This is a genomic window from Bradyrhizobium sp. MI1.4, assembly GCF_055811315.1.
Genome location: NZ_JBVVPP010000005.1, coordinates 1 through 43,862, shown reverse-complemented (window position 1 = coordinate 43,862; position 43,862 = coordinate 1). Strand labels below are relative to the sequence as shown.

Annotated in this window: 39 protein-coding genes and 1 pseudogene; 23 read left to right on the top strand and 17 right to left on the bottom strand. The window is 64.7% G+C overall.

Annotated features, from left to right (window positions below; translation table 11 throughout):
* Positions 1-90: 90 nt before the first annotated feature.
* The 7 genes from AC0L23_RS07680 to AC0L23_RS07650 all read left to right on the top strand — a co-directional run bounded on the left by AC0L23_RS07680 (position 91) and on the right by AC0L23_RS07650 (position 6,574).
* Positions 91-1,104 (top strand): ABC transporter permease, encoded by a 1,014-nt coding sequence (locus tag AC0L23_RS07680; protein WP_018456013.1) that lies wholly within the window; start codon positions 91-93, stop codon positions 1,102-1,104.
* Positions 1,105-1,106: 2 nt separating this feature from the next.
* Entirely contained in the window at positions 1,107-2,006 is a 900-nt protein-coding gene (locus tag AC0L23_RS07675; protein WP_018456014.1) for an ABC transporter permease, read from the top strand.
* A 103-nt stretch (positions 2,007-2,109) separates the two neighbouring features.
* A complete protein-coding gene (locus AC0L23_RS07670) occupies positions 2,110-3,849 on the top strand; it encodes a dipeptide ABC transporter ATP-binding protein (RefSeq protein WP_085349652.1) in 1,740 nt (579 codons plus the stop codon).
* A gap of 19 nt (positions 3,850-3,868) precedes the next feature.
* Entirely contained in the window at positions 3,869-4,048 is a 180-nt protein-coding gene (locus tag AC0L23_RS07665; protein ID WP_085384932.1) for a DUF4089 domain-containing protein, read from the top strand.
* 7 nt (positions 4,049-4,055) lie between these two features.
* Positions 4,056-5,453: an AtzE family amidohydrolase gene (locus AC0L23_RS07660; protein ID WP_085384933.1), complete on the top strand. Its 1,398-nt coding sequence runs from the start codon at positions 4,056-4,058 to the stop codon at positions 5,451-5,453.
* A 1-nt stretch (position 5,454) separates the two neighbouring features.
* The gene (gene hpxZ / locus AC0L23_RS07655) at positions 5,455-5,847 is read left to right on the top strand and encodes an oxalurate catabolism protein HpxZ (protein WP_018456018.1); all 393 of its coding nucleotides are present in this window, start codon (positions 5,455-5,457) and stop codon (positions 5,845-5,847) included.
* A gap of 4 nt (positions 5,848-5,851) precedes the next feature.
* Positions 5,852-6,574, top strand: a complete 723-nt coding sequence (locus AC0L23_RS07650; protein ID WP_085384934.1) for a GntR family transcriptional regulator — start codon at positions 5,852-5,854, stop codon at positions 6,572-6,574.
* 110 nt (positions 6,575-6,684) lie between these two features.
* On the opposite strand, the gene atzF is transcribed toward AC0L23_RS07650, so the two are convergent.
* Entirely contained in the window at positions 6,685-8,490 is a 1,806-nt protein-coding gene (atzF, locus tag AC0L23_RS07645) for an allophanate hydrolase (protein WP_085357698.1), read from the bottom strand.
* Between the two features lie 380 nt (positions 8,491-8,870).
* Here atzF and AC0L23_RS07640 point away from each other — a divergent pair, with 380 nt between their 5' ends.
* Positions 8,871-10,721 carry a feruloyl-CoA synthase gene (locus AC0L23_RS07640; RefSeq protein ID WP_085357700.1) on the top strand — a complete coding sequence of 617 codons (1,851 nt, stop codon included), beginning with the start codon at positions 8,871-8,873 and terminating at the stop codon, positions 10,719-10,721.
* Positions 10,722-11,080: 359 nt separating this feature from the next.
* Here AC0L23_RS07640 and AC0L23_RS07635 read toward each other — a convergent pair whose 3' ends face one another.
* A complete protein-coding gene (locus AC0L23_RS07635; protein WP_085357702.1) occupies positions 11,081-11,587 on the bottom strand; it encodes a MarR family winged helix-turn-helix transcriptional regulator in 507 nt (168 codons plus the stop codon).
* An 83-nt stretch (positions 11,588-11,670) separates the two neighbouring features.
* Between AC0L23_RS07635 and AC0L23_RS07630 the strand changes: the two genes are divergently transcribed.
* Both AC0L23_RS07630 and AC0L23_RS07625 read left to right on the top strand, forming a co-directional pair.
* Entirely contained in the window at positions 11,671-12,891 is a 1,221-nt protein-coding gene (locus AC0L23_RS07630; protein ID WP_018456023.1) for a cytochrome P450, read from the top strand.
* A 44-nt stretch (positions 12,892-12,935) separates the two neighbouring features.
* A complete protein-coding gene (locus tag AC0L23_RS07625; RefSeq protein WP_085349656.1) occupies positions 12,936-14,147 on the top strand; it encodes an ABC transporter substrate-binding protein in 1,212 nt (403 codons plus the stop codon).
* A gap of 164 nt (positions 14,148-14,311) precedes the next feature.
* Here AC0L23_RS07625 and AC0L23_RS07620 read toward each other — a convergent pair whose 3' ends face one another.
* Positions 14,312-15,574, bottom strand: a complete 1,263-nt coding sequence (locus tag AC0L23_RS07620) for an NAD(P)/FAD-dependent oxidoreductase (protein ID WP_018456025.1) — start codon at positions 15,572-15,574, stop codon at positions 14,312-14,314.
* Positions 15,575-15,870: 296 nt separating this feature from the next.
* Between AC0L23_RS07620 and AC0L23_RS07615 the strand changes: the two genes are divergently transcribed.
* Entirely contained in the window at positions 15,871-17,043 is a 1,173-nt protein-coding gene (locus tag AC0L23_RS07615) for an ABC transporter substrate-binding protein (protein ID WP_018456026.1), read from the top strand.
* 169 nt (positions 17,044-17,212) lie between these two features.
* Here the strand turns inward: AC0L23_RS07615 and AC0L23_RS07610 are convergent, their stop codons facing one another.
* The 9 genes from AC0L23_RS07610 to AC0L23_RS07570 all read right to left on the bottom strand — a co-directional run bounded on the left by AC0L23_RS07610 (position 17,213) and on the right by AC0L23_RS07570 (position 26,192).
* A complete protein-coding gene (locus AC0L23_RS07610; RefSeq protein ID WP_085357708.1) occupies positions 17,213-19,084 on the bottom strand; it encodes a bifunctional sugar phosphate isomerase/epimerase/4-hydroxyphenylpyruvate dioxygenase family protein in 1,872 nt (623 codons plus the stop codon).
* Entirely contained in the window at positions 19,081-19,818 is a 738-nt protein-coding gene (locus AC0L23_RS07605; protein ID WP_085349659.1) for an ABC transporter ATP-binding protein, read from the bottom strand. The genes AC0L23_RS07610 and AC0L23_RS07605 overlap by 4 nt, the downstream gene beginning before the upstream one ends.
* Positions 19,819-19,828: 10 nt before the next feature.
* On the bottom strand, positions 19,829-20,572 hold the full coding sequence (locus AC0L23_RS07600) for an ABC transporter ATP-binding protein (RefSeq protein WP_085357710.1): 744 nt from the start codon (positions 20,570-20,572) through the stop codon (positions 19,829-19,831).
* The gene (locus AC0L23_RS07595) at positions 20,569-21,567 is read right to left on the bottom strand and encodes a branched-chain amino acid ABC transporter permease (RefSeq protein WP_473356807.1); all 999 of its coding nucleotides are present in this window, start codon (positions 21,565-21,567) and stop codon (positions 20,569-20,571) included. The genes AC0L23_RS07600 and AC0L23_RS07595 overlap by 4 nt, the downstream gene beginning before the upstream one ends.
* On the bottom strand, positions 21,564-22,439 hold the full coding sequence (locus AC0L23_RS07590) for a branched-chain amino acid ABC transporter permease (RefSeq protein WP_018456032.1): 876 nt from the start codon (positions 22,437-22,439) through the stop codon (positions 21,564-21,566). Before AC0L23_RS07590 ends, AC0L23_RS07595 begins: the two co-directional genes overlap by 4 nt.
* 97 nt (positions 22,440-22,536) lie before the next feature.
* Positions 22,537-23,667 (bottom strand): ABC transporter substrate-binding protein, encoded by a 1,131-nt coding sequence (locus tag AC0L23_RS07585; RefSeq protein ID WP_085357712.1) that lies wholly within the window; start codon positions 23,665-23,667, stop codon positions 22,537-22,539.
* A 55-nt stretch (positions 23,668-23,722) separates the two neighbouring features.
* On the bottom strand, positions 23,723-24,601 hold the full coding sequence (locus AC0L23_RS07580; RefSeq protein ID WP_085357714.1) for a shikimate dehydrogenase: 879 nt from the start codon (positions 24,599-24,601) through the stop codon (positions 23,723-23,725).
* A 143-nt stretch (positions 24,602-24,744) separates the two neighbouring features.
* Positions 24,745-25,683, bottom strand: a complete 939-nt coding sequence (locus tag AC0L23_RS07575) for a LysR family transcriptional regulator (RefSeq protein ID WP_085357716.1) — start codon at positions 25,681-25,683, stop codon at positions 24,745-24,747.
* A 332-nt stretch (positions 25,684-26,015) separates the two neighbouring features.
* Complete coding sequence (locus AC0L23_RS07570; protein ID WP_018456036.1) at positions 26,016-26,192, bottom strand: hypothetical protein; 177 nt, start codon at positions 26,190-26,192, stop codon at positions 26,016-26,018.
* 167 nt (positions 26,193-26,359) lie between these two features.
* Here AC0L23_RS07570 and AC0L23_RS07565 point away from each other — a divergent pair, with 167 nt between their 5' ends.
* From AC0L23_RS07565 to AC0L23_RS07535, 7 genes are all read left to right on the top strand, one after another.
* Positions 26,360-27,088: a helix-turn-helix transcriptional regulator gene (locus AC0L23_RS07565; protein ID WP_018456037.1), complete on the top strand. Its 729-nt coding sequence runs from the start codon at positions 26,360-26,362 to the stop codon at positions 27,086-27,088.
* Positions 27,089-27,171: 83 nt separating this feature from the next.
* Complete coding sequence (locus AC0L23_RS07560) at positions 27,172-27,831, top strand: acyl-homoserine-lactone synthase (RefSeq protein ID WP_085384954.1); 660 nt, start codon at positions 27,172-27,174, stop codon at positions 27,829-27,831.
* Between the two features lies 1 nt (position 27,832).
* Positions 27,833-28,051: a hypothetical protein gene (locus AC0L23_RS07555; RefSeq protein WP_026233073.1), complete on the top strand. Its 219-nt coding sequence runs from the start codon at positions 27,833-27,835 to the stop codon at positions 28,049-28,051.
* Between the two features lie 309 nt (positions 28,052-28,360).
* Positions 28,361-29,278, top strand: coding sequence for a branched-chain amino acid ABC transporter permease (locus AC0L23_RS07550; protein ID WP_007615745.1), 918 nt, complete (start codon positions 28,361-28,363; stop codon positions 29,276-29,278).
* Complete coding sequence (locus AC0L23_RS07545; RefSeq protein WP_018456041.1) at positions 29,275-30,219, top strand: branched-chain amino acid ABC transporter permease; 945 nt, start codon at positions 29,275-29,277, stop codon at positions 30,217-30,219. Before AC0L23_RS07550 ends, AC0L23_RS07545 begins: the two co-directional genes overlap by 4 nt.
* A complete protein-coding gene (locus AC0L23_RS07540; RefSeq protein ID WP_018456042.1) occupies positions 30,212-30,979 on the top strand; it encodes an ABC transporter ATP-binding protein in 768 nt (255 codons plus the stop codon). The genes AC0L23_RS07545 and AC0L23_RS07540 overlap by 8 nt, the downstream gene beginning before the upstream one ends.
* Positions 30,972-31,685 carry an ABC transporter ATP-binding protein gene (locus AC0L23_RS07535; protein ID WP_018456043.1) on the top strand — a complete coding sequence of 238 codons (714 nt, stop codon included), beginning with the start codon at positions 30,972-30,974 and terminating at the stop codon, positions 31,683-31,685. The genes AC0L23_RS07540 and AC0L23_RS07535 overlap by 8 nt, the downstream gene beginning before the upstream one ends.
* Positions 31,686-31,851: 166 nt before the next feature.
* Here the strand turns inward: AC0L23_RS07535 and AC0L23_RS07530 are convergent, their stop codons facing one another.
* From AC0L23_RS07530 to AC0L23_RS07520, 3 genes are all read right to left on the bottom strand, one after another.
* A complete protein-coding gene (locus tag AC0L23_RS07530) occupies positions 31,852-32,217 on the bottom strand; it encodes a hypothetical protein (protein ID WP_085349666.1) in 366 nt (121 codons plus the stop codon).
* A gap of 292 nt (positions 32,218-32,509) precedes the next feature.
* Entirely contained in the window at positions 32,510-33,946 is a 1,437-nt protein-coding gene (locus tag AC0L23_RS07525) for a glutamine synthetase family protein (protein WP_026233074.1), read from the bottom strand.
* Positions 33,947-34,139: 193 nt separating this feature from the next.
* Positions 34,140-35,498 carry an aromatic ring-hydroxylating dioxygenase subunit alpha gene (locus AC0L23_RS07520; RefSeq protein WP_085357720.1) on the bottom strand — a complete coding sequence of 453 codons (1,359 nt, stop codon included), beginning with the start codon at positions 35,496-35,498 and terminating at the stop codon, positions 34,140-34,142.
* A 112-nt stretch (positions 35,499-35,610) separates the two neighbouring features.
* Between AC0L23_RS07520 and AC0L23_RS07515 the strand changes: the two genes are divergently transcribed.
* Positions 35,611-36,396, top strand: a complete 786-nt coding sequence (locus AC0L23_RS07515) for an IclR family transcriptional regulator domain-containing protein (RefSeq protein WP_085357722.1) — start codon at positions 35,611-35,613, stop codon at positions 36,394-36,396.
* 90 nt (positions 36,397-36,486) lie between these two features.
* Here AC0L23_RS07515 and AC0L23_RS07510 read toward each other — a convergent pair whose 3' ends face one another.
* Together AC0L23_RS07510 and AC0L23_RS07505 are read right to left on the bottom strand one after the other, a co-directional pair.
* Positions 36,487-36,879, bottom strand: a complete 393-nt coding sequence (locus AC0L23_RS07510) for a group II truncated hemoglobin (protein WP_018456047.1) — start codon at positions 36,877-36,879, stop codon at positions 36,487-36,489.
* A 12-nt stretch (positions 36,880-36,891) separates the two neighbouring features.
* Positions 36,892-37,812, bottom strand: a pseudogene (locus AC0L23_RS07505) (helix-turn-helix transcriptional regulator); the annotation flags it as partial.
* Between the two features lie 140 nt (positions 37,813-37,952).
* On the opposite strand from AC0L23_RS07505, the gene AC0L23_RS07500 reads away from it, so the two are divergent.
* The 4 genes from AC0L23_RS07500 to boxB all read left to right on the top strand — a co-directional run bounded on the left by AC0L23_RS07500 (position 37,953) and on the right by boxB (position 43,730).
* The gene (locus tag AC0L23_RS07500) at positions 37,953-39,494 is read left to right on the top strand and encodes a benzoate-CoA ligase family protein (RefSeq protein ID WP_085349671.1); all 1,542 of its coding nucleotides are present in this window, start codon (positions 37,953-37,955) and stop codon (positions 39,492-39,494) included.
* Positions 39,495-39,546: 52 nt separating this feature from the next.
* Positions 39,547-40,368, top strand: a complete 822-nt coding sequence (locus AC0L23_RS07495; protein ID WP_085349672.1) for an alpha/beta fold hydrolase — start codon at positions 39,547-39,549, stop codon at positions 40,366-40,368.
* Positions 40,369-40,440: 72 nt separating this feature from the next.
* On the top strand, positions 40,441-42,129 hold the full coding sequence (gene boxC, locus AC0L23_RS07490) for a 2,3-epoxybenzoyl-CoA dihydrolase (RefSeq protein WP_085349673.1): 1,689 nt from the start codon (positions 40,441-40,443) through the stop codon (positions 42,127-42,129).
* A 149-nt stretch (positions 42,130-42,278) separates the two neighbouring features.
* Positions 42,279-43,730, top strand: coding sequence for a benzoyl-CoA 2,3-epoxidase subunit BoxB (gene boxB, locus AC0L23_RS07485; RefSeq protein WP_085349674.1), 1,452 nt, complete (start codon positions 42,279-42,281; stop codon positions 43,728-43,730).
* Positions 43,731-43,862 lie beyond the last annotated feature (132 nt).

Here is a 43,862-nt window from a genome sequence, read left to right as displayed (position 1 = left end):
CTCCCCACCCCTCCCCCACAAGGGGGGAGGGAACGCAGCGGAGCGAGTGGCCGCGTGTCGGGTTCATTCAACGCGCAAGAGGAAGTCGCCATGCTGACCATGATCGGCAAGCGCCTGATGTTCGCGATTCCCTCGCTGATCGGGGTCGTCATCGTCACCTTCCTGCTCACGCGCGCGCTGCCGGGTGATCCCGCGGCGTATTTCGCGGGACCCGCCGCAACGAAGGAAGCCGTCGAGCAGATCCGGAAAAAGCTCGGCCTCGACAAGCCGCTGATCGAGCAGTTCTTCCGCTACACCAACGATCTCGCCCATGGCGATTTCGGCAACTCGCTCACGACGGGCCAGCCGGTCGCGGCCGAGATCCGCAATCGCCTGCCGGCCTCCGCCGAGCTGACGCTGCTCGGCCTCATCGTCTCGGTTGTGATCGCCATCCCGCTCGGCGTGCTGGCGGCGACCCGGCCGGGCTCATGGGTCGATCATCTCTGTCGTGTGACGACGACGGCCGGCGTCTCGCTGCCGGTGTTCTTCACCGGTCTCGTGCTGGTCTATGTCTTCTATTTCCGGCTCGGCTGGTCGCCCGCGCCGCTCGGCCGGCTCGACGTGTTCTACAGCGCGCCGCCGACGGTGACCGGCTTCTATCTGATCGACACCTTGATCGCGCGCGACTTCGAGGCGTTCCGTTCGGCATGCAGCCAGCTCATCCTGCCGGCGACGACGCTTGCGATCTTCTCGCTGGCGCCGATCGCGCGCATGACGCGCGCCTCGATGCTGGCGGTGCTGTCCTCCGAATTCGTGCGCACCGCGCGTGCCAGCGGCCTGTCGCCGGCGACCGTCATCGTCACCTACGCCTTCCGCAACGCGATGCTCCCCGTCATCACCACGCTGAGCATGGTGTTCTCGTTCCTGCTCGGCGCCAACGTGCTGGTGGAGAAAGTGTTCGCCTGGCCAGGCATCGGCTCTTACGCCGTCGAAGCGCTGATCTCGTCGGACTTCGCGCCGGTGCAGGGGTTCGTGCTGACCATGGCGGTGATGTACGTGCTGCTCAATCTCGTGATCGACATTCTCTATGGCGTGATCGACCCGCGCGTGCGGTTGGAGGGCTAATCATGAGCACCGTTGCGCCTGCTGTTGAACCCGTCGGCCCCGCGCGCACGTCGGGTCTCGTCGCGCTCCTCGACCAGACCCGCTACGTGCTCGGCGAGAACAAGGTCACCGGCTTTGCATTCGCGCTGCTGATCGTGATCCTCCTTGCCGCGATCTTCGGCCCCTATGTGGTGCCGTATGACCCGCTGGCGTCCGACACCGTGGCGTCGCTGAAGCCACCGTCGGCCGCGCACTGGTTCGGCACCGATCAATTGGGCCGTGACATCTTCAGCCGGGTCGTGGTGGCGACGCGGCTCGATACGTTCATCGCGGTCGCCTCCGTCGCCCTGGTGTTCCTGATGGGCGGGCTCGCCGGCATCGCGGCCGGCTATTTTGGCGGCTGGACCGATCGCATCGTCGGCCGCGTCGCCGACACCATCATGGCGTTCCCGCTGTTCGTGCTCGCCATGGGCATCGTCGCCGCGCTCGGCAATACGGTGCAGAACATCATCCTGGCCACGGCCATCGTGAACTTTCCGCTCTATGCCCGCGTCGCGCGCGCCGAAGCCAATGTCCGCCGTAACGCCGGCTTCGTGCAGGCCGCGCGTCTGTCCGGTAACGGCGAATTCCGCATTCTGCTCGTGCATATCCTGCCGAACATCATGCCGATCATGATCGTGCAGATGTCGCTGACCATGGGCTACGCCATCCTCAATGCCGCCGGTCTCTCGTTCATCGGCCTCGGCGTCCGTCCGCCGACGGCCGAATGGGGCATCATGGTCGCCGAAGGCGCCGGCTTCATGGTGTCAGGCGAATGGTGGATCGCGCTATTCCCGGGCCTCGCTTTGATGATCGCCGTGTTCTGCTTCAACCTCCTCGGCGACGGCCTGCGCGACATCGTCGACCCCCAGCGGAGGACGTGATGGCTGGGTTAGGCGTACTTTTTCGCTCGAAATTCCCCAATGAAATCAACCTCATTCTACTGTGCATGGGGTTGTTTTCGCCATTTTTAGTTGGGAGGTGCCCATGACCGCCCCGCCGCTGCTCGACGTCCAGGACCTTACCGTCGAATTCACCACCCGCCGCGGCATCGTCAAGGCGGTGCAGCACGTCAACATTTCCGTCGCCAAGGGCGAGACGCTCGCGATCGTCGGCGAGTCCGGCTCCGGCAAATCGGTGACCTCCTACGCGGTGATGCGCATTCTCGACCGCGCGGGGCGGATCGCCGAAGGCTCGGTGATGTTCTCGGGCATCGACGTCAAGGCTGCGACCGAAGACCAGATGCGCGATTTGCGCGGTCGCGAAGTCTCGATGATCTTCCAGAATCCGCGCGCCGCGCTCAACCCGATCCGGAAGGTCGGCGACCAGATCGAGGACGTGCTGCGCACCCATGTCCAGCAGGCCATGGTTTCGGACCGCGGCGAAAAGGCGATCGAGGCGCTGGAGCAGGTCAAGATCGCCCGCCCGCGCGAGCGCTATCACGCCTATCCGTTCGAATTGTCCGGCGGCATGTGCCAGCGCGTCGTCATCGCGCTCGCGCTCGCCTGCAATCCGCAGCTGCTGATCGCGGACGAGCCGACGACTGGCCTCGACGTCACCACGCAGAAGGCGGTGATGGACCTGATCGTCGAGCTGACCAAGCGCAAGGCGATGTCCACCATCCTGATCACGCATGACCTCGGTCTCGCGGCTGCCTATTGCGACCGCGTTGTGGTGATGGAAAAGGGCAGGGTGGTCGAGACCGCCAAGGCCGCCGACATCTTCGCCAACCCGCAGCACCCCTACACCAAGAAGCTGATGCGCGCGACGCCGCGGCTCGGCGTGAGCCTGCGGGATCTGTTGCCGGAGGAGGAAGGCGCAGCACTCGCCGCCACGAGCGCAGCATCCGCGGAATTGGCTCCGACCGCCGCGGCGGGCAAGACGCCCCTTCTCCTCATCGACAAGCTGGTCAAGGAATATCCCCGTCAGGGCGCCACTGCCACGCTCGGGAAATTGTTCGGCCGCAAGCCGCCTGTAGAGCCCGACGTGTTCCGCGCGGTCGACGGCATCAGCTTCACGGTCGGTCACGGCGAGAGCGTCGGCCTGGTCGGCGAGTCCGGCTGCGGCAAATCGACCACGTCGATGATGGTGATGCGGCTGCTGGACCAGACCTCGGGGCTGATCCAGTTCGACGGCGAGGACATCGGCGGCATCGCGCCCGCCGGCTTTGCCCGGCTGCCGCAGCGCAGCCGCATCCAGATGGTGTTCCAGGATCCGACCGACAGCCTCAACCCGCGCTTCACCGCCGTGCGTGCCATCGCCGATCCCATCATGCAGCTCGGCGACGTCAGGGGGCGCGACGCGCTCCGCGCCCGCTGCGAGGAGCTCGCCACCATGGTGGGCCTGCCGCACAATCTGCTGGATCGCTTCCCGCACCAATTGTCGGGCGGCCAGAAGGCCCGCGTCGGCATCGCCCGCGCCATCGCCCTGCACCCGAAACTCGTCATCCTGGACGAGCCGACCGCCGCGCTCGACGTTTCGGTCCAGGCCGTGGTCCTCAATCTGCTCCAGGACCTCAAGGCCCGGCTAGGTATGAGTTATCTGTTCGTCTCGCATGATTTGAACGTAGTGCGCTTGTTGTGCGATCGTGTCATTGTCATGCGGTCGGGTCGAATCGTCGAGGAAGGATCTTCCGAGAGGGTCTTGAGCGATCCGCAGGACGACTACACCAAGGAGCTGCTGACGGCGATCCCGCATCCGCCGCTGCAGACACTGGGCGCACACTGAGAGCTTGTTTGGGAGCGTGATGGCCGAACCGTTGGACGATTATATCGACGCTGTCACCAAAGCGTTGGCGTTGCCCGTCGAGGAAGCATGGAGGGCGTCCATCCGCGCCAATCTCGAGGTCTCGCTGCGGCTCGGCCGCCTCGTCGACGAATTCGCGCTGCCGGACGAGGCCGAGCCGGCGCCCGTGTTCACGGTCTGACGCCGCCATGACGACCAAGCCAGAGATGACGGCCTCCGAGATCGCGAGCGCGGTTGCGGGCCGCAAGATGTCCGCGCTCGATGCGACCGAAGCAGCGCTTGCGCGCATCAAGCAGCACGACACCATCCTCAATGCGTTTACCGACATCGCCGCCGATCGCGCCCGCGCCAAAGCGCGCGCAATCGATGCCGATATCGCCGCCGGCAAGACCGTCGGCCCGCTCGCCGGCGTGCCCTTTGCGGTGAAGAATCTGTTCGACATCGCGGGCCTCGCCACCCGCGCGGGTTCGAAGATCAACCGAGACCGCGTGCCCGCCAGCCGCGACGCCACGCTGATCGAGCGGATGGAAGCGGCCGGCGCCGTGCTGGTCGGCGCGCTCAATATGGGCGAATACGCCTACGACTTCACCGGCGAGAACGTCCATGACGGTCCCTCGCGCAATCCGCACGATACGACGCGGATGAGCGGCGGCTCCTCCGGCGGCTCGGGCAGCGCCGTTGGTGGCGCGCTGGTGCCGATCGCGCTCGGTTCCGACACCAACGGTTCGATCCGCGTGCCGTCCTCGTTCTGCGGCATCTTCGGCCTGAAGCCGACCTATGGCCGGCTCTCGCGTGCGCGTTCGTTCCCGTTCGTCGCGAGCCTCGATCATCTCGGCCCGTTCGCGCGCTGCGTCACCGATCTCGCGCTGGCCTATGACACGATGCAGGGGCCGGATGCGGACGACGCCGCCTGCACCACCACACGTGGTCTGGAGCCGACGACACCGCTGCTTGCCAATCCGGTGTCCGACCTGCGCATCGCGATCGCCGGCGGGTACTTCCAGACCAATTTGTTTCCGGAAGCTGTCGAAGCCGTCAGCCGCGTCGCCAAGGCGCTGGGCGCAACGCGCGTGGTGGACGTGCCCGAAGCTGCGCGCGCCCGCGCGGCGGCCTATGTCATCACCACCACCGAGGGCGCCTCGCTGCATCTCGATCGGCTGCGCAAGCGGCCGAACGATTTCGATCCCGCCGTGCGCGACCGGCTGATTGCGGGCGCCATGGTGCCGGCGCCGCTGGTCGACCGCGCGCAAAAATTCCGCCGCTGGTATCGCGCGCAACTCGCCGAGATTTTCAAATCCGTCGACGTGCTGATCGCACCGGCGACGCCATGCACCGCGCCGAAGCTCGGCCAGGTCAATTTCAATCTTGGCGGCGTCGAGATGCCGGTGCGCGCCAATATCGGCATCCACACCCAGCCGATCTCGTTCATCGGCCTGCCTGTGGTCGCCGTGCCGGTGCCGCTCGATCCGCTGCCGATCGGCGTGCAGATCATCGCCGCGCCATGGCGCGAGGACATCGCGCTGCGCGTCGCGTTCGCGTTGGAGAAGATGGGTGTTGCCGCCGCGCCCAGCCCAAGAGGATTTTGAGATGGAGATCGATCTCCCCGAGGTGATCGCAGACGTCAAAGCTGCGTTCGAGCGCTATGAGCAGGCCCTGATCACCAACGACGTCGCCGTGCTCGGCGAGCTCTTCCGCAACGATCCCCGCACGCTGCGCTATGGCATCGGCGAGAACCTCTACGGCTATGAAGCAATCTCCGGCTTTCGCGCCGGCCGCTCGGCGGTCGGCCTCAATCGCCGCACCGCGAAAACCGTGATCACCAGCTATGGCCGCGACACCGCGGTTGCCTCCACCCTGTTCTATCGCGACACGATGCCGGGCAAGGTCGGCCGGCAGATGCAGACCTGGGTAAAATTCCCGGAGGGCTGGCGCGTCGTCGCCGCCCATGTCAGCATCATCGACGAGTCGAAAGAGACCTGACCGTATGACGCTTGACGATCTTCCGCCCGGAGCGCTGCCGGCCGAACCGGCGGTGCCGCGTGTCGATCGTGCGTCGCCATCCGCGCAGAAGGTCACGCGCGCCGAGGAGCTGCGCCTGCAGCTCGCCGACGAGATCGTGCGCGGAGCTCTGCCGCCCGGCGCGCCGCTTGACGAGACCGACATTGCGCGCCGCTTCAGCGTTTCGCGCACGCCGGTGCGGGAAGCACTGCGCCAGCTCGTGGCAAGCGGCCTCGTCGAAGCGCGCGCTCATCGCGGCGCGGTGGTGGCGCAGCCCTCGTTCGAACGGCTGACGGGCATGTTCGAGGCCATGGCGGAGCTTGAGGCGCTGTGTGCGGGTCTTGCCGCCGAGCGCATGTCCGCCACTGAGCGTCACGGCCTGGAAGCCATCCACGAAGAACTGCGGGTGTTGAGCTACGCCGGCAATCCCGAGCGCTTCCACGAGGTCAACGAGCGCTTCCACAACGCGATCTATGCGGGATCGCAGAACGGCTACATCGCCGAGATCACGCTGGCGACGCGCGTGCGCGTACAGCCGTTTCGCCGCGCCCAGTTCCGCAATCTCGGCCGTCTCGCCAAGTCGCAAGCCGAGCACGACCGCGTTGTCGTCGCCATCATGCGCGGCGACAAGCAGGGCGCCGCCGCCGCGATGCGCGCGCATATCGAGCTGGTGCGCGGGGAGTACGAGATCTACGCGGTGTCGGTTTAGGGGCGCGCGCACGGTTGCGTAGGGTGGGCAAAGGCGCAAAGCGCCGTGCCCACCATCTCCCCAAGCTGACGGTGATGGCGGGCACGTTTCGCTTTGCCCACCTACGAGACCTACGCTGTCGTAGCTTCCGCCATATACTTCCGCCAGCCGCCATACGCGGTGATGTCGCGAGCCTCGCCCAGCACCTCGGGCTCGACGAGAAATCCCTTCACGCTGCGGCCATCGGCCAGCCGCACCGTGCCGATCGCCATCGGCGCGGGAATCGCGTTGACGAACTTGCCGAAGGCGGACGACGACAGCGACCAGATTTCCAGCTCGATCGACGCGCCCTTGCCGGCCTCGACGCGCAGCATGCCCGGCTTTGGCGGCGTGGTCTTCAATGCGTAGAGCTTGTAGTCCGCCGCGGTCCTGGTTGCCTCGATCAGCTGGCCGTTCAGCGCTTTCAGTTCGCCGTTCAGCGCCATGCCGGACAGATGCGCGCCGACCACGGCGATGGGAATCTCGTCGACGCCGCTTGCGGCAAGCGGCGCCAGCGAGGCTTGCACGACGCCCTTTGCGCCAAGCGTCAGTTTGGTATCGGCATGGAACACGCGGCCGATGCTGGCGAGCAGCGCATCGTGCCCGGTGGGTGCAAGAATTGTGATGCCGAACGGGATGCCGTCGGCGCGCATCGCCGCCGGCAGCGCGAGACCACAGAGATCGAGCAGATTGACAAAATTGGTATAGGTGCCGAGCCGGCTGTTGAGCTCGACCGGATTGGCCCGCACCTGCGCGGTCGTATAGGCCGTCGGCGCCGTCGGCAGCACCAGCGCGTCGATATTGGTGAAGGTGCGTTCGGCGATCTTGCGCAGGCCCTGCAGACGATAGAGCGCGGAGAAGGTGTCCGTCGCCATCAACCGCGCACCGGCCGCGGTGATCTCGCGCGTCACGGGATGGATCGCCTCCGGTGCCGAGGCGAGCAGGTCGCGGATCACGAGATAGCGCTCGGCCACCCACGGTCCCTCGTAGAGCAGTCGGGCCGTCTCATAGAACGGCTCGAGGTCGAATTCGACGAGCGTTGCCCCAAGCGCGGTCCAGCGCTTCAGCGCCTCGGCGTAAGCCGCTTCCGCCTTCTTGTCGCCGAAGAAGATCAGCTGTCCGCTGCGTGGCACGCCCAGGCGCAGGTTTGCCGGGAGCGGGGTGATCGCGCCAAGCGGCCGGTCGCGCGAGAACGGATCTGCCTGATCGGGACCTGCCATCACGGAGAGCGCCAGCGCGGCGTCGTCGACCGTCAAAGCGAATACCGAGATGCAGTCGAGCGTCCGGCAGGCCGGCACCAGGCCAGCGGTCGAAATCATGCCGAGGCTCGGCTTGAGACCGACGATGTTGTTGAGCATCGCCGGCACGCGGCCTGAGCCGGCGGTGTCGGTGCCGAGCGACAGTGGCACCAGCCCGGCGCCGACGGCGGTGGCCGATCCCGAGCTCGAGCCGCCGGGAATGAGGTCCTCGCGGATCGCGTTTCTGGGGATGCCGTGGGGCGAGCGCACGCCGACAAGGCCGGTCGCGAACTGGTCGAGATTGGTCTTGCCGATGATGATCGCGCCGGCGGCGCGCAGCCGCTGCACCGCGGTCGAATCATGTGTCGGGGTATACGAGAAGGCCGGGCACGCCGCGGTGGTCGGAAATCCCAGCGCGTCGATATTGTCCTTCACCACGACCGGCACGCCATAGAGCGGCAGGCTGGCGGCGTCCTTGGTGGCGAGCTTCTCGGCCTCCGTGATCGCGTCCTTTTCGTCGCGCAGGCTGATGAAGACGGCGGGGTCGTTGTGGTCGCGGATGCGCTGATAGGTGCGCGCGACCGTCTGCGCCGGTGTGAGCGTGCCCGCGCGATGCGCGGCCACGATCGCGGCGACCGTTTCAGGCTGCTCAGCCCCCATTTCAGCCTTCATGGCGACAAATCTCCGGCTACGTCTCTTCACCCCGATCGAAGCAAGCGATGTGCCATTGTGTACAGAATCCGGGCAGGACAAGTGCTGCGGATATTACCGAGAGATCAGTGGCTTGTGGGATATTTCGAGCTCCGGCGGACCTTCGTGTCAGCGCCCTGTTACGAGCATTTGCGCAAATAATAGGCAGCTAGATCAGGTGCAGCCAGCAATCCATGCCGCGGATGCGCGGCGACCAGCCCTTTGAACGGCGGCGGGCCGTCCCACCTGGCCCCAGCTTGCGCCCGAACAATTGTCGTGGCCAACATGCTGGCCAACGCGGTCCGCGACGAGGCTGCGACCGGTCCCGGCTTCCGGGCGAGGAGGAAACCATGACAGCCGCCCCACGCGGTGATGCTTCGAGCCTGTTTGCGACACCCAGAACCGTTGCCGAGCATCGCGCCGACGGCAGCATCGTGCTGCGCTCGCCCGAGCCTCTGCGCGATGGCGCGCGCTGCGTCGGCGACTGGCTGGAGCAATGGGCGCGGCAGAGGCCCGACGCGATTTTCCTCGCCGAGCGCAGCAGTGCCGAAGCGCCATGGAGCACCGTTACCTATGCGCAGGCGCTGCGCCAGGTGCGCGCGGCGGCGTCCTGGATTCTGGCGCACGGTCTCGGCGCGGAGCGCCCGCTCGCGATCCTCTCCGACAACAGCATCGATCATGCGCTGCTGGCACTGGCGGCGCAGCATGTCGGCGTGCCCTCGGCGGCGATCTCGCCGGCCTATTCCCTGATGTCAAAGGACTTCGACAAGCTCAAGAGCATGATCGCGTTGCTTGAGCCCGCCGCGATCTATGTCTCCGCGACGAGGCCGTTTGCGGCGGCGCTGGCCGCGATCAAGCCGCTGCATAGCGCGCAGATTATCAGCGGCAATGCCGACGATGCCGATGCGCTGGCCTTTCGCACTATCGCGGCAACGCCCGAGAGCCCCGACGTCGCAAAGGCCTTCGCCGCGGTGACGCCCGATACGATCGCAAAACTCCTGTTCACTTCGGGCTCGACCGGCACGCCGAAAGCCGTGATCAACACCCAGCGCATGCTGACGTCCAGCCAGCAGGCCAAGGCGCAGACCTGGACTTTTCTCGAACGGGCGCGCGACGATCTGGTCATTCTCGACTGGCTGCCCTGGAGCCACACGTTTGGCGCGAACCACAATTTCAATCTCGTGCTGCGCAATGGCGGCTCGCTCTATATCGACGGCGGCAAGCCGGCGCCCGGTCTGTTTGCGATGTCGCTCGCCAACCTCAGAAGCGTGATGCCGACGGTCTATTTCAACGTGCCGCGCGGCTTCGACATGTTGATCGCGGCGCTGCGCGGCGACGAGGAGCTGTGTCGCCGCTTCTTCAGCGAGGTGAAATTCGCGTTCTACGCCGGTGCGGCGCTGCCGCAGAATCTCTGGGATGCGCTGGAAGAACTCTCCGTCAAGACTGTTGGCCGCGCGATGCCGATGGTCTCGGCCTGGGGCTCGACCGAGACGTCGCCGCTGGCCACCGACTGCCATTTCCTCGCGGAGCGCTCGGGCAATATCGGCGTGCCCATTCCCGGCACCGAACTGAAGCTCGTTACCTCCGGCGACAAGCTGGAGGTGCGCGTGCGCGGCCCCAACGTCACGCCGGGCTATTGGAAGGCGCCGGAGCTGACCAGGCAGGCTTTTGACGACGAGGGCTTTTATCTCATCGGTGATGCCGTGAAGTTCGCCGACGCGAACCGGCCCGAACGCGGCCTATTCTTTGACGGCCGCGTCGCGGAGGATTTCAAGCTCAATTCCGGCACCTGGGTCAGTGTCGGCACACTGCGCCTCGCCGGCATCGCCGCGCTGGCGCCGCTCGCGCAGGACATCGTCGTCACCGGCCATGGCGGCGACGAGGTGCGCTTCCTGGTGTTTCCGAACATCGCTGCGTGCCGCGCGCATGCCGGCCTGCCCGAGACCGCAGGCGTGAACGACGTGCTCGCGCATGAGAAGATCAGAGCCGCGATCGCGCGGGGGCTGGCGAAACTGAAGCAACACGGCGCCAACTCCTCCGGCCACGCCACGCGCGCGTTGCTGCTCGCCGAGCCGCCGTCGGTCGACGGCGGCGAGATCACCGACAAGGGCTACATCAACCAGCGCGCGGTGCTGACGCGCCGTGCCGATGCGGTGGCGCGGTTGGATGACGATGCGCCGGGCGAGTGGATCGGTCTGTAGCGCTTGGGCCTGTGCCCCGGACGCAGCGCAGCACGCAGTGATGCGCTGCAGAGCCGGGGCCATTCTTCGTGATTGGCATCTCTGGATCCCGGCTCTGCGCAGCAGCGTTTCACGCTGCAGCGCGTCCGGGACAAGAGAGCTCGGCAAACCCAACTACGCCAGCCGCCCTGCCGCATTATGCTGCACGATTCTTTTGTTGCCCAAGCAACTAATTTATGCGAACCGTTCCAGACACGGATGACGGCGGGAGGAACCGCCGCGTCGGATCGGAGGAAGCTATGCTCGGCAGAGAGGGTGCCGCCGGCGAATGTTGGCGCATGCCTGGAAATGACAGGGCTCAGCGCCCGCTGTGTGGCCCGTCAGGTCTCGGTGCTGCCGGTCACCGCGCCGAGATTTTCATGCAGGCGGCGCAACAGGTCGATCAGCACCTCGCGCTCGTCCTTGTCCAGGCAGGACAACAGGCGCCGTTCGCGCTCGAATGCAGCGACGATCACCTTGTCATGGATGGCGCGGCCCTTCGCCGTCAGCGAGATCGAATGGGTGCGCCCGTCATTGGGATCGGTACGGATCGAGATCAACCCCCGCTTTTCCAGGCTGGCCAGCGTCCGACTCACCGGGCCCTTGTCGAAACCGATGACGTGGCAGATGCGCGAGGCGGGAATGCCGGGCTCGATCGCGAGCAGCGACATGATCCGCCATTCCGTGACGTTGACGCCGAACTCTCGCTGATAGAACGCGGTGGCGCTGTTCGAGAGCTTGTTGGCGATGAAGGTGATGAACGCGGGGACGTAGCGGTCAAGATCGAGCGTCGGTCCCGTCTCGGCGGGCGCAGGTTTCTGGCGGGCTCTGGTCGAAGGCGGCGGCATGTCGGGATTCTGTCTCGCGGCGTGTCTGGAGACCTAAAGGTAAGCGCGGCCCTTTCACAAGATCAAAATGAGGGAGGACTTCCATGAGCACTTCCAGCTCCCAGGAAATTAGCGGTTCGTCGGCCGTCCCGCATCTCGACGTCGATCCGTTCGCGATGGATTTTTTCGCCGATCCCTATCCCACGCATGAGCTGCTGCGGGAGGCGGGACCTGTCGTCTATCTCGACAAGTGGAACGTCTATGGCGTGGCGCGCTATGCCGAAGTTCATGCCGTGCTGAACGATCCCGCAACGTTCTGCTCCAGTCGTGGCGTCGGCCTCGCCGATTTCGCGAAGGAGACGCCGTGGCGGCCGCCCAGCCTGATCCTCGAGGCCGATCCTCCCGAGCACACCCGCACCCGCGCCGTGCTCTCAAAGGTGCTGTCGCCGACGGTGATGAAGGGGCTGCGCGACCGCTTTGCCGCGGCAGCGGAAGAGCGTGTGGACGCGCTGCTGGAGAAGCGCAACTTCGATGCCATCACGGACCTTGCCGAGGCCTATCCGCTGTCGATCTTCCCAGATGCGCTCGGGCTTAAGCCTGAGGGACGCGAGAATCTCATTCCCTATGCGAGCCTGGTGTTCAACGCCTTCGGCCCGCCGAACCAGTTGCGCAACGAGGCGATCGCGCGCTCGGCGCCTCACCAGGCCTACGTCACCGAGCAGTGCCAGCGGGACAGCCTCACGCCCGGCGGCATCGGCGCCTGCATCCACGCCCATGTCGGCGAGGGTGCCATCACCGCGACCGAAGCGCCGCTGTTGGTGCGTTCGCTTCTGTCAGCGGGCCTCGACACCACAGTCAACGGCATCGGTGCAGCGGTCTACTGTCTCGCGCGCTTCCCTGAGCAGTGGCAGCGCCTGCGCAACGATTTTACGCTCGCGCGCAACGCTTTCGAGGAGGCCGTTCGTTTTGAAAGCCCGGTGCAGACCTTCTTCCGCACGACCACGCGCGAAGTCGAACTGTCAGGCGCGACCATCGGTGAGGGCGAGAAGGTGTTGATGTTCCTGGCGGCTGCCAATCGCGATCCGGGGCGCTGGGACAAGCCCGACAGCTACGACATAACCCGCCGCACGTCCGGCCATGTTGGCTATGGCTCAGGTATTCACATGTGCGTCGGCCAGCTGGTCGCGCGGCTCGAAGGCGAGACAATGCTCGCGGCGCTGGCCCGCCGGATCGCAAAGATCGAGATCATGGGCGAGCCGCAGCGCCGCTTCAACAACACGCTGCGCGGGCTCGACAGCCTGCCTGTGCGCATCACGCCAGCCTGACGCTGTCGTCATCGCAAACAACAAATACGACAGGGGAGGGAACAATGAAGAACTTGAAGTGGACGCTTGCGCTGGCCGCGAGCCTGATTGGCGGCGCGGCAAATGCCGAGATCTCGGACAATGTCGTGCGCGTCGGCGTGCTCAACGACATCTCCGGCATTTTCCAGGACACCAACGGCATGGGATCGGTCGAGGCCGCGCGCATGGCCGCTGAGGATTTCAACGGCGGCGGCAAGGGCATCAAGGTCGAGATCGTCTATGCCGATCACCAGAACAAGGCCGACGTCGGCAATGCAATCGCGCGCAAATGGCTCGATGTCGAGGGCGTCGACGCCATCGTCGACGTGCCGAACTCGGCCGTTGGCCTCTCCATCAACACGCTGCTGCGCGATAGCCGCATGACGTTCCTCGCGTCGTCCACCGCGAGCTCCGATCTCACCGGCAAGGCCTGCTCGCCCAACACTATCCAGTGGGTCAACGACGCCTGGGCGACCGGCAACACCACGGCGGCCGCGATGATGTCGCGCGGCGGCAAGGACTGGTATTTCCTCACGGTTGACTACGCACTCGGCAAGGGCATCGAGGCGGAAGCCCAGAAATACATCGAGGCGCATGGCGGCAAGGTGTTGGGCTCCTCCAAGCATCCGCTCGGCACGTCCGACTTCGCGTCCTTCCTGTTGCAGGCGCAGGGCTCGAAGGCCCAAGTGATCGGGCTCGCCAACGCCGGCGGCGACACCATCAACGCGGTGAAGCAGGCGGCCGAGTTCGGGATACAGCAGGGCGGACAAAAGCTCGTCGCCTTCCTGCTCTTCATCAACGACGTCCACGGCATGGGTATCAAGGTCGCGCAAGGGCTCCAGCTCATGGAAGCCTTCTACTGGGACATGAATGACGACACCCGCGCCTTCGCCAAGCGCTTCGCGGCGCGGCCGGGTATGAATGGCAAGATGCCGAGCGGCAACCAGGCCGGAGTTTATGCCTCCACGCTCGCTTATCTCAACGCGGTCGCCGTCACGGGCAGCGACAATGCCAAGGATGCCGTGCCCGAGATGAAAAAGTTCAAGGGCAAGGACAAGCTGTTCGGCGACACCACGATCCGCCAGGACGGCCGCGTCGTGCATCCGATGTATCTGTTCGAGGTGAAGAAGCCGGAGGAGTCGAAATATCCCTACGACTATTACAAGCTGGTCTCGACGATCTCTGCGGAGCAGGCGTTTCGACCGCTCACGGAAGGTGGGTGCGAGCTGGTGAAGTAGGGGCGGCGATCGCGCCTCACTTAACCTCTCCCCGCTCGCGGGGAGAGGTCGGATCGCTCTTGCGATCCGGGTGAGGGGGTACAGGTCTCACCAATATCTCGTTCGCGGAGAGGCCCCTCACCCCAACCCTCTCCACGTAAGAACGGGGAGAGGGAGAAGAAGCCCTACACCACCTTGCTCGATCCCTGCGTGATCAGCCGCGCGGCGCGCTGGTCGCGGGCGTAGATCCAGAGCCAGCTCAGGGCGACGCTGAGGCGGTGGCGCAAGCCGATCAGGAAGTAGATATGGGCGATGCCCCAGATCCACCACGCGATGGTGCCGCGCAGCTTGATGCGGCCGAAGTCGATCACCGCCAGCCGCTTGCCGATCTGCGCGAGGCTGCCGGAGTGCTTGTAGCGGAACGGGCCTGTCGGCTCCTGGCGCAGCCGGGCCTTGATGGTCTCGGCCACGTGACGGCCCTGCTGCTTGGCGGCCGGCGCGATGCCGGGCACAGGCTTGCCGTCCCAAGCGTTGATCAAAACGGTGTCGCCAATTGCAAAGATCTCGGGATGACCGGGGATCGTAAGATCGGCCTCCACTTGGACGCGCCCGGCGCGATCGGCCGGTGCGCCCAGCCATTCCGCCGCGGGCGAGGCGCGCACGCCGGCGGCCCAGATTCGTGTCTTGGCTTCGAGCAGCTTGCCGCCGAACACCACGCCCTCGCGGTTGATCTCAGTGACGGCTTGGCCGAGCACGACCTCGACGCCGATCTTCTCCAGCGAGGCCTGGGCATAGGCCGAGAGATCATCTGGAAAGCCTGCCAGCACCCGCGGACCCGCCTCGATCAGCACCACGCGCGCCTTGTTGGTGTCGATGTTGCGGAAGTCGGCTGGCAAGGTGTGGTGCGCCATCTCGGCGATGGTGCCGGCGAGTTCGACGCCGGTGGGGCCGGCGCCGACGATGACGAAAGTCAATCGTGCCGCGCGTTTGGCCGGATCGGTCTCACGCTCGGCGCGCTCGAACGCCACCAGGATATGACGGCGCAGCGTGGTCGCGTCCTCCAGTGTTTTAAGACCCGGCGCCCATTGCTCCCATTCGTCGTGGCCGAAATAGGCGTGACGCGCGCCGGTGGCGAGCACCAACGTGTCGTAAGGCACCTCGCTGCCGTCGTCGATCAGCACGCAGCGCCTGTCGGCATCGACGCCGCTGACCGTCGCAAACAGCGTCGTAACATCGCGCCGGTCGCGCATCAGGTGCCGGACCGGCCAGGCGATCTCGCTGGTGGCGAGCGAGGCGGTGGCGACCTGATAGAGCAGCGGCTGGAACAAATGATGGTTGCGGCGGTCGATCAGCGTGATCTCGACCGGGCTGCCGGCGAGCCGGTGGGTCGCCTCCAGCCCGCCGAAACCGGCTCCGACGATGACGACGCGGTGCGGTGTCGTGGTCATGATGCGCCCTTCCGAATCTCGCGGCTCTATCCTCATCTAAACGCTGATCAGGCGCCGCGGTCCAATAGCCGTCGTCAATCGAGGCATAGGCCGGGTGTATCGCGCCCGCGAGAAAGCGCCGCAGCCTTAGCCGAAGTAAGTAGAATTATATTTCTTGCTATCGCCGTTCGGGGCGAAATATGGTGCAGGGCGGGCGCTGAACCATTGGCGGCGCGACAGATTTTGCGTTCAATAGAGATGACCCCGGGGCGGCAATCACCCTGCTTCCGGGCATAATAATATGGAGGGGAGTGGTTATGAGGACGGCATTCTGGCTGGCGGGCGCAGCGGCGCTGGTGCTGGCAGGCCCGGCATCCGCCGGCGACACCATCAAGATCGGCTTCGTTTCGACCTTCAGCGGCCCGACCGCCGTGATCGGCAACGACATGCGCAATTCGTTCGAGCTCGCGCTGGATCACATCGGCCGCAAGATGGACGGCAAGCCGGTCGAGGTGATTTACGAGGACGACGGGCAGAAGCCCGACGTCGGCAAGCAGAAGACCGAGAAGCTGGTGCAGTCCGACAAGGTCGACTTCATCGTCGGCTACATCTGGTCGAACGTGCTGCTGGCCTCGCTCAAGACCGCGGTGGACTCGCAGACCTTCCTGATCTCGGCCAATGCCGGTCCGTCGCAGCTCGCGGGCGAGCTCTGCTCGCCTTACGTGTTCTCGACCTCCTGGCAGAACGACCAGACGCCGGCCGCCATGGGCCTCTACATGAACCAGAAGGGCGTCAAGAGCGTGTTCCTGATCGGCCCGAACTACGCCGCCGGCAAGGACATGCTGGCGGGCGTGAAGAGCACGTTCAAGGGCGAGGTCAAGGGCGAGGAATACACGGTCTGGCCGAGCCAGCTCGACTTCTCCGCCGAGCTCTCCAAGGCGCGGGCCTCGGGTGCCGAGTCGATCTTCGTGTTCTATCCCGGTGCAGCCGGCGTGCAGTTCCTCAACCAATATGCGCAGGCCGGGCTGAAGAGCACGATGCCGCTCTACACGGCTTTCACCGTCGACGAGCTGTCGCTGCCGCTGCAAAAGGAGAACGCGCTCGGGGTGCCCGGTGCGCAGGAATGGGTGAATGATCTGCCCAACGAGCAGAACAAGCGCTTCGTCGCCGACTATCGCAAGAAGTACCCCGGGCTGCGTCCGACCTATTACGGCGCGCAAGCCTACGACGCGGCCCAGCTCATCAACAGCGCCGTGGTCGCGGTGAAGGGCGACACCAGCAAGAAGGACGCGATGAAGGCCGAGATGGAGAAGGCCAACTTCAAGTCGCTGCGCGGCCCGTTCAAGTACGGCAAGAACCACATCCCGGTGCAGAACTTCTACCTCCAGGACGTGGTCAAGGACGGCGAAGGCCAGCTCTCGCTGAAGACGGTCGCGACCATCGTCGAGAACGACCAGGATCGCTTCCACGACAAATGCGCGATGAAGTAGCCACAAGCACGATGCCCCTTCTCCCCTTGTGGGAGAAGGTGGCGCGAAGCGCCGGATGAGGGGTTTGTTTCCGCGTATTCAAAAGTAAGGTCTCGCGGAGAGAACCCCTCACCCGTCTCGCCGCTTTGCGGCAAGCCACCCTCTCCCACAAGGAGAGAGGGAAAGTAAGCTACACGCGCGGCATGCTCGCGGGCCGCACCTCGCGCGCTTGCGCGGCAAGCCTGATCCCGGCATTGGCCGCGCCGAAGCCCTGATAATCCCGCCGCTCCACGATCTCGAAGAAAAACCGCTCGTCGAAGATGTGGGTGTAGACCTGGAAAAACTCTCCGTCGCCCTCGCGGTCGTAGAGAACGTGGTTGGCGCGCAGCTGCCTCATCAGCTCGGGTGCGAGGTCGTATCTGGCTTCGACGTCGTCGTAGTAATTGTCCGGGATATCCAGGAAATCCGCGCCGCGCTTGCGCATCTCCGCGACTGCCGCAAAGATATCCCGGCACGTAAATGCGACGTGCTGCACGCCCGAGCCGAAAAACTCCGAGATGAAGCGGGCCGGCAGCGTGCGGTTGGCGGATGAGCCGTTGAGCACGAAGCGCAGGCTCTGGTCGCCGTTGATGACGGCCTGGCTTTGCACGAGGCCCCTGGGATCGGCGATCTCCATCTGCGGCAGCCGCTTGAGGTCGAGGATGCCGGTGTAGAACAGCAGCCACGACAGCATCTCGTCATAGGGCATCGACTGCGCGATGTGATCGACGGCCAGCAGGGCGTCCGCGCGAGCGTCGCTCGGTACCTGTTCGAAATCCGTGTCCCAGTTCTTGCCGGCCTGGTCCAGGAAGTAAAGCAGGCTGCCGCCGACGCCGTGGATCGCGGGAATCTCGAGCTCGCCCGGCCCGACCGGCTGATAGAAGGTGCGCGCTTTCAGTGTTTCGGCGCGCTGCATAACGAGGCCGGCATTGTCGACATCGAGCGCGATGGCGCAGACGCCGGGGCCATGCGTCACGTAGTGCGAATGCGCAAAGCCGTCGGTCTCGGAGTTGACGACGAGCTCGACCTTGCCTTGCGACCAGCGCTCCACCGCCTTGCTGCGATGCTTGCCGGTCTTGCGGAAACCGAGCTGCGCGAGCAGGCGGGCGAGTTCGCCGGCCTTGGTCTCGTTGACGGCAAACTCGATGAATCCCGTGCCGCGACTTTTGGGCTTGGGCGCCAAGGGTTCGCCGATGAGCTTTGGCCAATCCGGTGCAAGCTGGTCCTCCAGCAGGATCAGCGAACGCAGGCCGTCGACCGCGGTCTGCACGGCCGAGCCGGCACGGAATTGGTCGTTGAAGATCTCCAGCGACAGCGGCCCGGCATAGCCGGTCGCCGCGATCGCGGCCATGAACTCGCCGACCGGCAGATCGCCCTGGCCGGGGAAGGAGCGGAAGTGCCGGCTCCACGACAAGATGTCGAGCTCGAGCTTCGGCGCATCTGCAAGCTGGACCAGGAAGATCTTGTCGCCGGGGATCGAGGCCATCGCGCGGACCGGAAAGCCGGGGGCCAGTGCGTGAAAGCTGTCGAGGATGACACCGATCGCGGGGTGATCGGCGCGCCGCACGATCTCCCAGGCATCGCGGTAATCGTTGACGTGGCGTCCCCAGGCCAATGCCTCGTAGCCGACGCGCAAAGACCGTTTGGCCGCGCGCTCGCCAAGCTCGCGAAAATCATCCGCGGCGCGGTCGATGCCGCCGAGCGCGGCCGGCGACACGTTGGAGCAGATCAGCAGCAGATCGGTGCCGAGCTCCTGCATCAGGTCGAACTTGCGTTCGGCGCGGGCAAAGTTTCGCGAACGCTGCGGCTCCGGCATGCCTTCGAAATCGCGGAACGGCTGAAACGCACAGATCTCGAGATTGAGGTCCCCGCAGAGCTTTGCGATGTCGCGCGGACCTGCGCCGAACGACAGCAGATCGTTCTCGAAAATCTCGACCGCGTCGAATCCGGCGGATGCGATGGCGCGGAGCTTTTCGTCGAGAGCGCCGGAGAGTGAGACCGTTGCGATCGAGCGTTTGGTCATGCTGCATTGTCCTCCATCGCGCCGCCGAGGAACAATTGTCCGATGCGGGGATCATTCAAAATGCGCTCCGCCTTGTCGACCATGCGGGTCTGGCCGAGCTCGAGCACGATCCCGATGTCGGAAATCTCCAGCGCCGAGCGGGCGTTCTGCTCGATCATCAGAATGGTGACACCGCGGTCGCGCAAGCTCTTCAGGATGTCGAAAGTCTGCTGCACCATCAGTGGCGACAGGCCGATTGAGGGCTCGTCGATCAGAACGAGCTTCGGTTCGAGCAGCAGCGAGCGGGCGATTTCGAGCTGTTTCTGCTCGCCGCCGGATAGCGTGGAGGCCTGCTGCGTCGATTTCCGCCGCAGCGCCGGGAACAGGTCGAGCGCGGCCTCGATCCGGCTCTGCAGGTCGATGCCCTTGCCCGCCGAAACGCCGCCGAGCTCGATATTGTGGCGCACCGACAGCTCGGGAAAGATGTTGCGGCCCTGCGGCACGTAGCAGATGCCGGCATTGAGCAGCGCGCGCTGGCTCAAATGGGTGACGTCGCGGCCGGCGAAGTTGATCTTGCCCTCACGCAGCTTGAGCAGGCCGAAGATCGCCTTGAACACGGTGGACTTGCCGGCGCCGTTCGGGCCGATGATGGTGGTGATGGTGGCCTGCGGCACGGCGAAGGTGGTGCCGTTCAGGATCGTCATCTTGCCGTAGCCGCCGACGAGATTGTGAACCGAGAGGATCGGATCGCTCATGGCTGGTTCCTCAATGTCCGAGATAGGCTTCGATCACGGCGGGGTTCTTTCGCACCTCGTCCGGTCGTCCCATCGCCAGCACCTTGCCCTCCGCCATCACCATCACGCGCGAGCACAGCGACATCACGAATTCCATGTTGTGCTCGATCACGACGAAGGTGGCGTTCTTCTCGCGGTTGATCGCGACCAGCCGCTCCTTCAGGTCCGTCAACATCGACGGGTTGACGCCGCCGGCGGGCTCGTCGAGCAGCACCAGCCGCGGTCCGCCCATGAAGGCCATGGCGGCGTCGAGCAGCTTTTGCTGGCCATAGGAGAGCCCGCCGGCGGGCTCGTCGGCGAGATGATCGAGCTTGAAAAAGCCGATCATCTGGTCGGCGGCCTCCGTCAGTCCGGCATCGGAGCGGCCGACCAGGCGCGAGGCCATGCTGCCCTGGTGCTCCTGTCCCGCGAGGATCAGGTTCTCGCGCACCGAGAGTTTGGGGAACACTTGCAGGAGCTGGAAGGTGCGGCTGACCCCGAGCTTGTTGAGCTCGGCGGGTCGCAAGCCCGTGACGACCTTGCCGTCGAGCTTGACCTCGCCGCCGCTCGGCGTGAGCTGGCCGAGAATGCAGTTGAACAGGGTCGACTTGCCGCAGCCGTTCGGGCCGATCAGGCCGAGGATCTCGCCCTCGCGGACGTCGAAAGAGACGCCGCCGACGGCGCTGATGCCGCCAAAATTCTTCTTGATGTCGGTGACTTCGAGGACCGCGCTCATTGCGCTGTCTCCAGCCGGGACTTTGCGACGGCGCGCTGGGCGGAGGCCGCCTTGGTGCGGCGTTCGGCGAGATAGCGGTCGAGGATTCCCAAAATGCCGGTCGGCGACCAGATCAGCAGCCCCATCACCGCGATCGCGTAGAGCATCAGATAATAGCCCTCGGTGAAGCGCAGCCACTCCGGCAACAGCACCGCGATCATCGCGCCGAGGAACGGACCCAGGAAGAATCCGGCGCCGCCGACGATCACCATCATCAGGAGGTCGAGCGAGAGCGACAGGTTGAACGGCACGGGATCGATATATTGCGTCAGCGGCGCATAGAGCGCCCCCGCGACGCCGCCGAGCGCCGAGCCGATCGCGAACGCCATCAGCGTATAGCGCCGCGTGTCGACGCCCAGCGACTGCGCCCGCAGCGGGTTTTCGCGCAGCACCATGAAGGCGCGGCCCCACGGCGAGCGGATCAGCCACCACACCGCGAGCGACACGATAGCGAGCGAGCCGAGACAGACATAGTAGAACGGCAGCGGCTTGTTGGTCGCGATGCCGAAAATGTGCGGACGCGGAATATTGGAGATGCCGTAGATGCCGCCGGTGAGCCAGCTCTCGTTGCGAAATACCAGGAAGGCCAGCGTGGAGAAGGCGAGCGTGACGAAGGCGAGGTAGTGATGCTGCACCCGCAGCGCGGGATAGCCGAGCACCCAGCCGACCGCGAAGCTCAAGCCGATCGCGACGACGATCGCCGCCGGCAGCGGCCAGCCATGCGTGGTCATGATCGCCGCGGCGTAAGCGCCGATGCCGACGAAGGCGCCCTGCGCCAGCGAGACCTGGCCGGCATAACCGAGTGTGAGGTTGAGGCCCATTGCGGCGATGGCCATCACCGCCCACTGGCTCAGGATGAACAGGCCATAGCGGTTGAAGTTCATGGGGACAACGATCAGCGCAGCGACCACGATGAGGCCGAACGCGATCTTGAGAGGTTTGGCGAAGCCGCTCATACGGTGCGCTCCTCGGCACGGCCGAGCAAGCCCTGCGGTCGGAACAGGATGACGGCGATCAGGAAGATCATAGGCACGGCGGCGCGGTACTGCGTTGAAACATAGGCGGCCGCGAGATTGTCGAGCACGCCGATCAGGAGGCCGCCTGCGATCGCGCCGCGCACCTGGTTGAACCCGCCGACGATCGCGGCGATGAAGGCGGCCTGGCCCAGTACCTCGCCCGACGTGAATTTCGCGAGGTAGATCGGCGTGATCAACAGCGAGGCGAGAGCGACCAGGAACGCGTTGATCAGGAAAGTCAGGAGAATCATGCGCTCGACCGGGACGCCGATGATGCGCGCCACCGTCGGGTTCTGCGCCGCCGCCTGCATCTGGTGGCCGAGCGAGGTGCGGTTGAGAAGCGCAGTCAAGCCGAAGACGGCAAGGATGGCGAGGACGAGGACGCCGATGCTTTGCAGCGAGACGGCATGGCCAAGGATGGAGACGTCGCCGGTCGGCACGATCGAGGGGAAGGGTGAGGCTTCGGCGCTGAAGAACTGCTTTACGGCCTCCTTGAGACCGATCGCGAGCGCCATGGTCGCGATCGCGAGCGGCAGCACGCCATGGCGCAACATCGGATCCACCAGCAGCATCTTGAAGGCGAGGCCGAGCAGGAGCATCGAAAGCAGGATGCCGAGGATGATCGCGAGCCAGAACGGCGCGCCGGCATGCATCGCCGCCAGCATCAGGAACGCCGGCAGCATCACGAACTCGCCTTGTGCGAAATTGATGGTCTGCGAGGTCTGCCACAGCAGCGTGAAGCCGACCGCGACCAGCGCATAGATCGCGCCGGTGGCAAGTCCAGCGACCAGAAGATCGAACAGATTGGACATTTTCCCCTCTCGGCGCTCGCGCTCTGTCTCCCCGCTCTCCTCGCTCGTCCTTCTCCCTCTCCCCGCGAAGGGCGGGGCGAGGCAGAAGGGCAAGACCTCACTTCACCTTCGGCATCACCTGTTTCACGACCTGCTTGCCTTCGACCACCTCGACCAGAAAGCTCTGGCGGTCGATGTCGCCGGTCTCGCTGAAGGTGACGTCCATCAATATGCCCGGCTCGTCGGCGGCCTTGATGGTCAGGCCATGCAGGGTGTCGGCGAACGCCTTGGAATCGACCTTGCCCATCTTGTCGGTGGTGGCCTTCACCATGTAGACCGCGAGATAGCCTTTCAGCCCGTTATGGTCGGGCACGTAATTGTACTTCTTCGCGAACTTGTCGCGAAACGCCTTGATCAGGTCGACCGGCGCGTCGGTGGTGAGACCGACATGGCCGCGCGCGCCGTTGGCGGCATCGCCCGCAAGCTCGATCACCTTCTGGCCGATCAGCGTGGTCTCGCCCATCAGCGGTGCGGTGACGCCCTGGCGCTTCAGCTCCTTGAGGATGCGTGCGCTCTCTTCCTCGTTCAAATAGACGAATACGGCGTCGGGATTGGCGGCCTTGATCTTGCCGACGTCGGCGGCGAAATCGGCCTGGCCCGCCTCGGTGGAGAGATCGGCGACGACCTTGGAGCCGAGACGGTCGAGCTCCTTGACGACGACATCGCGGCCGCCGCGGCCAAAGTCATTGTTGACCCAGACCACGGCGACCGACTTCGCCTTCATGTCGTCGTGAATGTATTTGGCGACCTTCGGCATCGAGGATTGCTGGCCGAACGAGGTGCGGAACAGGAATTTGTTTCCGCCTTGCGTCAGCTCGGCGGCTTCGCCACCCATGATCTGCGCGATGCCGGCTTCGGCCGCCAGCGGCGCGGTCACCTTCACCGAGCCGGAATAGCCGGGTCCGAGCAGCACATAGGGCTCGGCGTCGAGCGCCTTCTGCACCTGCGCGCGCGCGACGCCCGGGTTGGATTGCGAATCCGCATGAGTGACTTCGAGCTTGCGGCCGAGCACGCCGCCCTTGGCGTTGATCTCCTCGATCGCGAGGTCGATGCCGTTCTTCCAGTTGGTGCCGACGGTGGCGCCGCCCCCGGAAAGCTCGGCGACGTCGGCGAGCTTGATCGCCTGGGCGTGCACGCTGGTTGCAGTCGCGAAGGCAAGCAGGGCGCCCGCCAGCAAAGTCGATTTCATGGTTTCTCCTCCTGTTTCGTGATGGTGTCCGCGGCCTTGTGTCCGGCCGTTTCGGTTACGCTGCGTGACAGGCCGAGCTTCGTGCCGCCATCACCTCGTCGAATGCCTCTCCCATGATCTCGGTGGATGGGGCAAGGCCAGTGAACAGTTCGAAAGCGTCGGCGGCCTGGTAGATCGCAAGCTCCCGTCCGGTCATGATCCGCGCGCCCTTGGCTTGGGCAGCCGCCAGCAGCGGCGTGATCAGCGGCGAATAGACGGCGTCGGCGACCCACAGGTTTTGACGTAGCAGCGTCGGCGCGACCGGCGTTTCCCGGTTCGGCAGCATGCCGACCGGCGTGCCGTTGACGAGGCCCGTTGCGCCGTCGAGCGCGGCCTCGACGCTTGCGGCGACCCTGGCGCCACCCTGCTTGTCGAGCAGCGCGGCGAGTTTTTCGGCGCGTGCCGGCTCGCTGTCGAAGATACGGATGTCGGTCACGTCAAGGCTCGCCAGGGCAAACGCGATCGCCTTGCCGACGCCGCCGGTGCCGATCACGGCGACTGCGTTTCCAGAGGCCGCCAGCAGCGGCGCGACGGCGCGCGCAAAGCCCGTCGTGTCGGTGTTGTGGCCGATCAGCCGGCCGTTCCTGACGACGACGGTGTTGACCGCCCCCATGGCGGCGGCACCCGGTGCCAGTTCATCGAGCAGCGGGACCACCGCCTCCTTGTAGGGAAAAGTGACGTTGACGCCGGCAAAGCCGAGCCGCCGCACGCCCTCGAGCATCATGCGGAGCCCGCCCGCGTCGGCGCCGGCGACCTCGATGAGCTGGTAATGGCCGCGCAGCCCAAGCCCCTCCGCGGCGCGCTCATGCATGGCAGGGGAGGCAGAATGCGCGATGGGTGCGCCGATCAGGCCGGTCAGGAGCTTTTTGGGTGCGGCGGGTCCGCGCTTTGACATGGTTCGCTATCGTCTCGTTGGGAGCGTTTGATCCCGGCCTTTAGCGGGGAGATCCGCCCAATTCCAAGGGGCTTCCCCCAGGAACGATAGCCTTTCCTCGGTCTAACACAATTACCCTTTTGTGCTGCAAACCTAACATAATGTTATCTCTTCCGCGCCCGTGGCGGCGCGGCCCTGCCTTTGCCCCGCGACGGCTCAACCGCGCGCATCTCCGCGCGCAGGGACTCGATGAAATACTCGACATGAAGCGACAGCGGCGCGCCGCGCTTCACCGCGATATAGGTGTCGAATCGCGTCGGCTCGGTGATCTTGATCAGCTCGATGCCGGGATAGCCCCCATGGGCCACCGTGAACTGGTCGATGATGGCGATGCCGAGCCCCGCCTTCACCAGCGCGCAGACCGTGGTGCCGAAGCGGGCGCGGATGGTGATGTTGTACTCGAGGCGGTGGCGCGCGAAGATCTCGGCCATGATCCGCCCGTAGGGATCGTTGGGATCGATGCCGATCAGCGGATAGCGCGTGATCTCGGCGGCGGAGACCTGCTTGCGGCCGGCGAGCTCGTGGCCCGGCGGCACGATGCAATAGAGCTCGCCCGAGGCGAGCGGCATGAAGTCGAGCCCGGAATGCTCCAGGCGGTAGCTCATCGCCACGCACTCGCCGCGGCCGAGCATGAGATAATCGATGGCTTCCTCGAGCTTGAGGATGTTGATGTCGATGCCCAAATCCGGATAGCGCCGCCGGACCCGCTCGATCGCGCGCGGCACCATGACTTGCGAAATGCTCGGCACCGAGCCGATGCGCAATTCCGACAATCCGCCGCGCCCGATCTTGGAGATGATCTCGGAGAGGTCGTCGACCTTCTTGTAGACGCCGTTGATCTGCTCGAAGATGTTCTCGGCTTCCAACGTCGGGAAATAGCGGCCGTTCTGGCGCTGGAAGAAGCGGATGCCGAGCGAGCGCTCGGTATATTTCACCAGGCGGCTGATGCCCGGCGCCGAAACGTTCAGCAGCTTCGCCGCGCCGCCGATCGTGCCCGTCACCATCACGGCACGGATCACTTCAACCTGGCGCAGCGTCATCATGTCCTGGGCATCCGAAGGTAATCGTGGTCGGCGCTGCCTTTCCCTCTTCCCTTGTGGGAGAGGGCGGATCGCCGCGATAGCGCGAGGCGGGTGAGGGGTTCTCTCCCCGCACGAGCCTCGCGCATTTGAACGCGTGGAAACAACCCCTCATCCGGCGCCATAGCCGATGCGAAGCGTCGGCGTTTTGTTTTAAGAACGGCGGCCGAAGGCCGCCTATGCCACTTCTCCCACAAGGGGAGAAGGAAGGAAACATTCGCGTTCGGTTGTTCGGTTCAGATCAGAGGAAGGCATGGCGCCGAACGGACCGTTCGTGCGCTCACAGCAATTGCGTGCTAGCTCGCCGGTCCGTCCGGCGTGGCGCTCTCTGCCGGCTTGCTGCGCTCGCTTTGCAGCACCCCGCGTGCGAACTCGATGATCTTCTGCTTGTTTGCCGTTTCGCGGACGGCGAAAAATACGCGGTTGAGTTCCAGGCCGAGCACGCTGTTGAGGGCGATGTCCTCGTCTTCCATCGTGGTTTCCCCGCTTCAGACATTGTAGGTGTATCTTGACGTCCCTTCTTCCACAAGTAGATTAAGCCTTCGGGGTCAATGGGATACCGGGAAACTACGGAATCCGTGAATTGAGGCAGTGCCCCAAGACGTGCTATATCGCACAGCGAGGGTCAGGAAACGCACCGATGTCCGCCGTGGATTATGGCCGGGAAGCGCTCGACTTCATCGAGGGGCTTGGGGCCTATCGCAAGGTGCCCGACGCCATGAATGCGCTCGAATCGGCCTTTGGTCGCTTCGGTTTTGAAACCATCATCGTGACGGGGTTGCCCAATCCCGACCAACAGTTTGCACAGATGGTGCTCGCCAAGCGCTGGCCCGCGGGCTGGTTTGGTCTCTACACCGAAAATAACTACGACCGTTTCGACCCGGTGGTGCGGTTGTGCCGCCAGTCAGTCAACCCGTTCGAATGGTCGGAAGCACCCTATGATGCGGAGCTCGAGCCGAACGCGGCCGAGGTGATGAACCGCGCCACCGATTTTCGCATGACGCGCGGCTTCATTGTGCCGATCCACGGACTCACCGGCTACGAGGCCGCGGTGTCGCTCGGGGGCGTCCATCTCGACCTCAATCCCCGCAGCAAGCCGGCACTGCACCTGATGGCGATGTATGGCTTCGACCACATTCGCCGTCTGCTCGATCCAGCGCCGTATCCCTCGGCACGCCTCACCCCGCGCGAGCGCGAGGTGATCGCCTGGGCCTCGCAGGGCAAATCGGCCTGGGAAATCGGCGAGATCCTGCACATCACGCAGCGCACCGCCGAAGAGCATCTTGCAACCGCCGGGCGCAAGCTCGGAGCCGTCAACCGTACGCATGCGGTAGCACTGGCGATTCGCAACAAGATCATCAATCCCTAAGCGACGTACTGGGAAATTTCCCAATACCGAACCATCCTCTTTTCGCAGAGGGTGCCCTCCATTGAGGATGAATGGGGGTTTTCATGATTCACGCCATTTCTGCAGTAAATCGCCACCTTTACGAAGATGTACTCGATCAGCATTTTCGGCTGCGGCACGACATCTTCGTCGAAGAGCGGCGCTGGGAGACGCTGCGCAGGCCGGATTGCCGCGAAATCGATTCCTATGACGACGAGGACACCGTTTATCTGCTTGCGCTGGAGGGACGCCGCGTCATCGGCGGTCACCGGCTCTACCCGACCACCAAGCCTTCGATGATGAGCGAGGTCTTTCCCCATCTGGCAGCGGTGCGCGGCTACCCGGTGGATCCTCTGGTCTGGGAATGGTCGCGCTACTTCGTCGTGCGCGATCGCCGCGACGGCGCGCTCAACCTGCAATTGATGGCGGCCGTGCAGGAGTTCTGCCTCGGTCAGGGGATCGCGCAGGTCAGCACGATCATGGAAACCTGGTGGTTGCCGCGCTTTCATGAGGCCGGCTTCGTCGTGACCCCGCTCGGTCTGCCGGCACTGGTGGAGAACGCATGGACCATGGCGGCGACGATCGACATTCTCCGCGAGACGCTCGATGCCCTGCATGATCGCATCGGCGTGCCTTCCATCGTCCAACAGGACGGTCCGCGTATCAATTGCATCGCCCTTGCCAACCTCTGCGGCCTCGCTGCCGCGCAACGAAAGAGCGCCTGAGATGTCGAACATGATGCGGGACAGCCAGATCATGGCGCAGATCAAGGACGAAAATCTGGGCTACATGTCCGACATGGCGCTCGAACTCGCGCAGATGGCGGAAGACACCGGATTGGCGACGCTCGCCTATCTGTTCCGGATGGCGGCGCTGGAGGCCTCGACGGCCAACAGCGTGCTTGCCGAGCCGGATGACCTTCGCCGGCAGATGACGTCGCACTAGGCGTCTCCATCCACACGTTGCGACGAATTCACACCCTCTCTCCCGCAACGGAGGGAGGGTGATCCGTTTGGGTGCGGCAGGTTGACCCATCCTGCGCGGCAGTCTTCTTGCAAGACCGATTGCAGGGCCAGGACCGATCGGATGCATCGGCATGCAACAAAGTGCATGTTGGGTGTCGAATCGCTCTTGCCTCGGAACGATACTGCCATTACCCATTTTTCCGCCTTGTCCAGGCAGGGGGAGCTCTTTCACTGATGGCGACCGTGTTCGAACATCGGCGCGAACCTGCGTGCGCCTGAAAGAGTTTTGATGCTGCTCGTCGTCGAACAGTTCTTGAACGGATTGCAATTTGGCCTGCTGCTGTTCCTGCTCGCCGCCGGCCTGACGCTGGTGTTCGGGATCATGGATCTCGTCAACCTCGCGCACGGCTCGCTGTACATGATGGGCGCCTATTTCGCCGCGACCTTCGCAGCCTGGACCGGCAGCTTCCTGCTCGGTGCGCTATTGGCGCTCGGCGCGACGCTCGTGCTCGGCATCGTGCTCGAGATGACCGCGCTGCGGCATCTCTACGGACGAGACCATCTTGACCACGTGCTCGCGACCTTCGGCCTGATCCTGTTCTTCAACGAGGCCGTGCGGCTGATCTGGGGGCCGGCCGGCCTTGCGCTGCCGCTGCCGGCCTGGCTCACCGTGCCGGTGCCGATCCTGCCGGGCATTCACTATCCCGCTTATCGCCTCGCCATCATCGTCGTGGCGCTGCTGGTTGCGCTGCTGCTCTATCTCGGCGTGATGCGCACCCGCATCGGCATGCTGATCCGGGCCGGCGCCTCCAATCGCGAGATGATCGGTGCGCTCGGCATTAACATCAAGCTGCTCTACACCCTGGTGTTCGGTCTCGGTGCCGCGCTCGCGGGCCTTGCCGGCTTGATGCAGGCGCCGATCCTCACCGTGCAGATCGGCATGGGCGAGAACATTCTGATCCTCGCCTTCGTCATCATCGTGATCGGCGGTATCGGTTCGATCCGCGGCGCGTTCCTGGCCGCGATCTTCGTCGGCATGATCGACACCCTCGGCCGCGCCTTCCTGCCCAATCTGCTGCGGCAGGTGCTGAGCGGCGCCGCGGCCTCCACCGCCGCGCCCGCGCTGTCCTCCATGCTGATCTATCTGCTGATGGCTATCGTGCTGGTGGTGCGTCCGGAGGGGCTGTTTCCGGCCAACCGCCGATGAAGGCTTTCACTGTGAGCAAGGTCGTCACGGTCCTGCTGCTGACGGGTCTCGTGCTGCTGCCGCTCTATTCGCAAGCATCCGGCAACATCTTCATCCTGACGCTGCTCACCCGCATCGTCATCCTGGCCCTGGCGGCCGCGAGCCTCAACCTCATCATGGGTTTTGGCGGCATGATGAGTTTTGGCCACGCCGCCTATCTCGGCATCGGCGGCTATGCGGTCGGCATGCTGGCGCAGGAAGGCGTGGGCTCGGGCTTCATCCAGTTTCCGGTCGCGCTTGCGGCCTCCGCGCTTTATGCGTTGGTGATCGGCGCGCTGTCTTTGCGCACCCGCGGCGTCTATTTCATCATGATCACGCTGGCGTTCGCGCAGATGGCCTATTACGTCGCCTCGGGGCTGGCGCGTTATGGCGGCGATGACGGCCTCACCGTCTACAAGCGCAGCGACTTCTCCGGGCTGATTAATCTGTCGAACCGCACGCAATTCTATTATCTCTGCCTCGCCTGCCTGTTCGGCGTGGTCTTCCTGATCTGGCGCATCGTCAATTCGCGCTTTGGCCTCGTCCTGCAGGGCCTGCGCTCCAACGAGCAGCGCATGCAGGCGATCGGCTTTCCCTCGAAACGCTACCAGCTGGTCTGCTTCGTCATCTCGGGCATGATGTGCGGCCTCGCCGGCGCGCTGCTCGCCAACAACACCGATTTCGTCAGCCCGGCCGCGATGTACTGGACCCGTTCCGGCGACCTCATGGTGATGGTGATCCTCGGGGGCATGGGCACGCTGTTCGGTCCGGTCATCGGCGCGGTGGTGTATTTGTTGCTGGAAGAGTTCTTGTCGCAGCTCACCGAATACTGGGCGCTGATCATGGGTCCGCTGCTGCTGCTGATCGTGCTGTTCGGCCGCGGCGGCATCATGGGCCTGCTCGGGAGGCTCAATCGTGGCTGAGCCGCTGCTCCGCGTCGACAGGCTGGTGCGCCGCTTCGGCGGCATCATTGCGACGGACAACGTCTCGCTCGACGTTGCGGCAGGCGAGCTGCACGCCATCATCGGCCCGAACGGCGCCGGCAAGACCACGCTGATCAGCCAGCTCACAGGGCATCTGGAGCCGCATTCCGGCAGCGTCTCGCTGGCGGGGCGCGACATCACCTATCTGCCGGCCTATCGCCGCTGCGCGCTGGGCCTGGCACGTTCTTTCCAGATCACCTCGCTGCTGCTCGATTTCACCGCCGCCGACAATGTCGCGCTCGCGGCGCAAGCGCATGCCGGCACCTCGTTCCGCTTCTTCGCCGATGCACGCAAGGAGAAGGGCCTGCGCGATGCCGCGCATGCCGCGCTCGATCGCGTCGGTCTCGTCCATCGTGCCGATGTCCTGGTGTCCAGGCTCAGCCATGGCGAGCGTCGCCAGATCGAGCTGGCGGTTGCGCTGGCAAGCAAGCCGAAACTTTTGCTGCTCGACGAGCCGATGGCGGGACTCGGCGTCACCGAATCCCAGCGCATGGTGCAGCTGCTCCAGGAGCTGCGCAAGGAGGTCTCGATCGTCCTGGTCGAACACGACATGCCGGCGGTGTTTGCGCTCGCCGACCGCATCTCCGTGCTGGTCTATGGCCGCGTCATCGCCTCCGGCGATCCGGCCGCGATTCGGGCGAACGAGGACGTCAAGCGCGCCTATCTCGGCGAGGCCCATGTGGTGACGCACCATGGATGACACGCTGCTCGAGGTCGACGGCATCGAGACCTGCTACGGCCTGTCCCAGGTGCTGTTCGGCTTGTCCCTGTCGGTCAAATCAGGCGAGATGGTCTCGCTGATGGGTCGCAACGGCATGGGCAAAACCACGACCATCCGATCCATCATGGGCCTGACGCCGGCGCGCGCCGGCAGCATCCGCTTTGCGGGCTCGGAAGTGCGGACGCAGCCGTCCTACAGGATCGCGCAACTCGGTGTCGGCCTCGTCCCCGAGGGGCGGCAGATCTTCCCGAACCTCACCGTGCGCGAAAACCTTGTCGCGGCAGCGGCCGATCGTTTCGGCAGCAGCAATCCCTGGACGCTGGCGGCGATCTACGTGATGTTTCCTCGCCTGGCCGAGCGCGCTTCCAATATGGGCAACCAGCTCTCCGGCGGCGAGCAGCAGATGCTCGCCATCGGCCGCGCGCTGATGACCAACCCGAAGCTGCTCATCCTGGATGAAGCGACCGAAGGCCTGGCGCCTCTGATCCGCGAAGAGATCTGGAGCTGCCTGTCGCTGCTCAAGAGCCGGGGACAGTCGATCCTGGTCGTCGACAAGAACGTCGACCACCTCGCCCGCATCTGCGACCGCCACACCATCATCGAGCGCGGCAAGACGGTATGGAGCGGCACCTCGGACGAGCTGTTGGCTGAGCCGGATCTGCAGCACAAATATCTAGGGATTTGAGGGTGAGGGCGCGATGCTGGGCGCCGCTCATACGTTATCGTCCTGGCGAAAGCCAGGACCCATAGCCACCGAATTCAGTTTGGCGAAGATTGGCGGTTAGCAGCCGCGTGCGACAACTTTTCCCTGGGGTAATGGGTCCTGGCTTTCGCCAGGACGACATTGGCAATCACCAGTAAATCCCGTGCCGATGCAGTTCGCGAATCACGCGGGCCTCGGTGGATGGCTGGCGACGTTTCGGCTTGGTCGTTTCTCTTGTGCTGGCAATCGGCGCGGCACTGGACTGAGTTGCGGCCGGAGCGATCGCGGTTGTCGTCGCAGTCGCTGCCGGAGACGTTGAAGCTGCGGCCGTGGTCGCCGTCTGGACATTCGTGGGTGCTGCCGCCGGAGCTTGTGGCGGCGTGGCTGCTGTCGTTCCCGGCTCGGCGGTCTGCTGGCTCGCATTTGTCGCCGCAAGGCTAAGGCTCCGTGGTCCGCCGGCATAGGCCTGGCTTGCCAGCAGCGACATTGCCGCGATCAGGATCAGCTTTCGCATGACACCCTCCGTTCGCTAGTCAATCGCTCTTACCTAAATCCGCTGGGCCTCTATCGCGACGAGCGACCCGCCCCGATCTCAATCAGAGTGGCGCGGCAGGACAGGCGATAGATCAAACTGAACAGATGACCCCACATGACCGAACTCCTTTGTTGATCACGGAGCAAATCTACATCGCCCGTCTTTCCGGCGGTTTTCGTGGGCCTTGGAAAATGGTTCGTCGGGAGCGGTGAAATGTCGTCGGAACTGAGCGGACGAAGTCGCCTCACGGGGAGGTGAGGGCGTGTCTGGCTCAAAACACCTCGAAATATTCGCGGTGCTCCCAGTCGGTCACCTCGGACAGGAAGCGGTCGATCTCGGCATTCTTGATGTGGGTGTAATAATCGACGAACTCAGGCCCGAGCTTTTCGCGGAAGAACGGATCGTCCTTCAGCGCGCTGACCGCGTCGCGCAGCGATTTCGGCAACAGCGGCGCCTTGGTTTCGTAAGGCGTGTCGGCAGACGGGCCGGGATCGAGCTTGCGGTCAACCCCGTCGAGGCCGGAGAGGATCTGCGAGGCCATGTAGAGATAGGGATTGGCGGCGGGCTCGCCGATGCGGTTTTCCAGGCGCGTGGCGGCGTCGCCGGCGTCGCCGAGCACGCGGATCATCACGCCGCGATTGTCGCGGCCCCAGATCGCGCGGTCCGGCGCCAGCGAATAGGAGCGGTAGCGCTTGTAGCCATTGATGGTCGGGGTGGTGAACACGGTCGACGCGCGGGCGTGGTCGAGCAGGCCCGCAAGCCAGGCGCGGGCGAACGCGCTGAGCGGCTCGCCGCCGTCTTTGGCCATGAACTGGTTCTCGCCGCTCGCGCGCGAGACCACCGATTGGTGCAGATGCCAGCCGCTCGCGAACAGGTTCGGCAGCTTCGGCCGGCACATGAACGTGGCGTGATAGCCGTGGCGGTGCGCGATCTGCTTCACGGCAGAGCGAAACAGCACCATGTTGTCCGCGGGCTCAATGCCCTTCTTCGGGGCGAAGGTGAATTCGCACTGGCTCGGCCCGAACTCCACCTCGACCGAGCGCAAGGGCAGACCGAGCGCGACGATGTCACGCCGCAAGATCTCCAGCACCGGCTCCATCTGGTCGAAGCGCTGCTCGGTGAGGTATTGATAGCCGTGGCTGAGCAGGCTCACCGAAGGCGGTGTGCCGGGCTGGCCGGCATCCTCCGGGCGCATATGCGGATCGTCGAGCTTGAAGATGTGGAATTCGACCTCGAGGCCCGCCACGAAATCATGGCCGCGACTTGCGAGCTCGTCGAGCACCTTGCGATAGAGCCCGCGCGTCGCGAACGGCACGGGACGGCCGTCGTTGAAATAGAGGTCGCAGAGAACCCAGCCCGTGGTTGGCGCCCATGGCAAAACGCGAAACGTCGTGGGATCGGCGACCATCAGCACGTCGGCCGCGCCCTCCATCTCCTTCATGCCGAAGCCGCCGCCTGACGTGAACACCGGAAACACCGTGCGGTGCGAGGTGTCCTTGGCGAGCATGGTGGTGGTGATGGAGCAGCCGCTCTCCAGCGAGGCGATCGCCTCGGAGGCGACGATGGTCTTGCCGCGCAAAATGCCGTGCTGGTCCGGGAAGGCGAGGCGGATGACCTCGAGATTCTTCTCGTCGACGATGCGCCGCACGCGCAATGCGGCGTCCTTCTGCTCATCCGACCACAGCGCATGACGCGCGACGAAAGTCACTTTGGCAGTTCCTTCTTGCTCGGCGAGAGTATAGCGGACACTGTCATCGTCCGCGAAGGCGGACGATCCAGTATTCCAGAGACGTCCGTGTGTTCACGAGAGGCCGCGACGTACTGGATGCCCCGCTTTCGCGGAGCATGACAGCGGAGAATGTGGAGCCGCCGTCTCGCCTCGCTAGCGGCGAACTGCATTATCACTCCGCCGCCGTCAGGCGATGCACGTTGTCCGCAATCTCCTTCGGCACCGGCGCCGTCCACGGCGCGCTGCGGCGGCGCTTGACGTCGACTTCCATCCAGTAGATCTCCCAGCCTCGGGTCGGCCCGATGCCGTCCATGGTCGCCGGGCCCTGGATCGATCGTGCGGTGGCCTCGTCGAGATGCAGCATCGGCTTCTCGCCGCCTGCGACCTTCTCGATCTCCTGCCGCAGCAGCCGACGGTATTGCACGATCGCCTTGTCGCTCGTGCCGAGGTGCTCCCGGGTGCGGTCCTGGATTGCGCCCATAGACTCCACCGCCCACTGGTCGTGGACGTTGATGTCGGTGCCCATGCCGGTATAGGTCGCCGTCTGCTGCTCGTGCGGGTCGAAGCCGTAATCGTTGGTCCTGTTCTTGCGAGATTTGTAGTCCGGCAGCTCATAGAGCTCGAGCCGCTGGTCGCGCATCTTCTGCTTGTCCACGGGGTTCGAATAACTGGTGAAGATCGCGTACCAGTAGCAGTTCTCGTCGTCGACCGGCACGTGCCACTGTGTGATCGTCATCTCCGTGCTCATGGGGATGACGAAGCCGTGCGGAAAGAGCTGGTTGGTGACGCGCACATGGGTGCGCTCCTCGTCGATCTCGCGCAGTGCGATCAGCCGCAGGCCGTATTCGGTGTGCTCGACATTGATGATCGGGCGATCGTATTCGCGCAAAATCTTCGTCATCGGCAGATCGCTGCCTGCCGATGCGCCCCGGAACTGCTTGCCGTAGGCCGTCGAGGTGTCCTCGTCCTCGAAGAAGCGATGCAGATAGGAGGCGTGCGCGGGGTCGATGCCGACTTCGAGCGCCTGGAGCCAGTTGCAGGCCATATGGCCTTTGAACGCGAAGGTGTGCGTGCCGGGCGCGACGAAGCAGTCGAGCTCGGGAAATGCCGGCGGCTCGCCCTCGCCGAGATAAGCCCAGAGGATGCCGCTCTTCTCCACCACAGGGTAAGAGCGCTGACGGATGTTCTGGCAGAGCTTCGAGTCCTTCGGCTCCGCCGGCGTCTCGATGCACTGCCCGGTGGCGTCGAACAGCCAGCCATGAAAGGCGCAGCGCAGGCCGCCATGCTCGAGCCGTCCGAAGGCGAGATCGGCGCCGCGATGTGCGCAGTGGCGATCGATCAGACCGTAGCGCCCGGTCTCGTCGCGGAACAACACCAGGTTTTCACCGAGCAATCTGACGGGACGGATCGGTCGATCGCCGTCGAGCTCGTCCACCAGCACCGCCGGCTGCCAGTAGCATCGCATCAGCTTCCCGCAGGGGTCCTTCGCACCGGTGCGGGTGATCAGGTCGTTCTGCTCCTGGCTCATCATGGCGAGTGCATCCTTTATGGAGTGGCGTTTGTTCGCCTATTGAACGAATGGGCGAATTATGGCATGCCTTGACGCGGCAGCAAGCACTATTTTGCACGAATGACCCGACACCATGCCCAAGCTGAAGCGACGCGAGAGCGACGAACGTGCGACGGATTTCGTCGAGAGCCTCGATCGCGGGCTGCGCCTGCTGCAATGCTTCGGCATCACGGCCGGCCCGATGACGCTGAGCGATCTCGCCCGTGCCGCTGAGCTTCCCCGCGCCACCGCGCGGCGCATGCTGTTCACGCTCCAGCGCGGCGGCTTCGTCAGTGGCGACGGGAAGCTGTTCTCGCTGACGCCACATGTGCTGACACTCGCCGCGTCGTATCTGCGGTCGAGCCAACTCGTCACGGTCCTGCAACCGGTGCTCGACCGCCTCGCGACAGCGGCCAACGAAATCTCCTCGCTCGCGGTGCTCGACGGCGATGAGGTCGTGTTCATCGCGCGCAGCAGTCCGGCGCGGATGTTCTCGGGCGGATTGGAAATCGGCTACCGGCTTCCGGCCTTCTGCACTTCGGTCGGCCGCGCCATGCTCGGTCAACTCGACGATGCCGAGCTTGCTGCGCGCCTGACGGCGACGAAGCGCGAAGCGCTGACGCCGCAGACGGTAACCGATCCCAAGGTGCTGCTCGCGCGCACCGTCGCCGATCGCGCGCAGGGCTATTCGCTGGTGGACCGCGAGGCCGAGCCGCATTTCCGCTCGATCTCGGTCCCCGTCCGCCGCTACGACGGCGTGATCGTCGCCGCCATTAACATGGGCGCGCACGTCGATCGCGTGCCGGCGCAGGAATTGATCGAGCGATTTTTGCCGCTGTTGCGTGAGGGCGCGGAGGCGGTGCGGTCGCAACTCTTGTAGCCCGGGTGAGCGAAGCGATACCCGGGAAAGTCATCGTGAAGACCCGGATGTCGCTTCGCTCATCCGGGCTACGCGCCCGTGCAAAAATCACTAGCGGTTGCGCATCCAGTCGGCGAGGCCGGACAACGCCTTGTCGAGGTCCTGCCGCGCTGCGGCGTCCACAACCGTCTCCTCCAGCGCACCGCGCATGCAGAGCATCCACGCGTCGCGCTCGGCATCGCCGATGGCAAAGCCGATGTGGCGCTGGCGCAGCCGCGGGTGGCCCTTCTCGACCGAATAGAGTTTCGGGCCGCCGGTCCATTCGGTGAGATAGCGCTTCAGCACATCCCTGATCAGGCCGAGGTCGTCCGCATGCATCGCGCGGATGATCTTCGCCTCCGGCAGCGTATCCATCCGGTCGTAGAAGCGATCGACCAGTCGATCGATCGTGGCGCTGCCGCCGATCCGCTCGAACATGGCGATTGCGACGTCGCTCTCGGTCATGGGAGTTCGGACCTACAGCGCCACGCTGCGCAGCCCGAAGCTGCGCGCTTCGTTCTGCAGCACCGGCCGCACCGCATCAACCAGGCGCGCCGCGGCGGCATCGACGGACAGTCCCGCCGTGTCCACCACCGCCGTCGCGCGCGCATACAGCGGCTCGCGGCTCAAGAGGATGTTGCGCAGCTCCGCCATCGCGGAGCGGTCGTCGGCCATCGGGCGCAAATCGCCTTGGCGGCGGACGCGGGCCATGTGCTCCTCGGGCTCGGCCTTCAGCCAGATCGTGTAGAACGACGACAGGATCTGGTCGAAGGTCAGAGGTTCGGAGACGATGCCGCCGCCGGTCGCCAGCACCATCAGCTCGTGGCGCGCGAGCAGCTGCTGCAGCGCCGCCTGCTCCATGCGGCGAAAGCCTTCCTGGCCGTAGAGCGCGATGATCTCGGCGACCGACAGCCCGTTCTGCTGCTCGATCTCCTTGTTGAGCTCGACAAAGCTCCAGCCGACCTTCTTCGCCAGCATCCGCCCAAGCGTCGATTTGCCGGCGCCGCGCAAGCCGATTAGCGCGATGCCGCAGAACGGCGCGCGCCGCGGCGCGGAGGCGCTGCCGCCTGCGAGCAGATCTTTTGCTTGTGCGACCTGCGCCGGCGTCGCCTTGCGCAGGAGATCGCGAAACATCTGCCAGTCCGGGGTCGGATCGGCCGAGGGAAGCAGGTCTTCGAGATGCGCGCCCATCGCGTCGGAGACGCGGCGCAGCAGCACGATGGAGACGTTGCCCTTGCCGCTTTCGAGTTGCGCGATGTAGCGCTCCGATATTCCTGATACCTTAGCGAGCACCTTGCGCGACATGCCGCGCAGCGCGCGCATGGTGCGCACGCGCTGGCCGAGCTGTTCGAGAAATCGGGATTCGGCGTCGGGACTGTCGGTCATGGACTGCGGATCATGGGCCTGCTTGAGCGGATGTCTTCTTTTAAAGAGGTCCTGCGGCGCGTATTAATGAAACATAGTGCCTGCTGGCATTGACAGCAAGCCGAGGCGGTGTCTTTCTATGAATTATAATTCTAAATTCAGGGGAGAAGTCCGTGAGCGAGGGATCCTATAACGCGGTGACCTGGCTGCTCGACCGGAACGTCGAGGAGGGACGCGGCAACAAGCTCGCCTTCGATGACACCGTCTCACGGCTCACCTATGGCGAGCTCCAGCGCGAAACGCGGCGCGCCGCCAACATGCTGCGCCGGCTCGGGGTCCGCCGCGAAGAGCGCGTGGCCATGATCATGCTGGATACGGTCGACTTCCCGATCGTGTTTCTGGGCGCGATCCGCGCCGGCATCGTGCCGGTGCCGCTCAACACGCTGCTGACATCAGATCAATACGCCTACATCCTCGCCGATTGCCGCGCGCGCGTGCTGTTCGTCTCGGAAGCGCTCTATCCCGTCATCAAGGACGTCGTCGGCCGCATGCCGGATCTGGAGCATGTCGTGGTCTCCGGCGCCAAACAGAACGGCCACAAGCAGCTCGCCGAGGAGATTGCGGACGAGAGCGATCAGTTCACCACCGCCGCCACCCATTCCGACGAGCCGGCATTCTGGCTGTATTCCTCAGGTTCGACCGGCATGCCCAAGGGCGTGCGGCACATCCATTCGAACATGCAGGCGACCGCGGACACTTATGCGAAGCAGGTGCTCGGCATTCGCGAGAACGACGTTTGTCTTTCCGCGGCAAAGCTGTTCTTCGCATATGGCCTCGGCAATGCGTTGACCTTTCCGATGTCGGTCGGCGCCAGCGTGGTGCTCAACAGCGAACGGCCGACGCCCGCACGCATGTTCGACCTGATGAACCGCTACAATCCCTCGATCTTCTACGGCGTGCCGACCCTGTTCGCGGCGATGCTCAACGACGAAGCGATGAAGAGCGAGCGCGGCGGCAAGTCGCTTCGCATCTGCACCTCGGCCGGCGAGGCGCTCCCGGAGTCCGTCGGCAACAGCTGGAGGGCGCGCTTCGGCGTCGATATTCTCGACGGCGTCGGCTCGACCGAGCTGTTGCACATCTTCCTGTCGAACGCGCCCGGCGACATCAAATACGGCTCCTCCGGCAAACCGGTGCCCGGCTATGCGGTGCGGCTTGTCAACGAGGCCGGACAGGATGTCGCCGACGGCGAGGTCGGCGAGCTCCTGGTCGATGCGCCCTCCGCCGGCGAGGGGTACTGGAACCAGCGCCACAAGAGCCGCCGCACGTTCGAGGGGCCGTGGACCCGCACCGGCGACAAATATGTCAGGGATTCCGAGGGCCGCTATACCTTCTGCGGCCGCGCCGACGACATGTTCAAGGTCTCTGGCATCTGGGTCTCGCCCTTCGAGGTCGAGAGCGCGCTGATCACGCATCCCGCCGTGCTGGAAGCTGCCGTCGTGCCCGAAGCCGATCCGGAAGGTCTGCTGAAGCCGAAGGCCTTCGTCGTGCTGCGCCCCGGCGCGACGACGGCGGGCCTGCAGGAGATGCTCAAGGATCACGTCAAGCAGAAGATCGGCCCGTGGAAATATCCGCGCTGGATCGACGTGGTGGATTCCTTGCCGAAGACGGCGACGGGGAAGATCCAGCGGTTCAAGCTGCGGGACGGGGCGAATTGACAACAGGTCGTCATGGCCGGGCTTGACGACGGAGAGAGAAGAGCGACAGAGCATGACCAACCTCGCCCCCACCGGCTTCCTCAGCATCGGCGACGCCAGCCTCGAATACAAATGGCTGGCGCCGCAATCCGCCGATGCACCGACCATCGTCATGCTGCATGAAGGCCTCGGCTCGGTCGGGCTCTGGGGTGACTTCCCCGAGAAGCTGCGAGAGGCGACCTCCGCCGGCATCTTCGTCTATTCGCGCGCGGGCTACGGCCAGTCGAGCAAGGTCGCGCTGCCGCGGCCGCTCGACTACATGCAGCGCGAGGCACTCGACGTGCTGCCGAAGATCCTCGACGCGATCGGCTTCAGGCGTGGCCTGCTGCTCGGCCATTCCGACGGCGCGTCGATCGCGACGATCTATGCCGGCGCGCATCAGGATCATCGCCTGAACGGCCTCGTACTGATCGCGCCGCATTTCATCGTCGAGGACATCTCGGTGAAGTCGATTGCGGACATCAAGACGGCATTTGAGACCACCGACCTGAAGGCAAAGCTCGCGCGCTGGCACACGGACGTCGACAACGCCTTCTACGGCTGGAACGCCGCCTGGCTCGATCCGAAATTCCGCGACTGGGATATCTCGGAATATCTCGCCTATATTCGCGTTCCGGTCCTGATCCTTCAAGGCGTGGACGACCAATACGGGACGCTGCGTCAGGCCGAGATCGCGCAGCAAGAATGCTATTGCCCGGTCGATTTGAAAGTCATGTCGGGCGCGGCGCATTCTCCGCATCGCGAAGCTCCGGGAGCGACGCTTCACGCGATCGAGCAATTTGCAGCAGCGGCCCTAGGAGAGGACATGCAACAAAATGCATGTATGGGCCGTTAAGGTCTAGACGCGCGCAACAATATGCATTATTGTGCATCTAACGGTAAACCAAGACGAACTCAAGGGTGGCCCATGGCCGAGGAAAATCGGCGCCTCGCAGGCGGCGCGACATTCATCGATTTCCAGACCGAGCCGTCCCGCTACCGGCACTGGAAGCTCGCGGTTGACGGTGACGTCGCCACCCTGACCATGGACGTCGACGAGAATGGCGGCCTGTTCGAGGGCTATCTGCTCAAGCTCAATTCCTACGATCTCGGCGTCGACATCGAGCTTGCCGACGCGGTCCAGCGCCTGCGCTTCGAGCACCCCGAGGTGAAGGTCGTGGTGATGCGCTCGGCCAAGAACCGCGTGTTCTGCGCCGGCGCCAACATCCGCATGCTCGCCGGCTCGACGCATGCCCACAAGGTCAATTTCTGCAAGTTCACCAACGAGACCCGCAACGGCATGGAAGACTCGTCGGAGAATTCCGGCCAGCGCTTTATCACCGTCGTGAACGGCTCGGCCGCCGGCGGCGGCTATGAGCTCGCGCTCGCCACCGACTACATCATGCTTGCCGATGACGGCGCGTCCGCCGTCGCCTTGCCCGAAGTGCCGCTGCTCGCGGTGCTGCCGGGCACCGGCGGCCTCACGCGTGTGGTCGACAAGCGCAAGGTGCGCCGCGATCACGCCGATTTCTTCTGCACCATCGAAGAAGGCGTGAAGGGCAAGCGCGCCGTGCAATGGCGCCTGGTCGACGAGATCGCGCCGAACAGCAAGCTCGAAGGCAAGGTTGCCGAGCGCGCCAGGGAATTCGCCCAGGCCTCGAAGCGCAAGGGCAGCGGCAAGGGCATCGCGCTGACGCCGCTCAAGCGCATCATCGATGAGACGAGCATCCGCTACGGCTTTGTCACCGTCGACGTCGACCGCGCCGCCCGCATCGCCACGATCTCGATCAAGGCGCCTGAAGCCGCGCCGCCCGCCGATATCGACGGGATGATGGCGCAGGGTGTCGCGTTCTGGCCGCTCCAGGTCGCGCGCGAACTCGACGACGCCATCCTGCATCTGCGCATCAACGAACTCGAGACCGCCATGCTGGTGTTCAAGAGCCACGGCGACCGCGCCCATGTGCTCGCCTGCGACGCCTTCCTCGAAGCCAACAAGGCGCACTGGCTGGTCAACGAAATCAGGCACTACTGGAAGCGCGTCTTGAAGCGCATCGACGTCACCTCGCGCACGCTGGTGACGCTGGTCGAGCCCGGCTCCTGCTTCGCCGGCACGCTCGCCGAGCTCGTCTTCGCCGCCGACCGCTCCTACATGCTGATCGGCACGCGCCAGGGCGACAACCGCCCGCCGCCGTCGATCGAACTGTCAGCGATGAATTTTGGCCCGTATCCGATGAGCCATGGCCTGACGCGGCTTCAGTCGCGCTTCCAGGCCGATCCGTCCGATGTGGAACGCGCGGAAGCCACGATGGGCACCGCGCTGGACGCCGAGCAGGCCGAAGAGCTCGGTCTCGTCACATTCGCACTCGACGACATCGACTGGGACGACGAGGTCCGCGTGTTTCTGGAGGAACGCGCCAGCTTCTCGCCCGACAGCCTCACCGGCATGGAAGCCAACCTGCGCTTCGTCGGCCCCGAGACGATGGAATCGAAAATCTTCTCGCGCCTCACCGCGTGGCAGAACTGGATCTTCCAGCGCCCGAACGCGGTCGGCGAGGAAGGCGCGCTGCGCCGCTACGGCAGCGGCCAGAAGCCGAAATTCGATATGACGCGGGTGTGACGACATTTGCTGCGTCATGGCCGGGCAAAAGCGCGAAGCGCGTCTTCGTACAGAATGTCCCGGCCATCCACGTCCTTGGCTGAGCAAGCAAGAACGTGGGTGCCCGGCACAAGGCCGGGCATGACGAAAGAAATCCAAGGAGCACGGCCATGAACGTGAACATCATGAACGTCGACTACTCGACCAAGATTCCGAACAACGTCAATTTGGCCGAAGACCGCCAGGTGCTCAAGGCGCTGGAAGGCTGGCATCCCGGCTACATGGACTGGTGGAAAGACATGGGGCCGGAAGGCTTCCAGGAATCGCTGGTGTACTTGCGCACCGCCTATTCGGTCGATCCGCGCGGCTGGGCCAAGTTCGACTATGTGCGGATGCCCGAGTATCGCTGGGGCATTCTCCTTGCTCCCCAGGAAGAGAACCGCGTCGTGCCGTTCGGCGAGCATTTTGGCGAGCCGGCCTGGCAGGAAGTCCCGGGCGAGTATCGCGCCATGCTGCGCCGTCTGATCGTGATCCAGGGCGACACCGAGCCCGCCTCCGTCGAGCAGCAGCGCCATCTCGGCAAGACCGCGCCCTCGCTGTACGACATGCGCAATCTGTTCCAGGTCAATGTCGAGGAAGGCCGTCACCTCTGGGCGATGGTGTACCTGCTGCAAAAGTACTTTGGTCGCGACGGACGTGAAGAGGCCGACGATTTGTTGCGCCGCCGCTCGGGCGACGCCGACTCGCCGCGCATGCTGGGCGCCTTCAACGAGGCGACGCCGGACTGGCTGTCCTTCTTCATGTTCACCTACTTCACCGACCGCGACGGCAAGATGCAGCTGCACTCGCTTGCGCAGTCCGGCTTCGATCCCCTGTCGCGCACCTGCCGCTTCATGCTGACGGAAGAAGCGCACCACATGTTCGTCGGCGAGACCGGCATCACCCGCGTCGTGCAGCGCACCTGCGATGCGATGCGCGAAGCCGGCATCACCGATCCCACCGACATCGCGAAGGTCCGCGCGCTCGGCGTGATCGACCTGCCGACCATTCAGAAGAAGCTGAACCTGCACTATACGCTGTCGCTCGATCTGTTTGGCTCGGAAGTCTCGACCAACGCGGCGAACGCCTTCAACACCGGCATCAAGGGCCGCTATCACGAGACCCAGATCGACGACGATCATCAGCTCAAGAACGCCACCTATCCGGTGCTGAAGTTCATCGACGGCGAGATCAAGCTCGTCGACGAGCCGGCGCTGACCGCGCTCAACATGCGCCTGCGCGACGATTACAGCCAGGATTGCGTCAAGGGCATGCTGCGCTGGAACAAGGTGATCTCGACCGCGGGCTACCAGTTTCAGCTCAAGCTGCCCAACGTCGCCTTCCACCGCCATATCGGCGAGTTCAAGGGCATCCACGCGACGCCCGACGGCATTTTGATCGACGATGCCACCTGGGCGAAGCGCAAGGACGAATGGCTGCCCTCGACCGCGGACGGCGACTTCATCACCTCGCTGATGCAGCCCGTCACCGAGACCGGCCAGTTCGCCTCCTGGATCTCACCGCCGAAAGTCGGCATCGACAACAAGCCCGGCGATTTCGAATATGTGAGGATCGAGTCGTAAGGGCCGCCAGCGAGGCGCGACGGCCGCGCTACATACTCACCTGTCCTGCCCCCCGACGGCCGGGGGCCAAACGGCGTTGTGGTTGGGGCGGGGGGGGGAAAGCCCCCCCCCCACCCCCCCCCAACAAAACCC

Excerpts from the sequence above, each read along its gene's own strand:
- AC0L23_RS07660 (WP_085384933.1), top strand. The coding sequence starts at position 4,056 with ATGACGACCAAGCCAGAGATGACGGCCTCCGAGATCGCGAGCGCGGTT.
- AC0L23_RS07680 (WP_018456013.1), top strand. The coding sequence starts at position 91 with ATGCTGACCATGATCGGCAAGCGCCTGATGTTCGCGATTCCCTCGCTG.
- AC0L23_RS07585 (WP_085357712.1), bottom strand. The coding sequence starts at position 23,667 with ATGAAATCGACTTTGCTGGCGGGCGCCCTGCTTGCCTTCGCGACTGCA.
- AC0L23_RS07600 (WP_085357710.1), bottom strand. The coding sequence starts at position 20,572 with ATGAGCGCGGTCCTCGAAGTCACCGACATCAAGAAGAATTTTGGCGGC.
- AC0L23_RS07605 (WP_085349659.1), bottom strand. The coding sequence starts at position 19,818 with ATGAGCGATCCGATCCTCTCGGTTCACAATCTCGTCGGCGGCTACGGC.
- atzF (WP_085357698.1), bottom strand. The coding sequence starts at position 8,490 with ATGGGGGCTGAGCAGCCTGAAACGGTCGCCGCGATCGTGGCCGCGCAT.
- AC0L23_RS07555 (WP_026233073.1), top strand. The coding sequence starts at position 27,833 with ATGTCGAACATGATGCGGGACAGCCAGATCATGGCGCAGATCAAGGAC.
- AC0L23_RS07620 (WP_018456025.1), bottom strand. The coding sequence starts at position 15,574 with ATGACCACGACACCGCACCGCGTCGTCATCGTCGGAGCCGGTTTCGGC.
- AC0L23_RS07575 (WP_085357716.1), bottom strand. The coding sequence starts at position 25,683 with ATGATGACGCTGCGCCAGGTTGAAGTGATCCGTGCCGTGATGGTGACG.
- AC0L23_RS07565 (WP_018456037.1), top strand. The coding sequence starts at position 26,360 with ATGTCCGCCGTGGATTATGGCCGGGAAGCGCTCGACTTCATCGAGGGG.
- AC0L23_RS07595 (WP_473356807.1), bottom strand. The coding sequence starts at position 21,567 with ATGAGCGGCTTCGCCAAACCTCTCAAGATCGCGTTCGGCCTCATCGTG.
- AC0L23_RS07675 (WP_018456014.1), top strand. The coding sequence starts at position 1,107 with ATGAGCACCGTTGCGCCTGCTGTTGAACCCGTCGGCCCCGCGCGCACG.
- AC0L23_RS07570 (WP_018456036.1), bottom strand. The coding sequence starts at position 26,192 with ATGGAAGACGAGGACATCGCCCTCAACAGCGTGCTCGGCCTGGAACTC.
- AC0L23_RS07520 (WP_085357720.1), bottom strand. The coding sequence starts at position 35,498 with ATGATGAGCCAGGAGCAGAACGACCTGATCACCCGCACCGGTGCGAAG.
- AC0L23_RS07635 (WP_085357702.1), bottom strand. The coding sequence starts at position 11,587 with ATGCCGCCGCCTTCGACCAGAGCCCGCCAGAAACCTGCGCCCGCCGAG.
- AC0L23_RS07550 (WP_007615745.1), top strand. The coding sequence starts at position 28,361 with ATGCTGCTCGTCGTCGAACAGTTCTTGAACGGATTGCAATTTGGCCTG.
- AC0L23_RS07630 (WP_018456023.1), top strand. The coding sequence starts at position 11,671 with ATGAGCACTTCCAGCTCCCAGGAAATTAGCGGTTCGTCGGCCGTCCCG.
- AC0L23_RS07670 (WP_085349652.1), top strand. The coding sequence starts at position 2,110 with ATGACCGCCCCGCCGCTGCTCGACGTCCAGGACCTTACCGTCGAATTC.
- AC0L23_RS07590 (WP_018456032.1), bottom strand. The coding sequence starts at position 22,439 with ATGTCCAATCTGTTCGATCTTCTGGTCGCTGGACTTGCCACCGGCGCG.
- AC0L23_RS07625 (WP_085349656.1), top strand. The coding sequence starts at position 12,936 with ATGAAGAACTTGAAGTGGACGCTTGCGCTGGCCGCGAGCCTGATTGGC.
- AC0L23_RS07515 (WP_085357722.1), top strand. The coding sequence starts at position 35,611 with ATGCCCAAGCTGAAGCGACGCGAGAGCGACGAACGTGCGACGGATTTC.
- AC0L23_RS07665 (WP_085384932.1), top strand. The coding sequence starts at position 3,869 with ATGGCCGAACCGTTGGACGATTATATCGACGCTGTCACCAAAGCGTTG.
- AC0L23_RS07615 (WP_018456026.1), top strand. The coding sequence starts at position 15,871 with ATGAGGACGGCATTCTGGCTGGCGGGCGCAGCGGCGCTGGTGCTGGCA.
- AC0L23_RS07610 (WP_085357708.1), bottom strand. The coding sequence starts at position 19,084 with ATGACCAAACGCTCGATCGCAACGGTCTCACTCTCCGGCGCTCTCGAC.
- AC0L23_RS07535 (WP_018456043.1), top strand. The coding sequence starts at position 30,972 with ATGGATGACACGCTGCTCGAGGTCGACGGCATCGAGACCTGCTACGGC.
- AC0L23_RS07530 (WP_085349666.1), bottom strand. The coding sequence starts at position 32,217 with ATGCGAAAGCTGATCCTGATCGCGGCAATGTCGCTGCTGGCAAGCCAG.
- AC0L23_RS07640 (WP_085357700.1), top strand. The coding sequence starts at position 8,871 with ATGACAGCCGCCCCACGCGGTGATGCTTCGAGCCTGTTTGCGACACCC.
- hpxZ (WP_018456018.1), top strand. The coding sequence starts at position 5,455 with ATGGAGATCGATCTCCCCGAGGTGATCGCAGACGTCAAAGCTGCGTTC.
- AC0L23_RS07650 (WP_085384934.1), top strand. The coding sequence starts at position 5,852 with ATGACGCTTGACGATCTTCCGCCCGGAGCGCTGCCGGCCGAACCGGCG.
- boxB (WP_085349674.1), top strand. The coding sequence starts at position 42,279 with ATGAACGTGAACATCATGAACGTCGACTACTCGACCAAGATTCCGAAC.
- AC0L23_RS07580 (WP_085357714.1), bottom strand. The coding sequence starts at position 24,601 with ATGTCAAAGCGCGGACCCGCCGCACCCAAAAAGCTCCTGACCGGCCTG.
- AC0L23_RS07495 (WP_085349672.1), top strand. The coding sequence starts at position 39,547 with ATGACCAACCTCGCCCCCACCGGCTTCCTCAGCATCGGCGACGCCAGC.
- AC0L23_RS07560 (WP_085384954.1), top strand. The coding sequence starts at position 27,172 with ATGATTCACGCCATTTCTGCAGTAAATCGCCACCTTTACGAAGATGTA.
- AC0L23_RS07545 (WP_018456041.1), top strand. The coding sequence starts at position 29,275 with ATGAAGGCTTTCACTGTGAGCAAGGTCGTCACGGTCCTGCTGCTGACG.
- AC0L23_RS07510 (WP_018456047.1), bottom strand. The coding sequence starts at position 36,879 with ATGACCGAGAGCGACGTCGCAATCGCCATGTTCGAGCGGATCGGCGGC.
- boxC (WP_085349673.1), top strand. The coding sequence starts at position 40,441 with ATGGCCGAGGAAAATCGGCGCCTCGCAGGCGGCGCGACATTCATCGAT.